This window comes from Micromonospora sp. CP22 (assembly GCF_009712475.1).
GTDB lineage: Bacteria > Actinomycetota > Actinomycetes > Mycobacteriales > Micromonosporaceae > Micromonospora.
This window is the reverse complement of the sequence record NZ_VCJO01000021.1, coordinates 1-57671: the sequence shown is the minus strand read 5'-3', so window position 1 is coordinate 57671 and position 57671 is coordinate 1. Positions and strand designations below refer to the sequence as shown.

Annotated in this window: 46 protein-coding genes and 3 pseudogenes (1 of these 49 running past the window's edge); 23 read left to right on the top strand and 26 right to left on the bottom strand. The window is 69.3% G+C overall.

Annotated elements, in window-relative coordinates; translation table 11 throughout:
- A protein-coding gene (gyrB, locus tag FF096_RS23370; RefSeq protein ID WP_309223826.1) for a DNA topoisomerase (ATP-hydrolyzing) subunit B crosses the window boundary here: on the bottom strand, positions 1-975 show its 5' portion. The gene continues 972 nt to the left of window position 1, outside the view; only the first 975 of its 1947 coding nucleotides appear in the window; the start codon lies at positions 973-975; the stop codon falls past the left edge of the window.
- Positions 976-1513: 538 nt separating this feature from the next.
- Here gyrB and FF096_RS23365 point away from each other — a divergent pair.
- The gene (locus FF096_RS23365) at positions 1514-2095 is read left to right on the top strand and encodes a hypothetical protein (RefSeq protein WP_155221704.1); all 582 of its coding nucleotides are present in this window, start codon (positions 1514-1516) and stop codon (positions 2093-2095) included.
- 48 nt (positions 2096-2143) lie between these two features.
- On the opposite strand, the gene FF096_RS23360 is transcribed toward FF096_RS23365, so the two are convergent.
- From FF096_RS23360 to dnaA, 5 genes are all read right to left on the bottom strand, one after another.
- On the bottom strand, positions 2144-2680 hold the full coding sequence (locus FF096_RS23360; protein WP_309223830.1) for a DciA family protein: 537 nt from the start codon (positions 2678-2680) through the stop codon (positions 2144-2146).
- 154 nt (positions 2681-2834) lie between these two features.
- Complete coding sequence (gene recF / locus FF096_RS23355) at positions 2835-3968, bottom strand: DNA replication/repair protein RecF (RefSeq protein ID WP_309223825.1); 1134 nt, start codon at positions 3966-3968, stop codon at positions 2835-2837.
- 16 nt (positions 3969-3984) lie between these two features.
- Positions 3985-4857, bottom strand: coding sequence for a phosphogluconate dehydrogenase (NAD(+)-dependent, decarboxylating) (gene gnd / locus FF096_RS23350; protein WP_155221703.1), 873 nt, complete (start codon positions 4855-4857; stop codon positions 3985-3987).
- Between the two features lie 40 nt (positions 4858-4897).
- The gene (gene dnaN, locus FF096_RS23345; RefSeq protein WP_155221702.1) at positions 4898-6031 is read right to left on the bottom strand and encodes a DNA polymerase III subunit beta; all 1134 of its coding nucleotides are present in this window, start codon (positions 6029-6031) and stop codon (positions 4898-4900) included.
- Between the two features lie 764 nt (positions 6032-6795).
- The gene (gene dnaA / locus FF096_RS23340; protein ID WP_230462883.1) at positions 6796-8862 is read right to left on the bottom strand and encodes a chromosomal replication initiator protein DnaA; all 2067 of its coding nucleotides are present in this window, start codon (positions 8860-8862) and stop codon (positions 6796-6798) included.
- Between the two features lie 359 nt (positions 8863-9221).
- Here dnaA and rpmH point away from each other — a divergent pair, with 359 nt between their 5' ends.
- The 9 genes and pseudogenes from rpmH to FF096_RS26840 all read left to right on the top strand — a co-directional run bounded on the left by rpmH (position 9222) and on the right by FF096_RS26840 (position 16789).
- The gene (gene rpmH / locus FF096_RS23335) at positions 9222-9359 is read left to right on the top strand and encodes a 50S ribosomal protein L34 (protein WP_013736606.1); all 138 of its coding nucleotides are present in this window, start codon (positions 9222-9224) and stop codon (positions 9357-9359) included.
- A gap of 33 nt (positions 9360-9392) precedes the next feature.
- Positions 9393-9809: a ribonuclease P protein component gene (gene rnpA / locus FF096_RS23330; RefSeq protein ID WP_309223823.1), complete on the top strand. Its 417-nt coding sequence runs from the start codon at positions 9393-9395 to the stop codon at positions 9807-9809.
- The gene (yidD, locus tag FF096_RS23325) at positions 9806-10093 is read left to right on the top strand and encodes a membrane protein insertion efficiency factor YidD (protein WP_155221700.1); all 288 of its coding nucleotides are present in this window, start codon (positions 9806-9808) and stop codon (positions 10091-10093) included. The genes rnpA and yidD overlap by 4 nt, the downstream gene beginning before the upstream one ends.
- Positions 10094-10096: 3 nt before the next feature.
- Complete coding sequence (yidC, locus tag FF096_RS23320; protein ID WP_155221699.1) at positions 10097-11083, top strand: membrane protein insertase YidC; 987 nt, start codon at positions 10097-10099, stop codon at positions 11081-11083.
- 211 nt (positions 11084-11294) lie between these two features.
- Positions 11295-11882 carry a R3H domain-containing nucleic acid-binding protein gene (locus FF096_RS23315; RefSeq protein ID WP_309223822.1) on the top strand — a complete coding sequence of 196 codons (588 nt, stop codon included), beginning with the start codon at positions 11295-11297 and terminating at the stop codon, positions 11880-11882.
- 3 nt (positions 11883-11885) lie between these two features.
- The gene (gene rsmG / locus FF096_RS23310; protein WP_309223821.1) at positions 11886-12674 is read left to right on the top strand and encodes a 16S rRNA (guanine(527)-N(7))-methyltransferase RsmG; all 789 of its coding nucleotides are present in this window, start codon (positions 11886-11888) and stop codon (positions 12672-12674) included.
- 696 nt (positions 12675-13370) lie between these two features.
- Positions 13371-14282 (top strand): annotated as a pseudogene (locus FF096_RS27185) (ParA family protein); the annotation flags it as partial.
- Between the two features lie 27 nt (positions 14283-14309).
- Positions 14310-15311: a ParB/RepB/Spo0J family partition protein gene (locus FF096_RS23300; protein WP_155221698.1), complete on the top strand. Its 1002-nt coding sequence runs from the start codon at positions 14310-14312 to the stop codon at positions 15309-15311.
- A 383-nt stretch (positions 15312-15694) separates the two neighbouring features.
- Positions 15695-16789, top strand: a complete 1095-nt coding sequence (locus FF096_RS26840) for a hypothetical protein (RefSeq protein WP_309223829.1) — start codon at positions 15695-15697, stop codon at positions 16787-16789.
- A gap of 27 nt (positions 16790-16816) precedes the next feature.
- Here the strand turns inward: FF096_RS26840 and FF096_RS23290 are convergent, their stop codons facing one another.
- Both FF096_RS23290 and FF096_RS23285 read right to left on the bottom strand, forming a co-directional pair.
- Positions 16817-17806 (bottom strand): D-alanine--D-alanine ligase, encoded by a 990-nt coding sequence (locus FF096_RS23290; protein ID WP_155221697.1) that lies wholly within the window; start codon positions 17804-17806, stop codon positions 16817-16819.
- Between the two features lie 8 nt (positions 17807-17814).
- The gene (locus FF096_RS23285) at positions 17815-19128 is read right to left on the bottom strand and encodes a PLP-dependent aminotransferase family protein (protein WP_155221696.1); all 1314 of its coding nucleotides are present in this window, start codon (positions 19126-19128) and stop codon (positions 17815-17817) included.
- A gap of 319 nt (positions 19129-19447) precedes the next feature.
- Here FF096_RS23285 and FF096_RS23280 point away from each other — a divergent pair, with 319 nt between their 5' ends.
- Positions 19448-20113 (top strand): GNAT family N-acetyltransferase, encoded by a 666-nt coding sequence (locus tag FF096_RS23280; RefSeq protein WP_155221695.1) that lies wholly within the window; start codon positions 19448-19450, stop codon positions 20111-20113.
- 9 nt (positions 20114-20122) lie between these two features.
- Here the strand turns inward: FF096_RS23280 and FF096_RS23275 are convergent, their stop codons facing one another.
- The 7 genes from FF096_RS23275 to murJ form a co-directional block, all read right to left on the bottom strand.
- Positions 20123-21289, bottom strand: a complete 1167-nt coding sequence (locus FF096_RS23275) for an N-acetylmuramoyl-L-alanine amidase (RefSeq protein ID WP_309223819.1) — start codon at positions 21287-21289, stop codon at positions 20123-20125.
- Between the two features lie 207 nt (positions 21290-21496).
- Positions 21497-21820, bottom strand: a complete 324-nt coding sequence (trxA, locus tag FF096_RS23270) for a thioredoxin (RefSeq protein WP_309223818.1) — start codon at positions 21818-21820, stop codon at positions 21497-21499.
- 102 nt (positions 21821-21922) lie between these two features.
- A complete protein-coding gene (gene trxB, locus FF096_RS23265) occupies positions 21923-22882 on the bottom strand; it encodes a thioredoxin-disulfide reductase (RefSeq protein WP_309223817.1) in 960 nt (319 codons plus the stop codon).
- A gap of 174 nt (positions 22883-23056) precedes the next feature.
- Positions 23057-24106, bottom strand: coding sequence for a hypothetical protein (locus tag FF096_RS23260; RefSeq protein WP_309223816.1), 1050 nt, complete (start codon positions 24104-24106; stop codon positions 23057-23059).
- Entirely contained in the window at positions 24103-24843 is a 741-nt protein-coding gene (gene sigM / locus FF096_RS23255) for an RNA polymerase sigma factor SigM (RefSeq protein WP_155221694.1), read from the bottom strand. The genes FF096_RS23260 and sigM overlap by 4 nt, the downstream gene beginning before the upstream one ends.
- A gap of 34 nt (positions 24844-24877) precedes the next feature.
- Entirely contained in the window at positions 24878-26479 is a 1602-nt protein-coding gene (locus FF096_RS23250) for a protein kinase family protein (RefSeq protein ID WP_155221693.1), read from the bottom strand.
- Positions 26480-26919: 440 nt separating this feature from the next.
- Positions 26920-28671 carry a murein biosynthesis integral membrane protein MurJ gene (gene murJ / locus FF096_RS23245; RefSeq protein ID WP_155221692.1) on the bottom strand — a complete coding sequence of 584 codons (1752 nt, stop codon included), beginning with the start codon at positions 28669-28671 and terminating at the stop codon, positions 26920-26922.
- 127 nt (positions 28672-28798) lie between these two features.
- Between murJ and FF096_RS23240 the strand changes: the two genes are divergently transcribed.
- From FF096_RS23240 to FF096_RS23230, 3 genes are all read left to right on the top strand, one after another.
- The gene (locus FF096_RS23240) at positions 28799-30259 is read left to right on the top strand and encodes a CCA tRNA nucleotidyltransferase (RefSeq protein WP_155221691.1); all 1461 of its coding nucleotides are present in this window, start codon (positions 28799-28801) and stop codon (positions 30257-30259) included.
- Between the two features lie 210 nt (positions 30260-30469).
- Complete coding sequence (locus FF096_RS23235; RefSeq protein WP_309223815.1) at positions 30470-32554, top strand: S8 family serine peptidase; 2085 nt, start codon at positions 30470-30472, stop codon at positions 32552-32554.
- A 132-nt stretch (positions 32555-32686) separates the two neighbouring features.
- Positions 32687-33166: a methylated-DNA--[protein]-cysteine S-methyltransferase gene (locus FF096_RS23230; protein WP_155221690.1), complete on the top strand. Its 480-nt coding sequence runs from the start codon at positions 32687-32689 to the stop codon at positions 33164-33166.
- Between the two features lie 99 nt (positions 33167-33265).
- Here FF096_RS23230 and FF096_RS23225 read toward each other — a convergent pair whose 3' ends face one another.
- Positions 33266-34345: an inositol-3-phosphate synthase gene (locus tag FF096_RS23225; protein WP_155221709.1), complete on the bottom strand. Its 1080-nt coding sequence runs from the start codon at positions 34343-34345 to the stop codon at positions 33266-33268.
- 23 nt (positions 34346-34368) lie between these two features.
- Complete coding sequence (locus FF096_RS23220; protein ID WP_309223814.1) at positions 34369-35007, bottom strand: PadR family transcriptional regulator; 639 nt, start codon at positions 35005-35007, stop codon at positions 34369-34371.
- A 173-nt stretch (positions 35008-35180) separates the two neighbouring features.
- On the opposite strand from FF096_RS23220, the gene FF096_RS23215 reads away from it, so the two are divergent.
- On the top strand, positions 35181-35642 hold the full coding sequence (locus FF096_RS23215; protein ID WP_155221689.1) for a DUF5318 domain-containing protein: 462 nt from the start codon (positions 35181-35183) through the stop codon (positions 35640-35642).
- A gap of 197 nt (positions 35643-35839) precedes the next feature.
- Positions 35840-38665, top strand: a complete 2826-nt coding sequence (locus FF096_RS23210; RefSeq protein WP_155221688.1) for a transglycosylase domain-containing protein — start codon at positions 35840-35842, stop codon at positions 38663-38665.
- Between the two features lie 93 nt (positions 38666-38758).
- Here the strand turns inward: FF096_RS23210 and FF096_RS23205 are convergent, their stop codons facing one another.
- The gene (locus FF096_RS23205; RefSeq protein WP_155221687.1) at positions 38759-38935 is read right to left on the bottom strand and encodes a hypothetical protein; all 177 of its coding nucleotides are present in this window, start codon (positions 38933-38935) and stop codon (positions 38759-38761) included.
- Between the two features lie 487 nt (positions 38936-39422).
- A pseudogene (locus tag FF096_RS26835) lies at positions 39423-40001 on the bottom strand (BTAD domain-containing putative transcriptional regulator).
- A gap of 515 nt (positions 40002-40516) precedes the next feature.
- Here FF096_RS26835 and FF096_RS23190 point away from each other — a divergent pair.
- Entirely contained in the window at positions 40517-42049 is a 1533-nt protein-coding gene (locus FF096_RS23190; RefSeq protein ID WP_155221684.1) for a glycosyltransferase family 87 protein, read from the top strand.
- 156 nt (positions 42050-42205) lie between these two features.
- On the opposite strand, the gene FF096_RS23185 is transcribed toward FF096_RS23190, so the two are convergent.
- Positions 42206-44251, bottom strand: coding sequence for a hypothetical protein (locus FF096_RS23185; RefSeq protein WP_155221683.1), 2046 nt, complete (start codon positions 44249-44251; stop codon positions 42206-42208).
- A complete protein-coding gene (locus FF096_RS23180) occupies positions 44248-45039 on the bottom strand; it encodes a deoxyribonuclease IV (protein ID WP_155221682.1) in 792 nt (263 codons plus the stop codon). Before FF096_RS23180 ends, FF096_RS23185 begins: the two co-directional genes overlap by 4 nt.
- Before the next feature lie 512 nt (positions 45040-45551).
- On the opposite strand from FF096_RS23180, the gene rpsF reads away from it, so the two are divergent.
- The 4 genes from rpsF (at position 45552) to rplI (ending at position 47188) form a co-directional block, all read left to right on the top strand.
- Positions 45552-45842 (top strand): 30S ribosomal protein S6, encoded by a 291-nt coding sequence (rpsF, locus tag FF096_RS23175; RefSeq protein WP_155221681.1) that lies wholly within the window; start codon positions 45552-45554, stop codon positions 45840-45842.
- A 97-nt stretch (positions 45843-45939) separates the two neighbouring features.
- Positions 45940-46446 carry a single-stranded DNA-binding protein gene (locus FF096_RS23170; RefSeq protein WP_155221680.1) on the top strand — a complete coding sequence of 169 codons (507 nt, stop codon included), beginning with the start codon at positions 45940-45942 and terminating at the stop codon, positions 46444-46446.
- Between the two features lie 41 nt (positions 46447-46487).
- Positions 46488-46727 carry a 30S ribosomal protein S18 gene (gene rpsR, locus FF096_RS23165; RefSeq protein WP_007073789.1) on the top strand — a complete coding sequence of 80 codons (240 nt, stop codon included), beginning with the start codon at positions 46488-46490 and terminating at the stop codon, positions 46725-46727.
- A 14-nt stretch (positions 46728-46741) separates the two neighbouring features.
- On the top strand, positions 46742-47188 hold the full coding sequence (rplI, locus tag FF096_RS23160; protein ID WP_155221679.1) for a 50S ribosomal protein L9: 447 nt from the start codon (positions 46742-46744) through the stop codon (positions 47186-47188).
- A gap of 70 nt (positions 47189-47258) precedes the next feature.
- Here rplI and FF096_RS26830 read toward each other — a convergent pair whose 3' ends face one another.
- A complete protein-coding gene (locus FF096_RS26830; protein WP_230462882.1) occupies positions 47259-48884 on the bottom strand; it encodes a hypothetical protein in 1626 nt (541 codons plus the stop codon).
- Between the two features lie 389 nt (positions 48885-49273).
- Between FF096_RS26830 and dnaB the strand changes: the two genes are divergently transcribed.
- Positions 49274-50683, top strand: coding sequence for a replicative DNA helicase (gene dnaB, locus FF096_RS23150; RefSeq protein WP_309223813.1), 1410 nt, complete (start codon positions 49274-49276; stop codon positions 50681-50683).
- 67 nt (positions 50684-50750) lie between these two features.
- Here the strand turns inward: dnaB and FF096_RS23145 are convergent, their stop codons facing one another.
- The 4 genes from FF096_RS23145 to FF096_RS23130 are packed head-to-tail and all read right to left on the bottom strand — an operon-like array spanning position 50751 to position 55599.
- Entirely contained in the window at positions 50751-51146 is a 396-nt protein-coding gene (locus tag FF096_RS23145; protein WP_155221677.1) for a zf-TFIIB domain-containing protein, read from the bottom strand.
- 22 nt (positions 51147-51168) lie between these two features.
- A complete protein-coding gene (locus tag FF096_RS23140; protein WP_155221676.1) occupies positions 51169-51801 on the bottom strand; it encodes a phosphoribosyltransferase in 633 nt (210 codons plus the stop codon).
- A 17-nt stretch (positions 51802-51818) separates the two neighbouring features.
- Entirely contained in the window at positions 51819-53123 is a 1305-nt protein-coding gene (locus FF096_RS23135; protein WP_155221675.1) for a glycosyltransferase family 87 protein, read from the bottom strand.
- A 13-nt stretch (positions 53124-53136) separates the two neighbouring features.
- Entirely contained in the window at positions 53137-55599 is a 2463-nt protein-coding gene (locus tag FF096_RS23130; RefSeq protein WP_155221674.1) for a bifunctional diguanylate cyclase/phosphodiesterase, read from the bottom strand.
- A 975-nt stretch (positions 55600-56574) separates the two neighbouring features.
- Here FF096_RS23130 and FF096_RS23125 point away from each other — a divergent pair.
- Positions 56575-57287 (top strand): annotated as a pseudogene (locus tag FF096_RS23125) (BTAD domain-containing putative transcriptional regulator).
- Positions 57288-57671: the final 384 nt, after the last annotated feature.

Here is a 57671-nt window from a genome sequence, read left to right as displayed (position 1 = left end):
GCCCTCCCGGATGTCCTCGCCGGAGAGCTTCTCGTCTCCCTTGAGCAGCTTCTTCTCCGCGCCGTACCGGTTGACGACCGAGGTCAACGCGGCCCGGAAGCCCTCCTCGTGGGTGCCGCCCTCGTGCGTGTTGATGTTGTTGGCGAAGGTGTAGACCGACTCGCCGTAGGACTCGTTCCACTGCATGGCGATCTCGACCGCCATGCCCTCCTCCTCGGCACCGAACTCGATCACGGTCTTGTGGATCGGCGTCTTCGAGGCGTTGAGGTGACGGACGAAGTCGGCGATCCCACCGTCGTACTTGAAGGTGACCTCGCGAAGCTTGCCCTCCTCGCCCTCGGCGACCCGCTCGTCGAGCAGGTGGATGGTGAGGCCACGGGTGAGGAAGGCCATCTCCTGGAGCCGGCGGTAGATCGTCTGCAGGTCGAAGTCGACCGTCTCGAAGACGTCCGGGTCCGGCCAGAAGGAGACCGCCGAGCCGGTACGGTCCGTCGGCTCGCCCTTCTCCAGGGCGGTCGGCTTGGAGTGGTGGTACTGCTGTCGCCAGACGAAGCCGTCCTTGTGGATCTCCACCGCCATTTTCGTGGAGAGGGCGTTGACCACGCTGACGCCGACGCCGTGCAGGCCGCCGGAGACGGCGTACGCCTTGCCGTCGAACTTGCCGCCCGCGTGCAGGACGGTCAGCGCCACCTCGACGCCCGGCTTCTTGAGCTTGGGATGCAGGTCGACCGGGAAGCCCCGGCCGTTGTCGGTGACCCGGACGCCGCCGTCGGCGAGCAGCACCACGTCGATGGTGTCGCAGTGGCCGGCCAGCGCCTCGTCCACCGCGTTGTCGACGACCTCCCACACGAGGTGGTGCAGACCGCGTTCGCCGGTCGAACCGATGTACATGCCGGGCCGCTTGCGGACCGCCTCCAGACCTTCGAGGACGGTGATCGACTCGGCGCCGTACTGCTGATTGTCCTGCGCTGCCACCCTCGGCCACTTTCTCGCGACCGGCGCGCCCTCAGGGCACGTCGGTCGCGGGTTCGGCGGACAGACGCGACGTCGGCACGCGGACCGGCACCGGGGACAATTCCGGGGTACGGGTCGAACGCGCCGGTCGCCGCGGTTGCCCGCGGATCGCGATCGGCTCGACCCGAGTCGGACGGATGATCGTGAGCCCGCACCGGACCCGCGACCCGTCACTCCGCACCGGGTCTTCGTCTCACGCCAATCTTACTGTGCGCGGGCGATAGAACCACCACTCGGCACCCCATCGCAGCGGCTCAGATCTCCGTAGCGGCCCGAATCGCGCTGTCCGCGACTCCCCCTACACGCCAGGGCATGCGCAACGGATCTGTCGCGCGACGGCGCTGCCGGGACTCGCCGGGAGAGGTGGGCGGTACCGGTGGGTACGACCCGGGACGGGCGATCCGTGACCCTCCGGTTGCCGCAGCGGCCTTGATCTTTCAACGTTGGAACCGGACGATCGACCCGATCCACTCGCCCGTGCCTTGAGAGGTGACACCAGATGGGGCTGGACAACGTCGCGGTTCAGTGGCCGCGGACCGGCCGCTTCTACGACCCGGTCGCACCGGCCGAGTTCGTCGATTTCGGCGACATCGTCGAGGTCAAGGGGATCTCGGCGCCGACCGCCGCGCTCGCTGAGCTGATCGCGAAGACAGGCACGGTCCGAGCCACCGCGTACACAGAGGTGGTGGATCTGATCCTCGGACTCGACGGTGTGCTCTACGCCACAGACGCCGCGGCCGAGGACGAGGATCCGGTGATCGATCCGGACGGCTGCGGCTGGATCGCCGGCGGCATCGAACGCTTCGTCGCCGCACACCGGCCGCACGGTGAGGCGGTCACCTTCGAGTCGGTGGGTACCGTGCTGCGTTCGCTGCTGGCTGACGGACGCCTGGCCGAGCAGCAGCTCCGGTGGCTGGACAGCCGGCTGGACGCGCTGCGCGACGACAGCGGCGCCGCCCCGCAGTGGACCTTCACCTGCGCGGAGCTGAGCGTGCTGGCCGCCTTCTACCGGCGGTGCGCCGACAACGGGTTCGCCGTCTACGCGGAGTCGGCGGCACCCCGCCGCGCGGCTCAGACCTAGCCCGCCACGGCGACGGACGTCGCGGCCCGGCCAGCGGGCCGCGACCGGTCAGCCGTAGGTGTCGCGCGGGCCCCGGCCGCGTACCCGGCGTGGACCACGTGACCAGGACGGGGCAGCCGGGCCGTGGATGTGCAGTTTGCGGACCACGTTGTGGCCCACCTCGCGGGCGATCTGCTGCAACAGCGAACCGGCGAGCAGGCGTAGCTGGGTCGCCCAGGCGGTGGACCGCGCCTCGACGGTCAGTTCGCCGTTTTCCAGCTTGACCGGTCGGCTGTGCTGGGCGACCTCCGAGCCGACCACCCGTTCCCAGGCGCCGAACACGGTGGCCTCGGCGGCTGGCTGCTGCCAACCACGGGCCTTCACCAGCCGGTTGAGCACCGCGCCGAGGGGTTGCGGGTCGCGGGGGTCCGGCCCGGGGCCGGAGTAGCCGCGCAACCGGCGCTCGCCGTCGCCTCCGCCGGTCGCGGTGCGGCGGCGGGGACGACCGGCGGCTTCCCGCCGCGCCTTCGCCGCGTCCAGCACCGCGCGTGCCAGCTGCGGGCCGGAGACGTCGTCCGGAACGCTGTCGCCGGACACCGCCGGCACCGCTGCGGCGGCCGACTCCGCCGGGTGTCCGGTGGACCGGTCGGCTCGGCCGCCGTCGCCGGTGCCGCTCCCGGCGGCGGTACGCACACCGCGCCCCCGGGGAAGGTCACGCGACTGGCCCGGGGGCGTGCTGTCCGGGTTCGGCTGTGGTGGCTCAGTCGACACGACGCACCGTCCCCTCCGTCACCTCGTACCGGGTGCCACGCAGGGTGACCGGCACGTCGTCGGCGACCGCACAGGTCACCAGGAGTTGACTGGCCCCGCCCACCAGCTCGGCGAGCCGGTCCCGGCGGCCGGCGTCCAGTTCGGCGAAGACGTCGTCGAGCACCAGGACCGGTTCGATGCCGTCGTTGCGCAGCAGGTCGTAGCCGGCCAGCCGGAGCGCGAGTGCGTACGACCACGATTCGCCGTGGCTGGCGTAGCCCTTGGCGGGCAGTGGGCCGAGGGTGAGGGTCAACTCGTCGCGGTGCGGGCCGACCAGGGTGGTGCCGCGTTCGATCTCGGCGGAGCGGGACTCCGCCAGTGCGGTGGTGAGCGCTGCGGCGAGGGCTTCGCGGTCGGTGGTGGGCTCGGGCAGGTCCACCGACGGCCGGTAGGCGATCCCTGCCGCGCCACGGCCCGCTGCCACCGCGTCGTACGCCTTGGTCACGTGCGGCGCCAGGGCGGCGACGAGTTCCAGCCGCCCGGCGAGCAGTTCGGCACCGTGCTGGGCCAGGTGGGTGTCCCAGACGGCGAGGGTGGACAGGTCCCCGCCCCGGGATCCGCCGGTCTTGCGGGCCAGGTAGGCGGTGCGGAGCAGGGCGTTGCGTTGCTTGACCACCCGCTCGTAGTCGGCGCGTACCCCGGCGTAGCGGGGTTGCCGCAGCACCAACAGGTCGTCGAGATAGCGGCGGCGTTCGGCGGGGTCGCCCCGGACCAGTTCGAGGTCCTCCGGGGCGAAGAGCACCAACCGCAGCGCGCCCAGCACGTCCCGCGCCCGGCGGGCCGGGGACCGGCCGAGGCGCGCCCGGTTGGCCTTGCCGGGGACGATCTCCAGCTCGACCAGAAGTTCCCGGCCGTCGTGCACCACCGCGCAGCGGATCACCGCGGCGGTGGCCCCCATCCGCACCAGTGGGGCGTCGGTGGCGACCCGGTGGGAGTCGAGGGTCGCGACGTAGCCGAGCGCTTCGACCAGGTTGGTCTTGCCGACGCCGTTGGCACCGATCAGGACGTTCGGACCCGGTTCGAGGTCGATGCCGATCCGCTCGTAGGAGCGGAAGTCGACCAGTTCGAGCCGGCGTACGTACACGGGGTCGCGGTGCCGCTCAGGGCTTGCGTACGGCGTGTCCGCCGAACTGCTGTCGGAGTGCGGAGACGGCCTTGAGCGCCGGGGAGTCGTCCTGCCGGGAGGAGAACCGGGCGAACAGCGCGGCGGTGATGACGTTGAGCGGCACGGCGAGACGGACCGCTTCGTCCACCGTCCAGCGCCCCTCACCGGTGTCCTCGGTGTAGTCGCTGAGCTGGGTCAGCTCGGGGTCTTCGTCGAGCGCCCGGTCGAGCAGGTCCAGCAGCCAGGAGCGGACCACGGTGCCCTCCCGCCAGGACTTGATCACGCCCGGCACGTTGGTCACCAGTTCGGAGGCGGCCATCAGCTCGTAGCCCTCGGCGTAGGCGTGCATCAGGCCGTACTCGATGCCGTTGTGCACCATCTTGGCGTAGTGACCGGCACCGACGGGGCCGGCGTGCACGAAGCCGTAATCGCCCTCGGGCTTGAGCGCGTCGAAGATCGGCATGAGCCGGTCGACGTGTTCCTGCGCGCCGCCGACCATCAGGCCGTAGCCGTTCTGTCGGCCCCACACCCCGCCGGAGACACCCACGTCGACGTAGCCGATGCCGCGTTCGTGCAGCCGCTCCGCCCGTGGGGCGTCCTCGCTGAACCGCGAGTTGCCGCCGTCGATGATGAGGTCGCCCGCGGAGAGCACGGCGGCCAACTCGTCGATGGTGGCGTCGGTGACGGTGGCGGGCACCATCACCCACACCGCCCGGGGTGCGTCCAGCTTCTCGGCCAGCTCAGCCATGCTGGCGACGTCGCTGCGCTCCAGGTTGTGGTCCAGACCGACCACCTCGTGACCGGCGGCGCGCAACCGTTCGCGCATGTTGCCGCCCATCCGGCCGAGTCCTACCAGGCCGAGCTGCATCTCTGGTGACCTTTCGTGGGTACGGCTGTGCGCTGCCGACTCAGCGGGACACGCGGATCGGCATGATGAGGTACCGGTACCCACCAATGAGCTCGCCATCCTCGCCGGCGGGGGAAATAACCGCCGGTTTGAAGGCGTCGACGAAGTGCAGGACGGCGAACTGGGTGCCGAGGTTGGCCAGCCCGTCGATGAGGTACTGCGGGTTGAACCCGATGGTCAGCGGCTCGCCGGTGAAGGTGGCCTCCATGGCCTCGCTGGCCCGGGCCTCCTCGGTCCCGCCGGCCTCCACCACCAACCCGTCGGCGCTGAAGCTCAGCAGCACGGGCGTGGCGCGCTCGGCGACCAGGGCGACCCGCTTGACCACCTCGATGAGGGTGCTGACCGGCACCTGCGCCTCGGCGTTGTGGCTGGCCGGGAAGAGCGAACGGACCGGCGGGTAGTTGGCGCCGTCGAGCAGGCGGCTGGTGGTGCGTCGGGTGCCACCGGAGAAGCCGATCATGCCCTCGCCGGCGGCGCCCTGGGACAGCGCCAGCACGACCTGGCCGCCGAGCGGGCCCAGGGTCTTGGCGGTGTCGTTGAGCGTCCGGGCGGGGACCAGCGCGTTCAGGCTGATCTCCGGGTCGTCGGGGTTCCACTCCATCTCGCGCAGGGCCAACCGGTACCGGTCGGTGGCGAGCATGGCCAGGTTGCCGCCGGAGAGTTCGATGCGTACCCCGGTCATCATCGGCAGCGTCTCGTCGCGGCTGGCCGCGACCGCCACCTGTGCCACCGCTGCGGCGAACGCAGCCGCGTCGACCGTGCCGGCGCTGGCCGGCATCTCGGGCAGGGTGGGGTAGTCCTCCACCGGCATGGTGGGCAGGGTGAACCGGGCGCTGCCGCAGACCAGTTCGAGATGCGCCCCCACTGCGGCGATGTCGACGGGCTTGGCGGGCAACGCCTTGGTGATCTCGGCGAGCAGCCGCCCGGAGACCAGCGCGGCGCCGTCGGCGTCGCCCTGCACCTCCACGGTGACCTGGCTGCTGACCTCGTAGTCGAAGCCGGACACCTGCAGGCTGCCGTCGGTGACGCGCAACAGCACCCCGGCCAACACCGGTACGGACGGCCGGTTGGGCAGGCTCTTCGCGGTCCAGGCCACGGCCTCGGCGAGCGCGTCGCGCTCCACTCGGAACTTCATCAATGCCTCCGCGTCGACGTCGACGTCGTCAACTCTCTCATGCCGGACGCTGCCCACCGACCCGCCTGGCGTGGGGGTACCCATCGCACCTTAGGGCGCGAGCGTATCGGCTGTGTGCCCGACCCCGTGGATCGCGTCGCTGCTGACGGGTCTGTCCCGGCAGCTGTCGACCAATCCACAGGAAGTCCAACGGTGATGATTGGTTTTTGTTCTTTCAGAAGAGATAACTCATCGTCTTCATCGCACCTGTGCAAACTGTGGAGAACCAGAGTATGGGCAGGTCAGACCGGTTATCCACCGGTGGGTTCGCTGTGGATGAGCTGGGGTAAAACCCCGTCGCCGATCCACAGGCGGTTCTCGTGCACACGGTTGTCCACCGTCGTCCACCGGTTGTCCACCGGATATCCACCGACTTTCTCCCCAGACCTGTGGATTACCGAGGGCCGTTCGTCCGCCGTCATCCCCAGAACCTTCAACAGCTTTCCCACAGGCCACCTCCGATCGGTGGACAACGTCGATGGTTGTCCCCAGGCGTCCACAGCGGTCCACAGCGTTGTCCCCAGGGTTTCTCCACAGCCTGTGGGTAACCGGGTGTTGACGCAAGGTGTTCATCCACCGTCGGTGGACAAGGAGCTGTGGACAACGAGTGGAGGGCGTTGTGGACACGCCTTCGATGGTGTGGCCTAAACCTCGTTGAGAGTCAACCAACGGGTACGCGAAAAGGGCCCCACCGTGACCGGTCGGACCCTCGTCGTGATCGTGCGTCAGGTGTTCTGCTTGATCCGGTTGGTCAGCTCGGCGATCTGGTTGTAGAGGGAGCGCCGTTCGGCCATCTGTTGGCGGATCTTGCGGTCGGCGTGCATCACGGTGGTGTGGTCCCGCCCACCGAAGGCCTGGCCGATCCGGGGCAGCGACAGGTCGGTCAGCTCACGACACAGGTACATGGCGACCTGGCGGGCGTTCACGAGCACCCGGGAGCGGGAGTGCCCCCGCAGGTCCTCCAGACTCACCCCGAAGTAGTCGGCGGTGGAGACCATGATCTGGTCTGCGGTGATCTCCGGGCCGGCGCCGTCGGGGATGAAGTCCCGCAGCACCTCCTCGGCCAGCGACAGCTCCACGTTCGAGCGGGTCAGGCTGGCAAACGCGGTGACCCGGATCAGCGCCCCCTCCAGCTCCCGGATCGAGTTCGACACCCGGGAGGCGATGAACTCCAGCACGTCCGGCGGCGCGAAGAGCCGTTCCTGCGCCGCCTTCTTCTGCAGGATGGCGATCCGCGTCTCCAGGTCCGGTGGCTGGATGTCGGCGAGCAGGCCCCACTCGAACCGAGTTCGCAGCCGGTCCTCCAGGGTGGCCAGCTGCTTCGGCGAGCGGTCGGAGGTGATCACGATCTGCTTGTTGGCGTTGTGCAGCGTGTTGAAGGTGTGGAAGAACTCCTCCTGGGTCCGCTCGCGGTTCTCCAGGAACTGGATGTCGTCGATCAGCAGGATGTCGACGTCGCGGTAGCGGCGCTGGAAGGCACTGGTCTTGTCGTCCCGCAGCGAGTTGATGAAGTCGTTGGTGAACTCCTCGGTCGAGACGTACCGGACCGAGCGGGCGTTGCCCAACGTGGTGGCGTAGTGGCCGATGGCGTGCAGCAGATGGGTCTTGCCCAGTCCGGAGCTGCCGTAGATGAACAGCGGGTTGTACGCCTTAGCCGGAGACTCGGCCACCGCCACCGACGCGGCGTGCGCGAACCGGTTGGACGAGCCGATGACGAACGTCTCGAACATGTACTTCGGGTTGAGCCGGTTGCCGCCGCTGTCCGCGCCGGTCGGTAGCCGCCGGTCGTCCCGACCGACCGGCCGCTGATCCGGGCCGCTGCGACCGGGTCCACTGTCGGTGACCCCGTCGGTCGGCATCGCGCGGATCACATGCTGGTCGCGGGGGGAGATGCCCGGATCGTCGCCGTAGCGGGACGCGAAGCCGCGTGGGCCGGTCGGCGGAGGGGGCAGGTGGCCGGTCTGATCGGTGAAGTCGGACCGCTCCTGTGGTCGTCGTCCCGGGCTCTCCGTCGGCCGGACGGGCTCGCCGAATCCGGCGCCGAAGAGAGTGTCCTGGCCGTCGGGGGCAGCGGGGCCGGTACGCGGGCCGTTCTCGCCGGACGGCTCGTCCGGCGGCGATCGGTCGAAACGTCCCGGATGCGGCTGCTCGGGAATCAGTGGGAGCTGCCGTCCACCCTCGGGTCCGGAACCGCCGCCGTCGACCTCGCCGGATCCATGGTCCACCGAGTCCGACTCCGGGGTGCTGCGGTAGACGGTGCCGGTGCTCCGCCCGTCCTCGGGAACCCGGACGGTGACGGCGACCTGGATCGGCCGGCCGAGTCGGCGGGTGAGCGCCTCGGTTATGGCCGGTCGTAGCCGGGACTCGATCACGTCCCGGGTGAAGGCGTCCGGCACGGAGAGCAGGACGGTGTCCTCGACGATCGCCCGGAGCCGGGTCAGCCGCAGGTACGCCCGCTGCTGCGCGGAAATGATCTCGTCGGCGAGTTCGTCGGTCGTCGCCGTCCACACCGCGGCAAGGTCGGTCGTACCGGCCACCGTCGTGCCACCCCCTCGCCTCTGCTCCCGGACGCCGCCGTCTCCCGGTGGCCCGTACCGGCGGGCGAGATGACGCCACCCACCCGCCGCCGCACCGGTCGTTCTCCACAAGTTATCCACAGCCTGTGTACCGACCGATTGTGGCCGCCCGCCGGGCGCGGGTCGGACCTGCCCCCTGCCGTGGCCGGGCACTGGAGCGGGGTTCACCGTGCCGAACGATTCACTACCGTGTCCGGTCTTGCCTGCCGGCGACATCGGCGCAACTCCGACGCTGACCGCAATCGGGCACGGTAACAGCGTTGTCGTCGCGTCTTCAACCGCCGACGCACCTCGCTCCTGTCGGCATCCGTGAAAAGCACCGCATCGGTCGCCCTCCGCCGCAGCTCACCACCGTAGGCGGTCGGTTTGACGGTGATTGCCCCCCGACTTAGGCTGGAGCGGCTGCTCTCACGCCCTCTGCTAGGGTGATGGGTGCTCGCTGCCTGCGGTCGCTCAGCGCGGAACTGAGGTAACGCACCGTCGGGCAGCACCGATCAGGGCCACCGCCACGGCGGCCCGGACCACCACGACCCGGCGATCCACTCGGCCGGGCGTTCGACAACGGAGAGCCTGACGTGAGCAAGCGCACCTACCAGCCGAACAACCGCCGGCGCGCGAAGACCCACGGCTTCCGGCTGCGCATGCGCACCCGGGCCGGCCGCGCCATCATCTCGACCCGTCGCGCCAAGGGCCGCGCCCGCCTGTCGGCCTGAGGCCGAGCAGGTCCGCTCCGGAGGACGTGGCTCGTGCTCGCGGCCGCTCACCGACTGCGGCGCAGCAGCGACTTCGCCGCAGCGGTTCGTGGTGGCCGTCGAGCCGGACGTGGCGCACTGGTCGTCCATCTGACCGTGCCGGCCACAGCCGGATCCGACAACGCAGCGCCGAAACCGGCGCGGGACGGTGTGGAGACAGAATCCCCGCCGGTTTCCCGCGCCGGTTTCGTGGTTTCCAAGGCGGTCGGGCCAGCGGTGGTGCGAAACCGGGTCCGCCGTCGGCTGCGGCATCTGACCCGGGAACGCCTCGCCGACCTGCCGGCTGGCAGCACCCTCGTCGTACGCGCCCTGCCGGCTGCGGCCGAGGCCACGTACCAACGGCTCGGCGCCGACCTGGATGCGGCGCTCGCCGCCGCCCGGTCCGGCCGAGGAGGGCGGCGGTCCCGATGAGCACAGAGCAGAGGGCGCCGCGCCCGGCTACCTCGGGTGCCCGGGTGCTGACCCTCCCCATCATCGCGTACCGTCGGTGGATAAGTCCGGCGTTGCCGGCCCGCTGTCGGTTCTACCCGTCGTGCAGCGCCTACGCCCTGGAGGCGGTGTCCCGCCATGGCGCGCTCCGGGGAGCCGGTCTGACGGTCCGGCGACTGTCGCGCTGCCACCCATTCCATCCTGGTGGATACGACCCGGTCCCGGAGCCGGGCGGCCGCCGACCTGCCGACGTGACTGGAGCCTGAGAATTGAGTCTCGACTGGATCTACTACGCGATCTCGTGGATCCTGCTGGCCTGGCATTCGGCCTGGGACGCCATCGGCATTCCGGACACGGCGGTCCTCGGCACCAACTGGGCCTGGATCCTGGCCATCGTCTTCCTGGTGGTCACGGTCCGGGTCATCCTGTTCCCGGTCTTCGTCAAGCAGATCAAGTCGCAGCGGGCGATGCAGGCGCTCCAGCCGCAGGTGAAAGCCCTTCAGGAGAAGCACAAGGGTGACCGGGAGACGCTCCAGAAGGAGATGATGGAGCTCTATCGGAAGGAAAAGGCCAACCCGCTCATGGGCTGCCTTCCGATGTTCCTCCAGATCCCGGTCTTCCTCGGCCTCTTCCACGTCCTGCGTCGCCTGAACCCGGACCCGACGAAGACCAACAAGGACATCTACGGCTGGACCGTCGAGCAGTTCAACAGCGCCTCTGACGCGACGTTGTTCACCGCCCCGATCGCCAGCAAGTTCGGCTCGACCGCGGAGGAACTGGCGCAGCTCGGCGCCAACGGCACCGTCGTGAAGATCATGGCCGGTGTCCTGGTGCTGGTGATGATGGGTACCACCTACCTCACCAGCCGCCAGATGATCCTCAAGACCGGTTGGTCGGAGGACCCGCAGCAGCGCATGATCCAGCGGCTGATGCTCTACGGCATCCCGCTGTCCCTGCTGATCTCCGGTGCCATCTTCCCGATCGGTGTGATCATCTACTGGGTCACCAACAACCTGTTCACCCTCGGGCAGCAGCAGTGGGTGCTGCGCAAGTTCCCGCCGCCGGTGACCGCGACCAGTGGAAAGTCGGGCACCTCCGCGCGTAACGGGGCGCAGCCGAAGACCGGTGGGCTCTTCGGTCGGGGCAAGCCCGCTGCCGCGCCGCCGCCTGCGGCCGCGCCGAAGGTCGCCGGCCCGAAGCCGGGTGCCAAGCCGGTCAACCCGAAGAAGGGCCGCCCCGCCAAGCGGCAGGGCTGAATCGTCCGGGCCGCCGCCGGTTTCCCGGCGGCGGCCCGTTGCGCGCCGTGCCGCCGCCGAGAGGCAGGCGCCGGAGCGGGAAGCGCCACGCGTGCGGTGGCGGACGGGCGAGACTGCCCTACAGACGTGCCCGTGGGCACCGGCTACGTCCGGCCGGCCGCGGGAAACCAGCGGACCCGAGGTCCAGCCGAGCGAGTACGGAGATGACACCGTGACCGACACCAGCATCCCCCGCGCCGAACAGCCGTTGGACGACGAGGAGCCGACCGCGGCGGCTCCGGCCGTGGACGAGCCGGAGGAGTCCGAGGCCGAGGCGGCGCCGAGCAAGGTTGCCGGCGAGAACGACCTGTTCCGGCAGAGCGAGATCGCGGCCGACTACGTGGAAGGGCTGCTCGACATCCTCGACTACGACGGCGACATCGACGAACTGGTGTCGGGTGGCCGGCCGGTGGTCGAGGTCGTCGGCGGGCGTCTCCAGAACCTCGTCGGCCAGCGTGGTGCCACCCTCGAAGCACTTCAGGAACTCGCCCGGCTGGCGGTGTTCCGGCAGACCGGTTCGCCGAGCCGTCTCCTGCTCGACGTGGGGGGATACCGGGCCAACCGGCGCAAGGAACTGGCGGCGGTGGCCCGCAACGCCGTGGAGAAGGTCAAGGAGCACGGCGAGCCGGTGCGGCTGGAGCCGATGTCCGCCTTCGAGCGTAAGTGCGTCCACGACGTGGTCAACGCGATCGACGGAGTGGAGAGCGAGTCCGAGGGCGTCGAGCCCAACCGCCGCATCGTCGTCCGTCCCGTGGACTGACGGGTGACTCCAGACGACGCCAGCGGCGTGGCCGCGTCCGGCCCGGGTGGTACGCCACCCGGGCCGCCGGCTGTTCCGCCTCAGCCCGGCGTGGCGGTGCTGCCGCCCACCCTGGCCGAGGCAGCTCGTCGCCTCTTCGGTGAGCGCCTCGACCTCGCGGCCGCCTACGCCGAACTACTCGCCACCGACGGGGTGGTACGCGGGCTGATCGGCCCCCGCGAGGCACCCCGGATCTGGGACCGCCACCTGTTGAACTGCGCGGCGGTGGCCGAACTGATCCCGCCGGGCGCTTCCGTGCTGGATGTGGGATCAGGTGCCGGGCTTCCCGGTCTGGTACTGGCCATCGCCCGGCCCGATCTGTCGGTGACGCTCATCGAGCCGTTGGCCCGCCGGACTCTCTTCCTGGAGGAGACGGTGGAGGCGCTCGGGCTGACCGACTCCGTACGCGTGTTGCGCGGCAGAGCCGAAGAGGTGGCGGTGGGGCCGGATGCCGTGGCCGGTGACGTGGTCACCGCCCGGGCGGTGGCACCGCTGGACCGACTCTCCGGCTGGTGTCTGCCCCTGGCCGTGCCCGGCGGTCGACTGCTCGCCCTGAAGGGTGCGTCGGCGGCGGACGAGATCACCGAGCACGCCGAGGCGGTGCGTCGTCTCGGCGGCGGCACCCCGGTGCTGCACCGGTGTGGTGAAGGGATAGTGGAGCCGGCGACCATCGTGGTCGAGATCGTCCGGGAGCGGGTCGTCGGCCCGAGATCCGGTACGCCGTCGAAGAAGTCACGGTCGCGGCGGCGGTGAGTCGGGGCGTACGCCCGGGGGTGTGAAAGCCGGTCGGCCCGGCCTGGCTACCTGGGCTTCCCGGGAGTACGGAAGGCCCCGCGCGTGAGGTCGGGACGATGGTCCACGCGTGATGCGGTCGGCAGGTTACGAACCCGACATGGACCGGCCGCGCCCATCCGCCGTAGGCTGACCGCGCGTCGATAGTGTGGAGCGGGCGGCGATGGATATCCCTCCGGGGCCCGGCCGCTCCCGCCGGGCGGTACCTCTGCGAAGCACGCGAGTGGCCCGGTTGACGGGTGCGGACCGACCATCCGAAGTGGGCAGGGATGACAGGTGCATGACGACGGCAGGTACGACGATCCGCGCGTGACCGGGTCTGCTGGTGACCCTGTTTCACGTGAAACCGAATATCCGAACTGGCGGCCCTCCGAGGTGTCGCAGAGCCCACCGGAACCCGGTCGGAACGCGCCGACGTCGGGTGTCCCGTGGCCGGCGACCGGGGAGGGGCGGGATGGCGCGGACGCGAGCGGCCGTCCGGCCAACGTGTCCCCGGACGCGCGGGTGATTCCTCTCCGCCGGAACCCGTCGGCCTCCGCTCGGTTCGAAGTGGCGGCGACACACCCACCGACCGTCGAGGTGGTGCCGGATCCTCGGCCGGCTCCCGACCCGCCCGTAACTGCGGCCGTGTCCCACGCGCAAGCAGCACCCGAGGCCGCGTACGTTTCACGTGAAACCCCGACGCGCGAAGAGGATGACCCACCGTTGGCTATGGAGGCGATGCGCGCCGTGCAGATCCTGAACCCCAGTGGCGAGGTGACCATGCCTCGGCCCGACCGGACCCGGGTCATGTGCGTCGCGAACCAGAAGGGCGGCGTGGGCAAGACCACGACCACGGTCAACCTCGCGGTGGCGTTGGCCCTGCACGGCAACCGGGTACTGGTGGTCGACCTCGACCCGCAGGGCAACGCCTCGACCGGGCTGAACGTGCCCCACCACACCGGCGTACCGGACGTCTACGACTGCCTGATCAACAGCGTGCCGCTGGAGGACGTGACCCAGGCGGTCGAGGGCATCCCGAACCTCTGGTGTGTGCCCGCCACCATCGACCTCGCCGGTGCCGAGATCGAGTTGGTCTCCGTGGTGGCCCGCGAGTCCCGTCTGGACCGGGCTATCAACGCCTACCCTGGGCACTTCGACTACGTCTTCATCGACTGCCCGCCCTCGCTCGGTCTGTTGACCGTCAACGCGCTGGTGGCCGCGCAGGAGGTGCTCATTCCCATCCAGTGCGAGTACTACGCGCTGGAAGGGCTGAACCAGCTCATCAACAACATCAACCTGGTCCGTCAGCACCTCAACCCGCAGCTTGAGGTCTCCACGATCCTGCTCACCATGTACGACCGTCGTACCCGCCTCGCGGACGCGGTCGAGCAGGACGTCCGGAACCACTTCGGGGACAAGGTGCTCCAGGCGGTGATCCCGCGTAACGTGCGGGTCTCCGAGGCGCCCAGCTATGGCCAGTCGGTGATGACCTACGATCCCGGTTCACGGGGGGCGACGAGCTACTTCGAGGCCGCGCAGGAGATCGCCGAGCGGGGCATCAAGGAGCCGGTGAGTCGGCATGCGTAGTGCGGACGAGGCGCTGGGAGGCGTGGCATGAAGAACCGTCCACGGGGTGGTCTGGGACGGGGCCTGGGGGCGCTTATCCCGACCGGGCCGGCACCGGGCACTGCCGCTGGTGTCGACACGCCCACCCCAGGAGCGCCGACTGTCGCGGCACCCGCTGCGGCACCGGCTCCGGCGCTGACGATCGAGCCCGAGTCGACGCTCAGCCCGGTGCCGGGCGCGCGCTTCGCGGAGATCCCCGTCGACTCGATCGTGCCCAACCCGAAGCAGCCGCGTCAGGTCTTCGACGAGGAGGCACTGGAGGAGCTGAAGACCTCCATCCAGGAGGTCGGCTTCCTCCAGCCGATCGTGGTCCGGCAACTCGACGGCGAGAAGTTCGAACTCGTCATGGGCGAGCGGCGGTGGCGAGCCGCCCAGGCGGTCGGGCGGGAGACCATCCCGGCGATCGTGCGGGACACCCGCGACGACGCCATGCTGCGGGACGCGCTGCTGGAGAACATCCACCGGGCGAACCTCAACCCGTTGGAAGAGGCGGCTGCCTACCAGCAACTGCTGGAGGAGTTCGGGGCCACCCACGAGGAACTCGCCCGGCGCATCGGTCGCAGCCGCCCACAGATCTCGAACACCATCCGACTGATGAATCTGCCGGCACCGGTACAGCGACGCGTCGCTGCCGGGGTGCTCTCCGCCGGACATGCCCGAGCACTGCTGAGCCTGGAGGATCCTGAGACCCAGGAGCAGTTGGCGTTGCGGATCGTCGCCGAAGGTCTGTCGGTCCGGGCGACCGAGGAGATCGTGGCGCTGGCCCTCAGCGACGGCCCGGGCAAGAAGGAGACGGCGAAGCGCCGACCCAAGCCGCATGCCCCGGCGTTGAACGATCTGGCCGACCGTCTCTCCGACCGGTTCGACACTCGCGTGAAGGTCGACATCGGGCGGAGCAAGGGAAAGATCACGATCGAGTTCGCGACCGTCGACGACCTGGAGCGGATCGTCGGCATCATCGGAGTGGAACGCGAAGAACCGACAGACTGAACCGCGCACGACAGGGCCGCCTCGCCGACTGCGACGAGGCGGCCCTGTCGTTTGTGTGGGCCGGCCCGCGCCGCCAGTTCCGTGGTCGGATCACGGGTGGGTGTTTCACGTGAAACGACGGGGGTGGTCGAGGCTGCGTTATCCACACCGGTTGTCCACAGGGTCGCGGTGTTTCACGTGAAACGTTGGCCGAAACCCCTTGTCGAGCCGGGATCAGAGCGCGAAACAACCAACTCGCGAGCCTGTGGATAACTCTGGGGAGAACGCCTTCGTCGCTCCCTGGCTCGGCATCCGAGCCCTCCGGAGAGCCGAAGCCGTTTCGGGTAGGGACAGTGGTCCCGGACTCGGTTAGGGTCAGCGTCGTGCAAGACACCCCTCCCTCGATTCCGGACTTCACCCAGTGGCCGTCCTTCCCCTTCGAAGGCGACCTCCGGGTCAAGCAACTCGACGACCCGGTTCCTGTCGAGCCGCCCCGCAAGGGCGAGGCTCACCGAGAGTGCACCGCCTGCCTGGCCCCCGACGAGGCGTATATCTGGGTCGGGGAACGCTGGCGGGTTCGGGCGATGGACCGGCCGACCGGACTGCCCATGGTGCTGATCCTGGAGTCACGGTCACACCTCGACCTCGGGGACCTGCCAAACCTGCTCGCGGCCGAGTTGGGCGTGATGACGGTACGCCTTGAGCGAGCCATCCGTTCGCTGGACGGGGTGGCCCGGGTGCACGTCAACCGCTGGGGCGACGGCTCCGCTCATCTCCACATGTGGTTCCTTGCCCGGCCGTACGGTCGGCTCCAGCTCCGTGGGACCTTCCTGTCGCTCTGGGACTCGATCCTGCCGCCGATCTCGGAGGACAAGTGGCGGGAGAACCTGGCTCTGGTCGCGGCCTGGCTGGCCGAGTTCGGCGGGCGGCCGCTCGCCGAACCACCTCGCATCCAGTGGCAGGCGCCGTCCAGCTTGGCCGCGCAAGCGGCCGCGCCGACCGACGAGACGTCGAGCGAGAGCGGCTCGCTCCTGGACGCCATCGGCGAGACGGCCGCGCCGCCGGACGCGCCCGGAGCCACGGTCGGTGCGGAGCGGTCAGCCGATCCGGTCGCCGATGCGGCAGCGGAGCAAGGTGACGCAGCGCCGCAAGGCGGAACGGAGGCTGACCCGGACGGAGCTCGCCAGGAGCAGACCGAGCAGTCGGCTCCCAACACGACCGGCCCGCCGGCTGAGATCGGCGGCGGCGCTCAGGCTGAAATCGCGAGCCCGGCCACCGCCGCCACCGGAACGGCTGAAATCACCGAGCCGACCGAAAGCACCGGAGTTGCCGACCCTGCCGAGGCGGCTGAACCCACCGACGGCGCAGAGTCCACCGACGCCGCCGAAACCAGTGGAGCCGCTGGACGCGCCGACGCCGAAACCAACGGCCCGAAGGCCGACATGGTGGAGGCGCAGCAGCCAGCCCCGGATGCGGACGGACCGCGCCCGACTAACTGAGCGATCCAGGCGGGCGGTGCGCGGGGATCAGCGCGCCGCGGCGCGGGCGACCAGGTTGCCGATCACGCGGCCGAAGTCGAGACCGGCCGCCTGGACCGCGAGCGGCAACAGCGACGTCTCGGTCATGCCCGGCGAGACGTTGACCTCAAGGACGTGTGGCTGCCCGGCCGAGTCGACGATCAGGTCGACTCGGCTGAGGTCACGCAGGCCGAGAGCGGTATGGGCGGACAGGGCGACCTGGGCCACCGATTCGGCGACCGACGGCTCCAGACGGGCCGGGGTGTGCCAGGTGGTCCGGCCGGCGGTGTAGCGGGCCGCGTAGTCGTACACCCCGTTGCGGGGCACGATCTCCACGGCCGGGAGTGCCTGCGGGCCGTCGCCGAGGTCGACGACGGATACCGCCACGTCCATGCCGGAGACGTACCGTTCGACGAGCGCCGTCGAGTCGTACGCGAAACAACCCACCATGGCGGCCGGCAGCGATGCCGCGTCCCGGACCACGGCGGCGCCCAGGCCGGAACCGCCCTGGGCGGGCTTCACCATGAGCGGCAGCCCCAACCGGTCGACGATGCGGTCCAGCACGGCCACCGCGCCGAGTTCGCTGAACCGGTCGTGGGGGAGAGCCACCCAGTCCGGAGTGGCGATGCCGGCCTCCCGCAGTACGGCCTTCGCCGACGGCTTGTCCCAGGCGAGGCGGGACGCGCGAGCATCGCATCCGACGTACGGGACGCCGCAGAGGTCCAGGACGCCACGCAGGGACCCGTCCTCGCCGGTGGCACCGTGCAGGGCGATCACCACGGCGTCGGGTGGGTCCGCGCTCAGGGCCGGCAGCAGGGCGACATCGGCGTCGCGCAGCTCGGCCTGCATTCCGACGGCGCGCAGCGCGTCGAGTACCCGGCGCCCCGAGCGCAGCGACACGTCACGCTCGTACGACAGGCCACCGGCGAGCACGAGCACATGGAGATCGGTGGTCTCGGGGCCCGACACGGCGGGTTCTTCGGCAGCGGTGACACCCATGCCGGGCATCATGCCAAGTCGGGTCCGGGCGCGTCCCAACCGGCCCGGCCCCGCCGGGTGCTCGAATCGCTGACCGCGCCGAACACCCGGCGCATGGCGATGTCCTGCTCCATCACGCTGGCCAACCGGCGGACGCCCTCACGGATGCGCTCCGGCGACGGGAAGGAGAAGTTGAGCCGGATGTGGCCGTTGCCGCTGCCGTCGGCGTAGAAGCCGGTTCCGGGCACGTACGCGACCCGCGCGGCGATGGCCCGAGGCATCATCGCCTTCGAGTCCAACCCCTCCGGCAGCGTGGCCCAGACGAACAGCCCGCCTCCCGGCTCGGTCCACCGGGTGCCGACGGGCATCAGGTCCTCCAGCGCGGTGAGCATCGCGTCGCGCCGCTCCCGGTAGACCTCCCGGTAGACCTTCAGCTGCTCACGCCAGGGCATGGTGCCGAGGTAGGTGCTGACCGCGGCCTGCGCGTACGCGCTGGGACAGAGGATCTGCGCCTCGCTGGCGATCACCAGCTTGTCGCGTACCGCGTGCGGCGCGAGGATCCACCCGACCCGCAGCCCGGGAGCGAACGTCTTGGAGAACGTGCTGAGGTAGAAGACGCCGTCCCGGCGTCGCGCGCGCAACGGCGCGGGCGCCTCACCCTCGAAGCTCAACTGGCCGTACGGGTCGTCCTCGACCACCAGCAGCCCGGCGCGCTCGCAGATGTCGAGAACCTGCTCACGTCGTTGCTCGGTCAGCGTCACGCCGGTCGGGTTCTGGAAGGTGGGGATGGTGTAGAGGAACTTGACCCGGCGGCCCGCCCGGGCCTGCTCCGTGATGGCGAGTTCCAGCGCCTCCGGGATCAGCCCCTCGTCGTCCATCGCCACGTGTACCACCTGCGCCTGGGCGGCCTGGAACACTCCGAGTGCGCCGACGTAGGTCGGCCCCTCGGCGAGCACCACGTCGCCCGGGTCCAGGAAGAGCCGGGCGACCAGGTCGAGCGCCTGCTGCCCGCCCACGGTCACCACCACGTCCTCCGGCGAGGCACCGCAGGCGGCGTCGATGCCGGAGAGGGCCATCACCTCGCAGATCCGCTCCCGCAGCTCCAGGGTGCCCTGGCCGATGCCGTACTGAAGGGTGGTGCTGCCGTGCTCGGCACCGAGCCGGCCGAGCATCTCGCCGACGGCGTCCAGTGGCAGCGCGGCGATGTAGGGCGCCCCACCGGCGAGCGAGACGACCTCCGGTCGGCTGGCCACCGCGAACAGGGCCCTGATCTCGGACGCGGTCATTCCCCGCACCCGGCGGGCATACCGGTCGGTGTAGTCGTCGAGTGTCGTGCCGGTCATCACATCACCCCGATGGCTGCTCGGACGGGCTCCGGCCCCGGATACCCGGGACGACGGCGACCATGGCGGCACGGCGCGCCGAGTGTCGATGGTAGCCGCCGTTCACCCTCCGACGCGCTCTCGATTATTCGCGCGTCCACATGCCGGACCCCCAGCTGACGCCTCTGAGGTGCACGTTCGCCCTTACTCCTCCCCTGCCGCCGATCGTCGGCGTACGATCGCTCGTCGGGGGCAGGAACACGGCGGTGCTGTCCGGCCGCTGAAGCGGCAGTGCCGCTTGGGCCGGTCCCACCTCCGAGCCTAGTGTGGGGAACTGCCCATGTCGCGACGTCTGGTGAGTCTGACCCTGGACACCCTGGAGGACCTGCCCCGTCCCTGCCGGCAGTGCGTCTACTGGGAGCTTGACCCGGTCTCCGCCGACCGTGCCTGCGCGGCGGGCGACCCGGGGCTGGAGAAGGAGGCGTGGGTTTCGCAGACCCTGCTCGAATGGGGTTCCTGCGGCAAGTTGATCTACGTCGACGGAATGCCGGCCGGCTTCGTCATGTACGCCCCACCGGCCTACGTGCCGCGTTCCATGGCCTTTCCCACCTCTCCGGTCTCCGCCGACGCGGCGCTGCTGATGACCGCCAACGTGGTGCCCGCGTTCTCCGGCGGCGGCCTCGGCCGAATGTTGGTGCAGGGGGTGGCCCGCGACCTGACCAAGCGCGGGATCAAGGCGATCGAGGCGTTCGGCGACGCCAAGTTCGGTGACGCCGCCGACCCGGGTGGCGTCTGTGTGGCACCCGCTGACTTCTTCCTGTCGGTTGGCTTCAAGACGGTGCGTCCCCATCCACGGTTCCCACGGCTGCGACTGGAGCTGCGGACGGCGTTGAGCTGGAAGTCCGACGTCGAGTACGCGCTGGAGAAGCTGCTCGGCTCGATGAGCCCGGAGTCGCTGCTGCGTCCGGTCCGGCCGACGCCCGCCACCCGTTCCACGGCCGGCTGACCGGGTCGCTCAGTCCACCACGGTGCCGGCGGCGACCGCCGCCCGCAGCTCGCTGACGTCGATCGAGCCGGTCGGCACGTCGCGTTCGATCGGCAGGTACATCCGCTGTACTGCGGCAACCATCGCCTCGACCAGCCTGTCCCGGAACCGGGGGGCGATCAGTCGTTCCCGGTCCGTCGGCGAGGTGAGGTAGCCGACCTCGACGCGTACCGCCGGCATGCGGGTGATCCGGAGCAGGTCCCACGCCTTGGCGTGGGTGCGGCAGTCCCGCAGCCCGGTGCGCGCGACGATCTCCCGCTGGACCAGCCCGGCCAGCCGTTCGCCGGTCGCCGAGGTCACGCCGTTGTCGGTGCCGTAGTGGTAGGTGGCGACTCCCTCGGCCATCGGGTTGGCGTGGCCGTCGGTGTGCAGCGAGATGAACACGTCGGCGCCGAGCGAGTTGGCCAGGTGCGCCCGGTCGATGTCGGGCAGGCAGGTGGCCGGCGACGGTCCCCGAGTGAGCTGCACCCGTACGCCGGAGGCGGCGAGCCGCCCCTCCAACCGGCTGGCCAGATCGTGCATCAGGTCCGCTTCGGTCCAGCGCAGCGGACCGTCCGTCACCACCACGCCCGGGTCGGTACCGCCGTGGCCCGGGTCGATCACCACGGTCCGTCCGACCAGGGTCGGGCCGGACTGCCGGATGGCGTCGGACTCGCGCAACCACTGCGGTCGGCCGCCGACCACCTTCCGGCCCAGCCGGCGCAGGGCGTTCATGGTCTGCGGGCCGCAGGTGCCGTCGGGCACGAGCCCCACCTCACGCTGGAACTGCGCCACCGCCCGGGAGGTGCGGATGCCGTAGATGGCGTCGGCCCGGCCGGTGTCGTATCCCATCTCCAGCAGCCGCTCCTGGAGCGACCGGACATCCTCGCCGGTGAGCGGGACCGGCACCGCGTGGTAGAGGGTGCGGGCACCCAGCCGCCAGCGGGCGGCGTCGAGCGCCCGCCAGGTCTCGGCGCCGACCCGGCCGTCGACGCTGAGGCCCCGCGACTGCTGGAACGCACGGACCGCTCGTTCGGTTGCCGAGTCGAACTCGTCACTGTGCGGGCCGGTCGCCTTGGACAGCAGGTCGAGGCCGGTCAACACCGCCCGGATCTCGGCCACTGCGGGTCCCCGGTCACCGGGACGGATCGGACGCACGCACGACCCCCTCTGCACGGTGGTGGCTGCCGGGCCTGCCGAACGACGAGTGGGCCTCGTCGGCCGGACCAGGTGCTCACCGGCATCCGGCGGCCCCGAGTTCGAGGTTATGCGCTGAAGGATCCGCAGGGGTGCGGGCGGCGAAAAACGCCTCGACCCCGTGCCGGTACTGGGCACGGGGTCGAGGCGAATGTCGTCGTGTTGGGGTCAGAGGGCCGATTCGATCAGCTTGACCAGATCGCCCTTGGGCTTGGCTCCGGCGATCGACTGCACCGGCTCACCGTTCTTGAACACGGTGAGGGTCGGCACCGACATCACCCGGTACGTTCGGGCGGTCTCCGGGTTCTCGTCGATGTTGAGCTTGACGATGCTGACCCGGTCACCCATCTCGCCGGCGATCTCCTCCAGCAGCGGCGACACCTTGCGGCACGGACCGCACCACTCGGCCCAGAAATCGACCAGGACCGGCTTGTCGGACTTCAGTACGTCTGCGGCGAAGCTCGCGTCGGTGACCGACTTGGTTGCTCCCACTTGTGGACCCCTCCTCCTGCTGCGATGTGTCTGGTTCAGCCTCGGCGCGACTGGCAACGGGGCCGGTGGGGCTGCGCCAGGGCCCGCCCCGCCTCCACCGCCCTACTGCCCGTCGCTCTTGGGCAACGTCGCGATGAAACGTTCCGCGTCCAGGGCGGCCGCGCAGCCGGTTCCGGCCGCGGTGATCGCCTGCCGGTACGTGTGGTCGACCAGGTCACCGGCGGCGAAGACACCGGGAATGCTGGTCCGGGTGCTGGGGGCCTGCACCTTCACGTACCCCTCGTCGTCCATCTCCACCTGCCCGCGGAACAGTTCACTGCGCGGGTCGTGACCGATCGCCACGAACACCCCGGTGACGTCGAGCACCTTGGTCTCGCCGGTGTGGACGTTGCGTACCCGTACGCCGGAGACCTTGCCGTCCTCGCCGAGCACCTCCTCCACCACGGTGTTCCACTCGACCTTGATCTTGTCGTTGCTCAGCGCCCGCTCGGCCATGATCTTGCTTGCCCGGAACGAGTCCCGGCGGTGGAGGATCGTCACCGAGTCGGCGAAGCGGGTCAGGAAGCTGGCCTCCTCCATCGCCGAGTCACCACCACCGACCACCACGATGTGCTGGTTGCGGAAGAAGAAACCGTCACAGGTGGCGCAGGAGGAGACGCCGTGCCCGAGGTACTCCTGCTCCCCGGGTACGCCGAGTGGACGCCAGGCGGAGCCCGTGGCGAGGATCACGGCGCGGGCGCGGTACGCGGTCTCGCCGACCCAGATGGTGCTGACCGCGCCGGGGTGACCGGTGTCGGTCAACTCGACCCGGGTGACGTCGTCGGTCAGGAACTCGGCACCGAACCGCTCGGCCTGCTTACGCATGTTGTCCATCAGCTCGGGACCGAGAATGCCGTCCGCGAAGCCGGGGAAGTTCTCCACCTCGGTGGTGGTCATCAGAGCGCCACCGGACTGCACCCCCTCGATCACCAGAGGCTTGAGGTTGGCGCGCGCCGCGTAGACCGCCGCCGTGTAACCGGCTGGCCCGGAGCCGATGATGACCAGGTTGCGGACCTCGTCCACTGCCGTCTCCCAATCGTGTTGACTGTCGTCACCGGCGTACGGGCCGATGACGATCCGAGTGCCGACGCGGCGGCTACTGATGTGCAGAACGTCATCGTACGAAGCGGGGATTCCCGAGCCGGTCACTCGGTGGGTCAGGTCACGTGGACGGTCAAACGTCCGGCGACCGCTGACTCACCCTACCCGCGTACGGTAGCGGGCGTCCGAGCCGGACCCGGGCACACCACACTCCGGGCCACTGGCCCACGCCCAGTTCGTGCCGGAGGCGTCGGTGAACTGGAGGACCAGCGCCGGCAGCCCCTGGAATCGGGCGTAATCGATGACGTCGAAGGTCAGCGGTCCACCGCTGTGCTCCGCGGCGATCTCCGCGAGGCAGGCGCTCAACGCCGTCTGGTCGGTGAGCCGGCTCAGGTCACCCGGTCCGGCCAGGCGCTCCCGGTCGTGCGCGTCGCCCCCCGGCTCACCACTGCTGGAGAACGCCCTGATGGTCGGCGTCAGGCGGGCCAGAGCCTCGGGCGTGTAGTCGGTGTCGCTGCGCTGAGGAGCCGCGATGATCCGGTACGGCGCGCCTGCGGCGGCGGAGTCCCGTTCGGGCGCCGCCTTGGTGCCGGCCTCCCCCGGACCGTCCTGCGAGTACACGGAGGGCGGCGCCGGGCTGGCGGCCGGCTCGTTCAGCGCGGTGCCGGCGGTGGTCCCCTCCCCCTGACGTGACTGGACCAGCTGGAGTGCGCCCAACCCGACCACGGCGGCGGTGGCGAGCGCGACCGGCCCGGCCACGCGGGCCCAGCGCCGACGCCGCCGGCCGGGCCGCGACGGAGCGCTCCGATCCTGTCCCGGCCGCAGCGGTCCGCCGGGTCGTCGCGGACCACCCAGCGGCTGGGTCGGGATGAGGGCCCCCTGCTCCGGCCCGGCCTCGACGACGTCCGGATCACCGGCGGCCACAGCCGTGGTCTCCGGGGCCTCGGACCTGCTCTCGGCGGCGAGGGCGGCGCTGATCCTCGCCCCGATCTCCGGCGGAAGCTCGGGCGTCGAGGCACCCCACCCGGCCAGCTCGACCCGGACGCTGTCCACGGCGGGGGCCAGCAGGGCGTGGGCCTCGGCCCAGGCCGGGTCCTGCGCGACAAGCCGGCTGATCTCAGCGTGCTCGGCGGTGCCGTCCAGCGCGCCGCCGAGGTAGTCGGCGAGCAGGTCGTGGTCGACCCCGCTGAACTCCCCGGTACTCACGCTTCCTCCTGCTGGTTGGCGGCCAGCCGGGATCGCCCCGACCCCGATCGGACGCCCGACGACGCTCTCGGGTTCCCGCCGGTGACCTCCGGCACGTCCGGCCCGGAACCGTCCGACGGCCCGCTGCCGGGCCTGAGATGACCGAGCATGACCGCGAGCCGGGCGCGACCCCGGGCACAGCGACTCTTGATCGTCCCCTCGGCGACGCCGAGGATCCGGGCCACCTCGGCGACCGGGTAGCCCTGGACGTCCACCAGGACGAGTGCGGCCCGCTGCTCCAACGGCAACGCGGCCAGGGCGTCCCGGATGACCATCGCGGTCTCGTGGTCGCGTACCGGTGCGGCCGGCTCGACGCCACCGGTGGCGGGACCGTCCTCCGCACCGTGCAGCCCGTCCGGCAGCGGCACCGTCGGGTGTGCCTGCCGGCGGCGGATCCGGTCGAGGCAGGCGTTGACCACGATGCGGTGCAGCCAGGTGGTGACCGCCGAGTCGCCGCGGAATCGATCGGCCGCGCGATGGGCGGACAGCAGCGCGTCCTGGAGGGCGTCCGCGGCCTCCTCACGGTCGCCGAGCGTACGCAGGGCCACCGCCCAGAGCCGGTCGCGGTGGCGGTGGAACAACTCGCCGAAGGCGTCCCGGTCACCGGCCACATGGGCGCGCAGCAGATCGAGGTCGCTGACCGTGTCGTCCACGGACGCGGCGCTCGTGTGGTTGCGCCCGGTGTCGCGTACTCCCATCACCCGGCCCGGTGGCTGCCGCCGTGCTGGTGTCTCATGACCCCTGGACCGTGATCTCCTGGACACCGACCTTGAAGCCGCTGTCGTTCGGCGGCAGCTCCGTGATCCAGAACAGCAGGTACCGGTACTTCTGGTCGGCGTCGAAGCCGTTGAAGGTCATCGTGGTGCCGTCGTGCGTCTCGAAGGGCTGCCCGATCCGGTTCTTCAGGTACGCGGTGAGGATCTGGTCGTCGCCGGAGCTGGACGACGGGGCGTCGATCGTGCCGGTGAGCAGCTCCGCCGAGGCTCCCCGGTCGGAGAGGTTGACCTGCACCGACTTGACCGTCCGCTCGGCGCCGAGGTCGATCCAGACGCCCATGCCCCGCTTGAGGTTGCCGAAGTTGCCGCTGCCCCGGTAGGTCTGCGTGGACCAGCCGACGTCCTGGTCGCCGTCGAAGACCTTCTCGGCGTCGCGGACCTCGGCCCGGTCCTTGCTGTCCGGGTCGATGATCCGAGCCTGGCTGATCTTGAGATTTCGCACCGGGGGTGTTGCCGGCTCCTCGGTCTCCGGCGCGCTGGAGGTCGGCGCCGCGACCGGACTGGTCTGCGGGTCCTCGTTGTCGTCGCCGAGAGTGCTGATGCCGATGAGCAGCCCGATCAGGGCTACCGCCAGCAGACCGGCGATGCCCAACGCGACCTTGCGCCCACCGGCAGCGGCCAACGGCGACGGCTCCTCACCGGTCTCACCGGCGAACCGTAGCGGGCCACTGTTGTCGAGGAAGTCGTCCTCGGAGACGTCGAGCCGGGCCAGTTCCGCGGTCAGGACGTCCGACGGAGGCGGGGCGATCTCGGCGTCGAGCAGATCCATGGTCAGGTCGTCCAGGTAGGCCGGCACACCGGCGCGTACCTGGCGGGGTGCCGCCACGGCCCCGTTGGCGTCGCGTACCGCGTCCGGGATGGCCGCCCGGCCGTGCCCAGCGGTGGCACCACGCAGCGGTGCCTCGGCGTGCGGCCAGTAGCCGGTCATCGCGTAGTAGAGGATGCCGCCGACCGCCCGGACGTCGCTTTCCTGGCTGTCGTCACCGTCGGTGCGGGCATCCGCGAGCACCACCCGGCCGTCATCACTGATCATCACCGTGCCGGGGTGCACGTTGCCGTGCACCATGCCGGTGGCGTGCACGGCGGCCAGGGCACTGGCGACGGAGTTACCGACGGCGGTCGCCCGGGCGGCGTCCAACGGCCCGTTCGCGACCAGCTCCCGCAGGGACTGACCGTCGACCCACTCGCGCACCACGTAGGCCCGCTCGGCCTCGTCGATGGCGTCGTACACGCCGACCAGGTTGGGGTGGACGACCCGGCTGGCGGCGACCGCCGCCTGAAGCATCTCGGTGGCGGACTCGCCGCCCGGGTAGCGCATGACGACCGCGACGGGCCGGCGCAGGATGACGTCGACCCCGCGCCAGACCAGACGGCCCGCGCTGTCGTTATTGATGTGTTCGACCAGTTCGTAACGTTCGGCGAGGATCTCACCGGCCGTCGGAGCACCGAAGGTCATGACCGGCGGAGTGGTCTCGTCCGCGTCCTGACCCTCGCCGACCTGGGTCACCCGTCCTCCCTCGGTGATCGTGTCGATCGATGGACCCGCGCTGCTGGGCATCTGCTTCCCGCTCCGCCTTCGTCTGGTACCGGCCGGCCGGTCGCAGCACGGTGCCGCGCGCCGGTGTCTGCCGTACCCGTCGAGTGCGACCTTACCCGGGATGACCCGGTCCCCGACATGTCATCTTCCCGCCGTACGGTGACGGTGGCGTAAGCAGTCGGTCGGTCCGTCCCGTTACCGCCGTTGTCGGCCCCGTTGCTGGTACATGTAGCGGTCAATCTAGAGGCTGACCATAACGGGCGCCGGCAGGGGCGGAACCGGTCTCGTCGACGGTTCGGCAGCGGGAGATTCCCCGTCAATCGGCCGGGCATACTCGGCCGTCCGGTTGGTTATCCACAGGGTGATCCGCCAGTTGAGCGGCGGCACGCGGAGTTATCCACAGGTGCATCCCCAGCCTGGTGATCCTCGGTCACTCTGGGTGCGCGGTGGGACGGTCCGGCTCAGCGGCCGAGTCGGCGGCGGACCATCCCGATCACCTCGGTGATCTCGGAGATCCGCAACGCGGTCGCCAGGCCCAGGTAAGTCCCGCCGATCACCGCGCCACCGACCACCAACTGCACCAACGCCTGTGCGCGCGTCGGCGTGTCGTCGCCGGGCAGCAGGGCCACCACCAACAGACCGGCCAGGGCCGCGCCCAGCGCCGCGACGGCGACCCGGCCGAGGGTGCCCAGGATCGCGCCCAACCCGATGCGGCCGACCCGTGGGCGCAGCAGCCAGGCTGAGCCGACCGCCGCGGCCAGGTACGACACGGCGTTGCCGATCATCATTCCCGCGCCGACGAAGCTCGCCGAGAAGAGCGCGAACAGGGCGACCTGCACGCCGATCCGCAGGGCTACCACCGGGATGTTGATCAGTGCCGGGGTCCGGGTATCCGGCAACGCGTAGAAGGCGAAGGTGAACAGCTGGCTGATCGCGAAGGGCACCAGCGCGACTGCGGCGGCCAACAGCACCAGGGAGGTCGCGGTGGCGTTGTCGTCGTTGAACGCGCCCCACCGGAACAGTGTGAACGCGATCGGGGTGGCCAGCACGGCGTAGCAGACCGCGATCGGGGCCAGGACGGCGGAGACGGTCCGGGTGCCCCGGGACAGGTCGGCGGCCAGGTCGGCATACCGGCCGTCGGCGGCGGCGGCGCTCATCCGGGGCATCAGCGCGGTAATGATCGACACCGCGATGATCCCGTGCGCGGTCATCAGCAGCAGGAAGACGTTGTTGTAGATCAGTGGCCCGGCGGCGTTCTCCTTGCCGGCGCGGTTCAACAGGTTGAACAGCACGATGAGGCCGATCTGGCTGACCGCGACGTAGCAGATCATCCAGGCACCGAGCCGCCCCAGCTCGGCCAGACCGAGCTTGCGGAAGTCGAAGCGCAGCTTCCACCGGAACCCGACCTTGCGCAGGGCCGGCATCAGACCGGCCACCTGGACCGCCACACCGACGAGGGTGCCGCCGCCGATGAGTAGGACCCGGCCGGTCGTCATGTCGTCAGGCCCGACGATGTCCGCGCCGAAGACGGCGATGTAGAGACCAGCGGTGCTGATCACGACCAGGTTGTTCAGGATCGGTGCCCACATCGGCGCGGCGAAGTGGCCCCGGGTGTTGAGTACCGCGCTGATCAGCGCGCTCAGGCCGGAGAAGAAGATCATCGGCAGCATGAGCCGGGCCAGGGCGGTGACCAGTCCGGAGTAGCCCTCAGCCGACTCGTCCGCGCCGTACAGCCAGGTCAGCGGCGCGGCCAGAGCGACCGCGAGCACGGCGGCGGCACCCAGCGCAAGCAGCGCCAGGGTCAGCAACCGCTGCGCGTACGCCTGGCCGCCGTCGGCGTCGGCCTTGCGTCGGCGCACCAGCACCGGGATGAGCACGCTGGTGAGGATGCCGCCGAGCAGGAACTCGTAGACCATCCCGGGCAGGATCTGGGCGGTGGTGTAGGCGTCGCCCACCAACGCACCACCGAGGGCGGCACCGATGACCAGATTGCGGAGGAAACCCGTACCCCGGCTGACCAGGCTGCCCAGCGCCATGATCGCGCTGTTGGCGGCGGCGCTACCCTCGGCCACCTGCTCCTGGGGCGGCGCAACCGACTCGGCCGCCGGCTGGTTGAGCGGGTCCGCGGAGATGAACGTGGCCCCGTCGTCCGGCCGACCGCCGGGCGCACCACCCTGCTGGGCGTTCGCGCTGCGGTAGAGCCCGCCGCTCATCTGTGCCTCCAAGGGGGGTCAGCCGGAGCCGGCACCGGCCCACACGCCACAGACCTTAGTCAACCCCCGCCCGTTACCCGCGCCCGGCGGACGAGATGCGGGTCAGGACCGATAGGCTGCGGATCCGATGTCCGAAGCCGCCGCATCCCACGCCACCGACCGCCGCGATCTCACCGCCGCGCAGCGCAACGCCGTCGCCGAACTCCTCCGGGTCTCCCCGGTGGCCGACGAGTTGGGTCGCCGGTTCGCCGCCGCCGGTCACGAACTGCACCTCGTCGGCGGTTCGGTCCGCGACGCCCTGCTCGGCCGGCTCGGTGAGGATCTCGACTTCTGCACCGACGCACATCCTGACCGGACGCTGGACATCGTGCGCGGCTGGGCCGAGGCGATCTGGGAGACCGGCCGCGAGTTCGGCACCATCGGCTGCCAACGGGGCGGTCTGCGACTGGAGATCACCACCTTCCGCGCCGAGTCGTACGACCAGGTGAGTCGCAACCCGGTGGTCGCCTACGGCACCAGCCTCGTCGAGGACCTGCGTCGGCGGGACTTCACCATCAACGCGATGGCGGTGAGCGTTCCCGAGCACCGGTTCACCGACCCGTACGGCGGCCTGGCCGACCTGGCCGCGAAGATCATCCGTACCCCGGGCACACCAGCCGAGTCGTTCGGCGACGACCCCCTGCGGATGCTGCGGGCCGCCCGCTTCGTCGCGCAGCTGCGCTTCACGGTCCACCCGGACGTGCGGGCGGCGATGACCAGGATGGCGCCCGATCTGGACCGGATCACCGCCGAACGGATCCGCGACGAGTTCACCAAGCTGCTCTGCGGCGCGGACCCGATCTCCGGCCTGCGGCTGCTGGTCGACACCGGTCTGGCCGAGCGGTTCCTGCCCGAGCTGACCGGGCTCAAGCTGGAGATCGACGAACACGCCCAGCACAAGGACGTCTACGAGCACACCCTCACGGTGATCCGCAACGCCATCTCGTACGAGGAGGACGGACCGGACTTCGTGCTCCGGATGGCCGCGTTGATGCACGACGTGGGGAAGCCGGCGACGAAGGCGATCGGTCCGGACGGACGGGTCAGCTTCCACCACCACGAGGTGGTCGGTGCCCGGCTGACCAAGGCGCGGATGAAGGCGCTGCGCTACCCGAAGGACGTCACCGCGAAGGTGACCGCGCTGGTCGCGCTGCACCTGCGCTTCTACGGGTACGGTCGGGGCGAGTGGACCGACTCGGCGGTGCGTCGATACGTCACCGACGCCGGTGACCTGCTGCCCCGGCTGCACAAGCTGACCCGGTCGGACTGCACCACCCGCAACCGGCGGAAGGCGGCGCAGCTTGCGGCGGACTACGACGCGTTGGAGGAGCGGATCGCTCGGCTCGCCGCCGAGGAGGATCTCGCCCGGGTCCGGCCCGACCTCGACGGCAACGCGATCATGGAGCTGCTGGGTGTGCCACCCGGCCCGGTGGTGGGACGAGCCTGGAAGCATCTGAAGGACCTGCGGTTGGAACGTGGCCCGTTGGACCGGGACACCGCCGAGGCGGAGTTGCTGCGCTGGGCCCGCGACGAGGGCATCATCAGCTGACCGCAGCCTGATCTTCAGCCCCCGGTTCCGGATCTGTCAGTCGGTACGACGAGACGCCGACGTTTCGACCGAACGGCTGACGCAGGTGGGTCGGCGTCCATCCATGATGTTGACACGTCCGCCAGCCGCTGATGACAGTCGAAGCCGGACGATCCAATTCTGTCCGACCGTCCAGCTGACACGGTCGACGATCGACGGGGGTAACCCATAGTGAAACGCCGTGGCGTCATGCGCCGCACGGCGGCGGCCGGGCTCGCCCTTGCCACCGCCTCGTCCATCATCGGTGTCGTCTCCGGCGGCACCGCGATGGCAGCCCCGTCCGACCAGCCCCGACCCGAGGTGCTCGGCACCACGGGCGCCGGCGCTGTGCCGGACCGGTACATCGTCGTGCTCAAGGACCGTGGGGCCACCTACAGTTCGGTCCGGGCGACCGCCTCGGCGCTGACCCGCGCCAACGGTGGCACCGTCCGGCTGGTTTTCGGCAAGACCCTCGCCGGCTACTCGGCCACGATGAACAAGCGGCAGGCGGAGAAGCTGGCCGCCAACCCCGCCGTCGCCTACGTCGAGCAGGTCCGGCGCCTGTCGGCCAACGCGACCCAGACCAACCCGCCGTCCTGGGGCCTCGACCGCCTCGACCAGGCGTCGGCGAAGCTGAACAAGACCTACAAGTACCCGAACACCGGTAGCAAGGTCACCGCCTACATCCTGGACACCGGCATCAACGTCAAGCACCAGGACTTCGGTGGCCGGGCCAGCATGGGCTACGACGCCATCGACCCGCCGCCGGTCGAGCCGACGCCGGACCCGACCGAGCCGGGAACCGCCCGGGCACAGGCCAACGGGGACTGCAACGGCCACGGCACGCACGTCGCGGGCACCGTCGGCGGCGCGAAGTACGGCGTGGCCAAGGGCGTCAAGCTGGTCGGCGTACGGGTGCTCGACTGCGACGGTTACGGCACCACCGAGCAGGTGCTCGCGGGCATCAACTGGGTGACCGCGAACGCCAAGAAGCCGGCCGTGGCCAATATGAGTCTCGGCGACGTCACGGCCATCCCGTCGATCGACGAGGCGGTCAAGCGCTCCATCAACTCCGGCATCACGTACGCGATCGCCGCCGGTAACGCGTGGATGGACGCCTGCAAGGCGTCGCCGGCGCGGGTGTCGGACGCGATCACCGTGGGCGCGACCGACCGGGTCGACATGCGGGCCTGGTTCTCGAACTACGGCAAGTGCATCGACGTGTTCGCACCCGGGGTCAGCATCGTGTCGGCCCGCCACGACAACAACACCGGCAGCGTCGGATACAGCGGCACCTCGATGGCGGCTCCGCACGTGGCGGGCGCGGCGGCGCTGCTGTTGCACTCCAACCCCAGCTGGAAGCCGAAGCAGGTCCGCGACCGGATCGTCACCACCGGCATCGCCGGCGTGGTCTACGACACCAAGGGCTCGATGGACCGGCTGCTGACGGTGGGTTCGGTGACCCCGGTCCGCAACGCGTACGGCTTGAAGGCCGTCTCCAACGGCAGGTACGTCACCGCTGCCAGCACCAAGAAGGCTCTGGTCAACAACGGCAAGAGCATGGGTACCGCGCAGCGGTTCGACATCGTCAACGCCGGTGGTGGTCTGGTCGCGCTGCGCTCGAAGAAGACCGGCCGTTACGTGGTGGCCCCGAGCAAGGGCACCAAGCCGCTGATCGCCAGCCACAAGACGATCGTCACCCCGGCCAAGTTCACCATCGTGAACCACGCCGACGGCAAGATCAGCCTCAAGGCCAAGACCAACGGGAAGTACGTGACGGCGTCGAAGAGCACGACCTCGGTGCTCCGGGCGAACCGGACCAGTATCGGCGCCAACGAGAAATTCACCCTTGAGGCACCGGCCCCCGTGATCAGCATCAGGTCCAAGGCCAACAACAAGTACGTGGTGGCGCCCAGCAGCACCAAGCCGCTGGTGGCCAGCAGCAAGTCCGTCACCAAGTCGGCGAAGTTCCAGATCGTGAACCAGGGCAACGGCTTCTTCGCCCTCAAGGCGCTGTCCAACAGCCGGTACGTGACCGCGGCGAGCAAGGGCACCAAGCCGCTGATCGCCAGCAGCAAGACGGCCGGGTTCTGGCAGACCTTCGACTTCGTCGACTACAACGGCGACGGGACGGTCTTCTTCCGGGCCAGCGACGACCAGGCGGTCTCCGCCGGGGCGTCCGGCACCAGCAAGCTCATCTCGAACAAGACGATCAGGTGGACAGCCTTCGAACTGGGCCTGGGCAAGGGCGAGAAGTTCACCGTCTCCGCCGCCTGATCCGTACGCGATCCCTTCCGGCGCCCGCCGGAGCCCCCGACAGCTCGGGACGCTCCGGCGGGCTTCGGCCTTTCCGGGCCACCGCGCTCGTACCCGCTGACCACCCTAACGCTGCGGGTGGACAATGGCGGGATGCGCTGGACCGTGCTCGACTCGCCGATCGGGGAGTTCTCCGTGGCCACCGACGGCGAGAGCGTCTGCGGGACACGCTTCGGCGCGGTCGGTGACGCCGCCACCGAGCCGCTCGACGAGATCTCCCGGCGGGTGGTGGCGGAGTTGCGGGCGTACTTCGCCGGGGACCTGACCGACTTCGGCGTGCCGCTGAGCGTGCCGCGCGGCTCCGACTTCGAGCGGGCGGTGTGGCGGGAGATGACCCTCATTCCGTACGGCGAGACACTCACCTACGGCGAGGTCGCCCGACGCGTGGGTGAACCCGGAGCCGCCCGAGCTGTCGGAGTGGCCTGCAACCGCAATCCGATTCCGGTGATCGTGCCGTGTCACCGCATCGTCGGGGCGGGAGGAAAGCTGGTCGGCTTCGGTGGTGGCCTGGACCGGAAGGTCGGGCTCCTGGAGTTGGAGGCCCGGGTGGCCCTGCAACGAGCCTGGTCGTGATCAGCCCGGAGCAGGGCGGCGAAGAGCACGAGGGCCGAGCCCTCGCGGACTCGGCCCTCGTGTCGGCAACAGCGTCAGATCGGGCTGGTGCTCAACGCGTCAGCGCTCGACCTCACCGGCGATGAACGCCTCGACGGCGGCGTGCGCGTCGTGGTCGGCGTACTGCACGGGCGGGGACTTCATGAAGTACGACGAGGCCGACAGGATCGGTCCACCGATCTTCCGGTCCAGGGCGATCTTCGCGGCCCGTACGGCGTCGATGATGACACCGGCCGAGTTCGGCGAGTCCCACACCTCGAGCTTCAGCTCGGCGTTGAGCGGCGTGTCACCGAACGAGCGGCCCTCCAGGCGGATGTAGGCCCACTTACGGTCGTCCAGCCACGGCACGTGGTCGGACGGGCCGATGTGCACGTCGCTCTTGGCCATCTCGTGCGGCACCTGGGAGGTCACCGACTGGGTCTTCGAGATCTTCTTCGAGACCAGGCGGTTGCGCTCCAGCATGTTCATGAAGTCCATGTTGCCGCCGAAGTTGAGCTGGTACGTGCGCAGCAGCTCGACTCCCCGGTCCTCGAAGAGCTTCGCCAGGGCGCGGTGCACGATGGTGGCACCGACCTGGCTCTTGATGTCGTCGCCGACGATCGGCAGACCCGCGTCGGTGAACTTCTGCGCCCACTCGGGGTCGGAGGCGATGAAGACCGGCAGGGCGTTGACGAACGCGCAGCCGGCGTCGATCGCGGCCTGGGCGTAGAACTTGTCGGCCTGCTCCGAGCCCACCGGCAGGTACGAGACGACCACGTCGACCTGCGCGTCGCGCAGCGCCTTGGCCACGTCGACCGGCCCGGCGTCCGACTCCTCGACGATCTCGCGGTAGTACTGGCCCAGACCGTCGAAGGTCGGGCCGCGCTGCACGGTGACGCCGGTCGGCGGCACGTCGCAGAGCTTGATGGTGTTGTTCTCGCTGGCGACGATCGCCTCCGCGAGGTCCATGCCCACCTTCTTGGCGTCGACATCGAACGCCGCGACGAACTGCACGTCAGAGACGTGGTAGTCGCCGAAGGTGACGTGCATGAGACCCGGGACGCGGTCGTTGGGGTCGGCATTCCGGTAGTACTCGACGCCCTGTACCAGGGACGAGGCGCAGTTACCCACACCGACGATGGCGACGCGGACGGAGCCCATCGCGTGTGCCTCCTTCTTCTCTGTCACGGCCGCTCTGTCCTGGTCTCTCCAGGCGGAGGCGGGCTGTTGTCTTCTCGTGGGCCGCCGGCCGTCCCGTCGTTCGGGACCGTCGGGGCACGGCCGGAGCGCTCGTTGGCGATGAGCTCCTCCAGCCAGCGGACCTCACGCTCACAGGCCTCCAGGCCGTGGCGCTGCAGCTCCAGGGTGTACGCGTCGAGGCGCTCGGCCGCCCGGCCCAGCATGTCGCGAAGCCCTTCGCGACGTTCCTCGATCGTGCGGCGGCGACCTTCCAGAATTCGAAGTCGGGTCGCCTGATCGGTTCGGGAAAAGAACGCGAAGTGCACACCGAAGCCGGTGTCGCCGTATGTCTCCGGCCCGGTCTGCGCGATGAGCTGGGCGAAGCGCTCTTTTCCTTCCGCGGTGATGGTGTAGACCACCCGACCTCGTCGGCTGGTCAGCGCGGGAACCTCCTCGGCGGTGGCAGGTGTCTCGTCGGCCTCGGTGATCCATCCTGCCGCCTGCAGCCGGCGCAGGGTCGGATAGAGCGAGCCGTAACTGATAGCGGCGCGGATCGCGCCGAGCTTGGCGGTGAGCTCCTTGCGGAGCTCGTAGCCGTGCATCGGAGCCTCCTGCAACAGGCCGAGGATGGCGAGTTCGAGCACCGGCCACCCTCCCTTACCCTGTGCGTGGAGCGCTACACGCCACGATGTATCGGACCGATACATCGCACCGTAGCGTCTCGCCTGGGTCTGGGCAAACCCCCACACTGATGTTCTACGGTCACTGATTGTCACGGTGGTCGCCTCGTCAGAGCAGACCGCGTACCCTTTCCCGCATGCGTACGCAGCGCCAGGTCGTCGACTACTCGCTTCGAAAGCGAGCGGCGCTGCGTGAACTCCTCGCGGGTCGTGTCGGCACCTATGACCTGTGCGACGCGTCGCCCTACCTGAAGAACGCGGCTCGGTTCCATGGCGAGTCCACCGACGAGCGGTGCCCGATCTGCCGCAGCGAGAACCTGACCCTCGTCCACTACATTTATGGCGACGAACTCAAGCAGTCGGCCGGCCAGGCCCGTACTCTGGCTGAGCTGAGTGTGCTGGCGATGACGCTGCGTGAGTTTCAGGTCTTCGTAGTGGAGGTGTGCCTCGGCTGTGACTGGAACCATCTCGTCGAGCAGTACCTGCTCGGGCGGGATGGTCTGACCGGCGTCGCCGACGGCGACCTGGAGCATGGTGAGGCTAGCGGCATGACCGCCGACGGAACGGGTGTCCGGCGAAGGCGAGAGGCGCAACGGTGATTCGAGCTCGATCGGCTGGCCCCGGTCGCGTGCCACGCGGCTGGGGCTACCGACGGCTTGTAAGTCTGAATGGTCCGTTTGATGCGGATCTGGCACCGGCGACCACGGCACCCCCGTGCCGGGTGCACAGGTGTCACAACTCACGGCAAACCGGTGGCGGTGCGAGCGCGCCCCACCGCGACGGCAGGGTGTGAGGAATGAACTCGTACGGCGATCCCAGCTCCTCGCGCGGCCGGGCCCGCATTCCGGGCCAGGACGATCCGAGGCAGGCGGACGACGCGTACCGCCGCTCGGGTGGTGAACCGCGCGGAGTCAACTGGTCGACCGGACCGGAGACATCGGGCCCGTCGGCCCGTGCCTCGGTCGGTGGGCGTGCCTCAGTCGGCGGCTCGGCGAGCGTTCCGCCACGTGGCAGCGCGGCGCCGGTCGGCCGGTCCGGTTCGGGCCGCGCCTCGGTGCCGGTCTCGCCGGCCGGTCCCGGCCGTGCCTCGGTGCCGGTCTCGCCCGCCCCTGGACGGTCCGGTCGGGCTTCGGTGCCGGTTTCGCCCGCCGGTCCCGGCCGCGCCTCGGTAGGCGCGGCATCGGCCGGTCGGGCGAGTGTCGGCTCGGCCTCTGTGTCCGGTGGTCGCGCCGCGGTGGCCCGGGCCAGCGTCGGCGGGCCGGGCGGTCCAGGCGGGCCCGGTGGTCCCGGAGGGCCGGGCGGACCGGCCGGTCCCGGACGCGGTGGCCGTGATCCGGGTGCGGCGGCCCGAGCCCGCAAGCGCAAGCGGATGAACATCCTGATCGCCGGCTTCGCGGTGTTCATCATGTTGGCCGGCATCGGCGTGGTCGGGTTCACCTACTACTCGACCAACGTGGTGCTGCCAAAGGAGATCCCGCTGCCGCTGTCCACCACCGTCTACGCCAAGGACGGCAAGACGCTGGTCGCCAAGCTCGGCAACGAGAACCGCACCTTCGTCACCATCGACAACATTCCCGAGCACGTGCAGAACGCCGTCGCCGCCGCCGAGGACCGCAACTTCTACCGGCACTCGGGCGTCGACTACAAGGGCATCGCCCGGGCCGCCTGGAACAACCTCTCCGGCGGCGACAAGCAGGGCGCCTCGACCATCACCCAGCAGTACGCGCGCAACGCCTACGAGAACCTCCAGGACGACAGCTACGCGCGGAAGGTGAAGGAGGCGATCCTCGCCTCGAAGCTCAACGACAACTTCACCAAGAAGCAGATCATGGAGAACTACCTCAACGTGATCTACTTCGGTCGAGGTGCGTACGGCATCGAGGCGGCGGCCCAGACGTACTTCAACACCAGCGCGAAGAAGCTGAACGCGGCGCAGGGCGCGGTGCTCGCCGCGCTGATCAAGCAGCCGGTGGCCAGCGCCACCCACAAGGGCTACGACCCGGAGGTCAACGAGGAAGAGGCGAAGGCCCGGTGGGAGTACGTCCTCAACGGGATGGTCGAGGAGGGTTGGCTGAACGCCCCGGGCAAGCCGGAGCGGCCGACCGAGTACCCGAAGGTGCAGAAGTCGAAGAAGAACAACGGCTTCGGCGTCGCCACCCCGCGCGGCAACGTGATCAACTACGTCCGCAAGGAGATGGAGGAGTGGGGTCTCTGCTCCGACTCCGGTGCCGAGGGCAAGCCGAGTTGCGTCGACGAGCTGCGTGAGGGCGGCTACCGGATCACCACCACCATCGATCCGAAGATGCAGAAGGCTCTGGAGGAGGCGGCCCAGCCGGACCGGAAGGGGTCGGTGCTCAAGGGGCATCCGAAAAACCTCATGGCGGCGGTGGTCTCCGTCGAGCCGAAGACCGGCCGGGTGCTTGCCTACTACGGCGGTGACAGCGGCGCGGACTTCGACTACGCCGGCTTGAACACCGATCAAAACGGCAACCTCGTTGGTGGTCACCCGCCGGGCTCGTCGTTCAAGGTCTACACCCTGGCTGCGGCGATCGACGCCGAGATATCGGTGAAGTCGCACTGGGACGCCACGCCGTTCACGCCGGAGGGCTACGAGTCGAAGATCGTAAACGCCGGTCGGAACGCCAGCTGCAAGAAGTGGTGCACCCTCCAGGAGTCGACGGTGCAGTCGTACAACGTGCCGTTCTTCCACGTGACGGAGGACATCGGCGCCGACAAGGTGCTCGACATGGCTCGTCGCGCCGGCATCCGCACCATGTGGGACGACAAGCACCAGATACACGACCTGACGAAGAAGAAGCCCGGGGAACTCGCGCCGACGAAGTTCGACCGGGTGATCGGCTTCGGTCAGTACCCGGTCACCGTGCTGGACCACGCCAACGGCCTGGCCACCCTCGCCAACAAGGGCAAGTACAACAAGGCGCACTTCGTCCGTAAGGTGGAGAAGCAGAACAAGGCCACCGGCAAGTGGGACAAGGTGCCCGGCACCGGCGAGAAGCTCAAGCCGCAGCAGGTGATCCGGCCGGAGGTCGCCGACGAGGTGACGGCGGTGCTCAAGGAAATTCCCGGCAGGAGCAACGCGGCGCTGGTCGGCAACCGGCAGGCCGCCGGCAAGACCGGCACCTGGCAGTACGGCAACACCGACAAGAACGCCCACGCCTGGATGGTCGGCTACGACGAGAATGTGGCCACGGCGGTGTGGATCGGCAGCCGCGACCCGAAGAAGCCAGCCATCCTCGATCGCAACGGCTCCAACATCGGTGGTAGCAGCATCCCCGCCGCGCTGTGGAAGCGCTACATGGACGAGGCACTGAAGGGCTCCGACCCGTCCAACCTGCCCAGTGTCACCGGGGTGGGCGACCAGGACGCCGGTAACGGCGAGGAACCGGCGCCGCCACCGCCCCCGCCCGGAGGCGACCGGGATTGCAACCCGATCGACTTCTTCTGCCAGCTCGGCGGTGGAAACAACGGTGGTCCCGGCGGCGGTGGTCCCGGCGGCGGGGACAACGGGGGGAACAATCCGATCACCCCGCCTGGAGATGACCAACGACCAGGCGGTGACGGCGGTGGCGTGCCACCACCGAGGACGACAGAGCGGGATTGATCTCGTGAACGCCGAGGGGCGGTCGGACAGGTGTCCGGCCGCCCCTCGGCTTCCTGACTGTCTCGGATCGGGCCGCTCAGGCGACCGGTCCGGTCAGTACTTGCTCGTCACCCAGGTGGTGGGACCGGCGCTGGCTTCCGCCCGAGCGAGCAGATTGGCGTCGTTCACCATCTGGGTGTAGTAAGCACCGGCGAAGCCGCTGTAGGCGGTACGGACCCGCCCGTCGAGGTAGTAGCTGCGTACCGTCGGGTAGTAGAAGTCGGAACTCACCCGTGCCCATGCCGTCCGGCACCGAGGCTGTAGCGAGGCTCCAGGTTGATCCCGCTGGTGTTCGACGCGACCGTTTCGCGTCGTCCGCGCAGTAGTGGTAACAGGTCGAACATCCACTGTGATAGATCTTGTACGTCGCGGGGTTCTTGCCGTCGCAGACCGAACCGCAGCCGGTGGCCTGTAGCTCGACCTCCGGGATCATCGTGGCCTTCGCCGGGTCAAGATTCTCGGCCTTGACGGTGGTCTCCGCCGCGACAGTGGCCGGCGCGGCGACGGGCGGCCTGCGGGGCGGCCAGACTTGCGGTGAAGCACAGTGCCAGCACTGCGGCCAGCCGGGCGCTCTTTCGTTTGAGCAAGGCGATCCCTCCAACTCAGATCCGATGCCGCGATGATTCCGGTCTGTCTCACTGAGGCATCACCGTCCGATCACCGTCGCCGAAGCAATGCCTGGAGGTGGTCTCTCGGCAGCAGCCGCCCGGTGATGAGCTCAGCCGATCGCGACAGTCACCATCCGGGTTCCGCGCAGCAGGCGGTGGTAGAGATCCTCCACCAGCGGGCTGGTGCTGATCCCCAGCTCGCGGGCCAACCGAGCCCGTAAGCCGCTGAGCACGCCCAACGTCTCCGCCGTGCGGGAGCCCGCGTGCATGGCCTCCGCGAGCCGGCAACGCAGACCTTCGTGTAGGGGTAACTGCCGATCCAACTGTGCAGGTCAGCGGTCAGCGGTCAGCAGTCGATGTCTGTTGAGACTGTACTCAAGATCTATCAACGTCTCGATCGCCTTCAGGTGGAGTTCCTTCCACCGCAGTGCCTCCGTTTGGAGCTTGGCTGACTCGACATCCTCGACTGGGGCTCCGCGCCACAGTTCGAACGCTGATCGTAGGAGGGTGACCGCGTTTTCTGTGTTGCCCGAATTTATTGACGAGGTTGCTTCGGTGTATATTTTGCGGAACTTCAATCCGTCGACCTGATCGTATTTCACGTGCAACGTGCAGTGTTTCCCATTGCGGTTTATGTGAGTTGCCTCGGTGTCAAGTCTGGCTCGTAGGCTGTCCAGTCGGTTCTGCACCTGCTGTCGGGCGGTGGCTGGTGGATCGTCGTCCCACACCACATCGATCAACAGGTCGATATGGACGGGACGGTTGGAGTTGAGAAGCAGAGTCGCCAGAATCTTACGGTCACGAGTTCCCGGAATATCTACTTCCGATGAACCGGATCTCACGGTTGATGGGCCCAAGAAATTGAGTTCCAATGTTGCCCCCGTGGTTCTTTATGCCCGCCTTCGGTGGGCCTTGCTCAGTTATCGATACAGTCACATATGCCAAGACTTGGATGGGCTGGACAACTGCTTTCCTGGGAGGCGGTGATCGAATAGGTAATCGCAGTCGCAAGTTGTGGCTACGAACGCTCACCGCATTCTGGTGCAGCGGTTGGCAGGGGCCGAGACGGTCCGGGTGCCGGTGTGACGGGGGTGTGACCGATGGCCGCCGCAGAACCGGATCCCCAGGGCCCGCTTCGCCAGATTGCCGGCACCGCCGGGTTTCGGCTTCTACCCGGTCAACTGATGCGGCAGGATGCACGGACATGAGTACCCAGTCGACGCCCGGCATCGATGGACCTGATGTTCCCGATCACCCGTCCCGCTCCGACGGCTTCGTCCGGGGACTCTCCGGGCTGATCGGTGGTCCGCTCGGCGACCACGCGGTCGCCCGTGACCGGCCCGTCGGCGCGGAGCGTCGGTTCTGGACGGCGGTGCGGATCGTCCTGGTGCTGACCTGTCTCACGTTGACGCTGCACTGGGTGCAGAAGTCGCCCTGCCAGGACGGGGCGTGGACGGACAACGAGCAGTACACCCGCTTCTGCTACACCGATGTCCTGGCGCTCTACTACGCCGAGCGGCTCCACGAGGGTGCGGTTCCCTACCGGGATCATCCGGTGGAGTACCCGGTGCTGACCGGGTACTTCATGGGGGCGCTCGGGCTGCCGGTCCACTCGGCCGGCGTTGAGAACCCGGACATGAACCAGGGCCAGTGGTTCTACAACCTCAACGCCATCACGCTCGGTGCGCTGGCCGTGGTGACCGTGGCGGTGATCCTGGCGCTGCGCCGTCGACGACCCTGGGACGCCGCACTCTTCGCGCTCGCCCCTGCGCTGCTGCTCACCGCCACCGTCAACTGGGACTTCCTCGCCATCGGGTTGGCCGCGCTCGGCATGCTGGCCTGGGCGCGATCCGGGTCAGGCTCGAAGGGCACGATGCTGGTCGCGCTCTCCGGAGTGCTGTTAGGACTCGGCGGCGCGGCGAAGATGTGGCCGCTGTTCATCCTCGGACCGATTCTGGTGCTCGCGATACGTGCCAACCGCATCCGGGCCGCGCTGCTGTCCATCGCCACAGCGGCGGTGACGGTGGTGCTGGTGAACCTGCCGGTGGCCATCCCGTACCGGGACAACTGGAACCGGTTCTTCGAGCTGAACACCACGCGGCCGATCGACTGGGGCACCTTCTGGTACATCGGTCGCTATCTCGACGGGAAGTTCGGCGACCCCGCCAGCATCGGGCCCTTCCAGTGGCTCGACGGCAACATCCCCACGCTGAACAACCTGTCGTACGCCCTGTTCGGGCTGGCCTGCCTCGGCATCGGCGGGCTGGCACTGCTGGCACCGCGACGGCCCCGGCTGGGCCAGCTCGCCTTCCTGGTCGTCGCCGCCTTCCTGATCTTCAGCAAGGTCTGGTCCCAGCAGTTCGTGCTCTGGTTGCTGCCACTGGTCGTGCTCGCCCGACCCAAGTGGGGAGCGTTCCTGGTCTGGCAGGCCGCCGAGGTCTGCTACTTCATCGCCTTCTACGGTCAGCTGCTCGGTGCCTCCACCGGCACGCCGGTCTTCCCGGAGGGCGTCTTCGTGCTGGCCGCGAGTATGCGTCTGGCCACGGTGGTGGCGCTTGTCGTCCTGGTGGTACGCGAGATCCTGGACCCGGAGCAGGACGCGGTACGCCGCACCTACGCCGACGACCCGGACGGCGGTCTGCTCGACGGCACCCCCGACGCCCCCTGGCTGGACCGATGGCGAACCCGCCGCCAGACCACCGACCCCACCCCCACCCCCGTACCCACCACCACCTGATCGACGCACCGCCGAAGCAGCAGAGCTGCCTAGACCCGCCGCAAGTCCCAGACGAGCCGGATGGCGTCTGGTTTGCGGGGGAGCACACCCGGCGCAGGGATCAAGCCTGACCGCCCGGAGCCGGGTGTGCTCCCCCGCAAACCCCAACCCCAACCCTCAGAGACGAAACACCACGACCGAGTCGATCTCCTCGCGGGTGATGCCCAACCCCTCGACCGGTGCGTCGACGCTGACCTCCCACGGGGTGCCGGCGATCTTGTCGCGGAGCACCAGGACGTTGCGCACGCCGAGGGTGCGCAGGTAGTCGACGCTGGTCTGATCGGGGAAGGTCATGGCGACCCGGCGTACGTCCTTCAGCTGAAGCGGAGTGAAACCGCTGCCACCGTTGACGATGTCCTGGAACCGGGTGGTGGACCAGAGCATCACCGGTTGGTCGTGGTTCTGCCCGCTGGGCAGGACGAGCAGTGGACCGTCGACCGAACGCATCGCCGCCGGCTGCCTCGGCACCACCGGATGCGGTGTGGTGTTGGTGCCTTCGGCGATCACCAGCAGCAGGGGCAACAGCGTCGCCAGGCGCAGCCAGGGGCTCGGCCACGAGGGAATCCGCTCGGCGGAGATGTCCCGCACCCGCTCGGCGAACGCGCTGACCGCCCCCGCCGCGAGCAGCCCGAGCAGCAGCGTGCCCCACAGCATCAACCGGCCCGGCGTCCGGATGCCGTTCCAACCGGGCAGGTGGTCGAAGAGGGGTACGTAGGTGAATTGGCCGTCGAACAACTCGGTGCCCATCGACAGGGCCATCGCGACCAGCACTCCGGCGAGCAGCAGCAGCCGCTGCCGGACCTTCCATACGGAGAAGAACAGCCCGCCGACGGCCAGCGCGTAGAGCACGAAACCGGGTAGCAACGTCATCTCCGGATGCCACGGCAGGAGCGACCGGGCACCTTCGTGCAGTCCGCCCCAGAGACGGGACTCGGCCGGGGCGGTGAGGAAGCCGGTAGCGGGTGGCGAGAAGGCGGCGATGTCGTCGATCGTCCGTTCCGCGTTCGGGTGCAGTTGCGAGACGGTGAAGTACGGGATGGCCATCAGGACGCCCACTCCGGCGAAGATCAGCCCGCCGATCAGGTCCGCGACGAACAGCCGCGACCCGAAGGGGCGCTTGACCCGCCAGAAGATCCGTTTCGCGTACCAGATGGTGACGGCCACCAGCACGGTGATCGCTAGCACGTACCCGAACGGCAGGCCGATGCCGAATCCGAGGCTCAGCTGCCAGGCGGCCACCAGCCAGCCGGCGTACACCCAGCCCTCGTGCCGACGCTCGGGTCGGTAGCCGTGCCGTAGCGACCAGCCGTGCCCCCGGGCCAGCATGGCCAGGGCCAGCGGGATGCCACCGTTGGAGACCACGTGCAGGTGACCGGCCTGCGAGAGCAGCCACGGTGCGTAGGTGTAGGCGGCACCGACCACCGCGGAACCGGTGCGGCTCGCGCCGAGTTGCCGGGCCAGCACGTACGCGCCGAAGGTGGCGAGGGCGTGCGCCAGCACGAACATGATGTTGTAGCGCACCAGGGCGGCCTCGGGGCCGCTGCCGATCATGCCCGCTGGCGCGTACCCGAGCAGGGTGTCGGAGAAGGCGAAGCTCCACCGCTCGGGGAAGAAGGCGTTCGCGTGCCACAACTGCGCCGGGTCGGTCAGCAGGATGTGCCCCGACCAGGCCATCTGCCAGGCCTGGAGGCTCGGGTCCCAGTAGTCCTGTGGCAACGTGTGTGCTGGATAGCGCAGTGTCGGCCAGGTCATCAGCACGGCCAACGCCAGTGAGGCGAAGGCGGCCAACGTCCATTCGTGGATCAGTAACCGGCCGAACCGTCGGCCCAGCCGCCCGTACCAGGTGGGGACCGGCTCGGGCGCGGGTCCGAAGGCGGCCCAAGGGTCTGGCTTGTCGCCGTCCTCAGCCGGGGTGTCGTCCGGCTTGTCGCTGCTGTTCGCGCCGGTCGTGTCCTTGCCCGGCGGCGTCCCCACTGCCTTGTCCTTGCCGCCGGCCTTCGCTGCGGCGTCGTCCGTACCGTTGGTGTCGCCGTCGACCTTCGCCGCGCTGTTGTCCTTGTCGGTGGGGTCGTCGCCGGGCTGGTCCATGCTCGGTGGCTTCGCTGCGTCGCCGACCTTCTCCGCGTCGGCGGGGCCACCGGAGGCGGACTGGTCCGTGGTCATCGTGCCCCGGTCTCCCCGTCGAGCTGTCCGCGTAGGAAGGCGATGTCGCCGCCCTGCCCCTCGACACCACCGGGCGTCTCCACGATGACCGGAGCGCCCGCCGCGCGGATCACCGCGACCACGAGTTCCGGGTCGATGGTCCCGCCCGACAGGTTGTCGTGCCGGTCCCGCCCTGACCCGAACCCATCCTTGGAGTTGTTTGCGTGCACCAGGTCGATCCGCCCGGTGATCGCCTTCACCCGATCGACCAGGCCGAGCAGCTCCTCCCCGCCGGCATGGGCGTGGCAGGTGTCCAGACAGAACCCGACCTCGTAGTCACCGACGGCGTCCCAGAGCCGGGCGAGTGCGTCCAGCCGTCGGGCGCAGGCGTTCTCACCACCGGCGGTGTTCTCGATCAGCACCGGAATCCCGAAGCCGCCGGACTCCGCCGCGTAGGACAACGCCTTGCGCCAGTTGTCGAACCCGGCCGCCAGGTCGCCGCCGGAGTTGACGTGCCCACCGTGTACCACCAGGCCCTTCGCGCCGATCGCGGTGGCCGCTCTCGCGTGGGCGAGCAGCAGCTTGCGGCTCGGGATCCGGATGCGGTTGTTGCCGGTGGCGACATTGATGACGTACGGCGCGTGCACATAGATGTCGACCTCGGCGCTGCGCAACGCCTCGGCGTCGGCACGGGGCTGCGGCGCCTTCCATCCCTGGGGGTCGGAGAGGAAGAACTGCACGGCGTCTGCCGCTCGGGCGGTCGCCTCCGCCAGCGGGTCGGTCGGATCGACGTGGGCTCCGATACGCATGCAGGCGAGCCTACGTCCCGCCCCCGACCGTCGGGATGAGGCCCGCTGCGCGCCCGCGCGTCACCGGTGCCGACGGAAGTCGTTGATGTCAATGGATCATCCGGTCAAGGCGCCGCGACCGGGAGCTGACCAGGAAATTGTCGGTAATTCCGGGATTTGCCCCATGAAGCACCAGCTTCCACGATAACGTCAGGTAACAACGTGATAAAGCTCCGCGGGGCGTCTTCGGTCCAACCTCATCGGTGTGGTCGTTCCTCCCCAGGTCCCACCCAAGGAATGCGGACCAGACGCCCCGCGGCCCCCGTGACCGGGGGTCCGTGCCGACAGCGACGTCGGCCGGACCCCCGGTTCGCTGTGCCCGTCACCTCGGTGCTGGTGATCGTCCGGGCCGGGTATCCTGGTCCGGTTGTCCGTCACCGGCCGGGTTCCCCCGGTACCGGAACGGGCCACGACGCACGACCTCCTGCCACGGAAGGACCGTGGCCGCTTAGCCCACAGGAGGTGAGCACGTCTTGCGTCATTACGAGATCATGGTGATCCTCGACCCCAGCCTCGAGGAGCGCACCGTCGCCCCGTCGCTCGACACGTACCTGAACGTGATCAGGACTGCGGGTGGCTCGGTGGAGAAGACCGACGTGTGGGGCCGCCGACGCCTCGCCTACGAGATCAACAAGAAGGCCGAGGGCATCTACGCCGTCATCGACCTCCAGGCGTCGCCGGAGGCGGTGGCCGAGCTGGACCGCCAGCTGCGGCTCAACGAGTCCGTGCTGCGTACGAAGGTCATCCGGCCGGAGATGCGCTAGCAAACCCACCCGGCCCCACCCGGATCAGCCTCACCGTTGCTGTCGGAGGGTTCTGAGAACCTGTACGCGGAACGGATGAGCGCGCGAGGAGTTGGTCATGGCAGGAGACACCACCATCACGGTCATCGGCAACCTGACCGATGACCCCGAGTTGCGGTTCACCCCCTCCGGTGCCGCGGTCGCCAAGTTCCGGGTCGCCTCGACGCCCCGGTTCATGGACAAGGCATCCGGCGAGTGGAAGGACGGCGAGCCGCTGTTCCTTTCGTGCACCGTCTGGCGGCAGGCTGCGGAGCACGTGGCGGAGTCGCTTCAGCGCGGCACCCGCGTGATCGTCTCGGGTCGGCTGCGTCAGCGGTCCTACGAGACCCGCGAGGGCGAGAAGCGCACCGTCATCGAGCTGGAGGTCGACGAGATCGGCCCGTCACTGCGCTACGCCACGGCGAAGGTGCAGAAGATGTCCCGGTCCGGTGGCGGCGGCTTCGGCAGTGGTGGCGGTGGTGGCCAGGGCGGCGGCGGAGGCAACTTCGACGACCCCTGGGCTTCGGCCGCACCGGCTCCCGCACGTTCGGGTGGCGGCAACTTCGACGAGGAGCCTCCGTTCTAATGGCGCCGAGCGCCCGTGATCGTAAACCAGGAGCAAGAGCAATGGCGAAGGCTGCGGCACTGCGCAAGCCGAAGAAGAAGGTGAACCCGCTCGACAAGGACGGGATCACGTACATCGATTACAAGGACACCGCGCTGCTGCGCAAGTTCATCTCCGACCGCGGCAAGATCCGCGCTCGGCGGGTGACCGGCGTTACCTCGCAGCAGCAGCGGCAGATCGCTCGTGCGGTCAAGAACGCCCGTGAGATGGCGCTCCTGCCGTACACCGCGACGGCCCGCTGAGAGAGGCACCGACAATGAAGATCATCCTGACTCAGGAGGTGTCCGGGCTCGGTGCCCCGGGCGACATCGTGGAGGTCAAGAACGGCTACGGCCGTAACTACCTGCTCCCGCAGGGCTTCGCGATCGCCTGGACCAAGGGCGCGGAGAAGCAGGTCACCCTCATCAAGCGGGCCCGTTCCGCCCGCGAGATCCGGGACCTCGATCACGCCAACGAGGTCAAGGCGCAGCTCGAAGGCCTCAAGGTGAACCTGAAGGCCCGCGCCGGTGAAGGTGGCCGACTCTTCGGCTCCGTCACCCCGGCCGAGATCGTCGACGCCGTGAAGGCGGCCGGCGGTCCGGCGCTCGACCGGCGGCGGCTGGAGGTCGGCGGCCACATCAAGTCGCTCGGTTCGCACCCGGTGCGGGTCAAGCTGCACCCCGAGGTGACCGCCTCGTTCAACCTCAACGTCGTGCAGGGCTGAGTCCCGGTCGACGAACGACAGGGCCCGCACCGTTCACCGGTGCGGGCCCTGTTCGTTGTCGTGCTTGCGGTCAACCGATCGGCTGGCCGGTCACCGCGCTGATCATCACCGTCGAGAGGCCGCCACCCACCACAGCGGCGGCGAGCGCCACCGTGGTGGGCCGCCAGGTCGTACCCACCCGACGCAGCAATGTCGCGATCGCCAGGCTGCTGACCAGGGCGAGACCGAAGCGCGGCATCCCGCCCGCCATCGCCGCGAACGCCCGTGCCCGAGGCGACTCGCAGCCACCGCCGCTGATATCGGTCACACAGCCGACGGGCGGCGCACCGTCCAGGGTCAGCAGCCACACGAAGACCACGATCGCCGGCAGGACGTAACAGGCTGCGGTGTAGAGCAGCGGCAGCCAGGGGCCACCCGGATCGGGGTCGAGGAGGTCGTCCTCCAACCGACGATTCCAACTGGCGTTGCCCACCGACTCGATGCGACGTCGTACCGCCGCGATGCCGACCGGCCGGGCCTGCGGAACGGCCGCGGCACGCCGCCGGGGTGTCGGGCGGGGACGTGGCGCCGTGTAACCCACCACCGGGGACCGGGGCGCTGACGCGGACGCCTCCACCCAGCGGGGATCGTCGCCGGCCAACCGGGTGCCCGGCCAGAACGTCTCCTGCGGCGGTTCCGGCTCGGGCCGGGCGCTCCACGACCACTGTTGCGCTGCGGGCGCACCGCCGGACCGGGGCGGCTCCGTACGATCCCAGCGGTCCGGCTCGGAGTAGTCGTCCCACCGGTTGCCGTCCCGTTGCCGCTCCCGCCGCTCCATCTCGGGATCGCGGTCCCACTGGCCCGTGGTGTCCGGTTCCAGCCACCGGTCCGTCGCGGCCGATTGAAGCCACTGGCTCGTGCTGTCGGCGTCCCAGGGGTCGACCGGGCCGGCCTCGGCGCGCCGGTCGACAGCGGCGGGCTGCTGCCAGGCGTGCAGCCCGGAGGCGTCCCACGGATCCACCGCTGGGCGAGGTGGTTCCGGTTCCGCCGCCCGCTCCCAGGGGTCCACCGCCGGAGCGGGCGCCGGCTCCGCCGCCCGCCGCCGACGACGTGGGGTCGGGTCGGCGGCCGGTTCGGAGCCGGACGACTTCTGGTCCTCCTCCTCCAGGCCGGACCAGATCACCTGACGTTGGCGGGACTGCGCCCGGCGCGGTCGACTCTGCGGCGTCACACCCGAGACCGGATCGTCCTCTTCGGCCCGGCGGCTGCCGACGTACCCCTCCTCCTGTGGACGATCGAAGGTCCACTCTCGGGTGTGGTCGGACTGAGGCTCCAACGCTGGTGGCGGGGCGATGGCGCGGGGCGACGTGTCCCGCCAGTCCACCTCGTCGGAGTGCCGGCTCCGGGAGGCCCGCGACGATCGCCGACCGCCGTCGCCGTAACGCGGACCGCCGTCATCGTCCTCGTCCGGTGCGGCGTGCCGACCGCCACCGTCGACGCTGCTGACCCCCGACTCCAGTGCCCAGCGTGGCAGGTACGGCTCGGCGGGCTCGTCCTGGCCGCGCTCGATCGCCCGGCGGCGGCTCGGGGTGCGGTAACGCTCGATCGCCGAGTCGTAACGCCCGGCTCGTGAATCCTCGATGGGCTCGGCCCACGAAGCGGTCGGTCGCCGCTCGCGCGGACCGTCCTCCCCGCGTGCCCAGTCCCGGTAACTCACGGCCGGAGCGTGACCCTTCTCAACCGAAAGCGCAATCCGCTGTCCAGGTGTAGCCGTCGGCCACCGATCTTACGGGAGGTTCAGGACAAAGCCCTACCCGGAAATTCCCTCCACAGGCTGGGGAAAACGTTTGTGCAGGTCAGAGGCTTCTCGGCGAGAATTCCCCATCCGTTATCCACACCCTGTGCACACGCTGCGCACATGATTGTCCACCTGCGTCCACAGGTTGTCCCGAGGCTCGTCCACCGCCACGGTTGAGCGGCTGACCTCGGAGTCCGTATGGTTGCCATCGACCTGCTGACCCGATAACCCCCGATCGAACGGCCGGTCGACGTTGTCGCACCCGGGCGGTAAGCCTGAACCGATCCGACGCAGTGGAGGGGGGCCCGGTGTCGGTCACCGATGACAGGCGGACGGAGCCGTTCCACGGTGGCGGGCCGCAGGCCGCCGACCCGCCACGCGACGGTCAGTTCGACAAGACGCCGCCGCAGGATGTGGCTGCCGAGCAGTGCGTCCTGGGTGGCATGCTGCTGTCCAAGGACGCCATCGCCGACGTCGTCGAGATCCTCAAGATCAACGACTTCTACCGGCCGATCCACGCCACCATCTTCGACACCATCCTGGAGATCTACGGCAGGGGCGAGCCGGCCGACGCCATCACCGTCGCGGCGGCCCTGGCCGACTCCGGCGATCTGGCCAGGGTGGGTGGCGCTCCGTACCTGCACACGCTGATCGCGAGCGTGCCGACGGCCGCGAACGCCGCCTACTACGCCCGCATCGTCAGCGAACGCGCGGTGCTGCGCCGCCTGGTCGAGGCCGGTACGCGGATCGTCCAACTCGGCTACGGCACCGCGAGCGGCGGCAGCCGGGACGTGGACGACATCGTCGACCTGGCTCAGCAGGCCGTCTACGACGTGACGGAGCGCCGGGTCAGCGAGGATTTCGCCGTCCTGGCCGACATGCTGCAACCGACGCTCGACGAGATCGAGGCGGTCGGCGCGCAGGGCGGCGTGATGACCGGCGTGCCGACCGGCTTCACCGACCTGGACCGCCTGCTCAACGGGCTGCACGCCGGGCAGTTGATCATCGTGGCGGGGCGACCCGGTCTTGGTAAGAGCACGGCGAGCATGGACTTCGCGCGCAACGCCGCGATCCGGGCCAACCAGGCATCGGCCATCTTCTCGCTGGAGATGAGCAAGGTCGAGATCGTGATGCGGCTGCTCTCGGCCGAGGCCCGGGTGCCGTTGCACGTACTGCGCAGCGGGCAGTTGTCCGATGACGACTGGACGAAGCTGGCCCGCTGCATGGGCGAGATCAGCGAGGCGCCGCTGTTCGTCGACGACACGCCCAGCATGAACCTGATGGAGATCCGAGCGAAGGCTCGCCGGCTCAAGCAGCGGCACGACCTCAAGCTGATCGTGGTCGATTATCTCCAGCTGATGACCTCGCCGAAGCGTACGGAGAGCCGGCAGCAGGAGGTCGCGGACCTGTCCCGGGGCCTCAAGCTGCTGGCCAAGGAGGTCGAGTGCCCGGTCATCGCGGTCAGCCAGCTGAACCGTGGCCCCGAGCAGCGCACCGACAAGCGCCCACAACTGTCTGATCTGCGCGAGTCTGGATCAATTGAGCAAGATGCGGACGTCGTCATTCTTCTGCATCGTGACGACTACTACGACAAGGAATCCCCCCGGGCCGGGGAGGCGGATTTCATCGTTGCGAAGCACCGGAATGGTCCGACTGACACGGTGACCGTCGCCGCCCAGCTGCACCTGTCGCGCTTCGTGGACATGGCGATCGTCTAACCAGCTCACCCCACCAATGACCGGGCCGACCGATCGGACGGCCCGGTCATTGGTGGGGTCGTGCTGCTCAGCCGAACATCTCGTCGAGGAAGCTCTTGCGCTTCTTCCGCCGGTAGTGCCCGTGGTAGCCGTAGTGCTGTGGCGCGTGGCCGTAGACCGGCGCGGGGGCCGGGTAGCCGTGCGGCGGCGGGGGCGGTGGCGGCGGCACGGTGCCGTAACCCGGCTGGTGCGTTGCGGGCGGCGGTGGCGGCGGGGGCTGGTAGCCGCCCGGCTGCGGGGCGGTCGGCGGTGGGGGCGGGGGCGGAGCCTGCTGAGCGCTCCAGTTGGCCTCCGCCTCGAACAGCTTCTCCAACTCGCCGCGATCGAGGAAGATCCCCCGGCACTCGCCACACTGGTCGATGACGACGCCACTGCGCTCGTACTGGCGCATGTCTCCGTGGCACTTGGGACAGGTCAGGCTCATTACCCGAAGGTACCTGGTCGGTTCACGCGGTATCGGCCAGCGCCTCCGTCACCTCGTCGTCGGAAACCTCGTGGAAGTCGTCGTAGTACGCGCCGACGGCGGTGAAGGCGGGCGGGCGCTGGGCACAGATCACCTGGTCGGCTTCGCTGGCGAGCATCTCGTACGCCTCCTGGGAACCGACCGGCACGGCGACCACGACCCGACGGGCGCCGAGCTGGCGAGCCACCTGCACGGCGGCCCGCGCGGTCGCTCCGGTGGCCAACCCGTCGTCGACGATGACGGCGGTGCGCCCGGTCAGATCCAGGGGCGGCCGTCCAGCCCGATAGAGCTTCTCGCGCCGCTCCAGTTCTGCCTGCTCCCGGCGCTCGACCTCGGCGATGTCGTCGGTGCCGAGCTGCCGGGCCACCGCGTCGTTGAGCACGCGTACGCCGGCCGGGCCGAGCGCGCCGAAGGCGACCTCGGGGGCCCACGGTATGCCGAGTTTGCGAACCACCAGCACGTCCAGTGGTGCGCCGAGGCGTTCGGCGATGACCCGGGCCACCGGCACGCCGCCGCGTACCAGGCCCAGCACGATGACGTCCGGTGCGCCGATCAGGGCAGTCAGTCGGTCGGCGAGCACCTGGCCCGCCTCGTTGCGGTCGCGGTAGGTGGTCATGCCCTCAGGTCTACGCCCTACTTGCCGTCTTCGCGCGCAGGTTGCCGGATCCCGGGAACATCGAGTGCGGGCGCCCAGAGGAGGAACGCCACCGGATAGAGCAGGTAACCGAACCGGGTGGTGGGCATCAGCAGGATCGCCACGAGCAGCCCGTACCCGCAGACGAGCGCCGCCGTGCGGGCCGTGCGGGGCGGGCGTCGAGCGAGCCGGATGGCGATCGCCAACGCGGCGGCGACCAGCAGCGCCGCTGCCACGGCCCGGCCAGCCGGCAGGGCTTCCGCGATCAGGTGACCGGGGAACGGGGACTGTGCCGGGCTGGCGACCAGGCCGTGCCCGAGGGGAAACCGCAGCACGTTCTCCACCAGCGCGTCTCGATCCACCAGCAGGGTGGGCAGCAGCGCTGCGGCGGGTAGGCCGAACGCGCCGACGGCGACCCGTAAACCGGCCCGGTGGCAGATGCCCCAGATGACCAGTACGGCGGCGACCGGCCAGGCGAAGAGTTTGAGCGCACCGGCGAGCCCGACGACGACGCCCGCCCAGCCGGGTCGTGCGGTGGCGGCGAGCGCGAGGGCCAGCAGGCAGAGCGCGAGTACGGGCAGGTCGTCGCCGCCGGTGGCCAGGGTCAACGCACAGATCGGCAGGACGGTGGCAGCCTGCGCGCCACGCAGCAGCGCGGCGTCGTGTCCGACCGAGGTCGACCCGGCCGCCGGTCGACGCAGGATGCGGACGGCGAGGAATAGGGCGAGCGCGGTGCCGACGGCGAACCAGACCCGGGCGTCGCCCCACCACGCGTCGGTGGCCGCGCGGGGCAACCCGAACAGGGCCATTCCGGGTTGGTACGGCGTGTAGCCGAGCAGCTGTTCGCCGGGGGGCAACGCCGCGATGGCCTCCGGCCCCAGGTAGGGAGTGCCGGTCTCCACCAGCCGCTGCCCGGACTGCTCGACGACGAGTACCTCTTCCTGGGCCCGGTCGGTGCGCCCCGCCGCGCGCTGCACGCTCTGCCACACGAGGGGTAGCAGGGCGACGGCCGTCCAGGCCAGGACGGTGACCAGCCAGCGTGCGGGCAGTCCTACCAGAGGTGACCCGGGCCGGTGCCGCCGCAGCAGGAGTTGACCGATCGCCACGAGAGCCGCGCTGAGGTAGCCGAGTGCGGCGATGCCACCCCAGGCACGGTGTGGCAGCAGGGTTGAGGTGGCTGCGGTGATCGCGGCGAAGGCGGCGGAGACGGCGTAGAGGCCGAGGTCGAGAGCGAGACCTCCAGCGGAGGTGTCGATCCGGTACCACCACCCTGGACGGTGGTCGGTCGGGGTGGCGGTGCTCATCTGGGCAAGTGTGTCAGGCCTGCTGGTGGCGCCCCCGGCCGCCCTGTCGCCGTCCCTGCGGTAGCCGGACCACCGCGCCGGCATCGTGCAGGGCGACCGCGAGGCAGCCGGTCCGGCCGCCGGTGCCGCGTTGGAGGGCGGCGAGCAGCGTTCCGGAGGGCAGCGGACGGGCGAAGAGGTGGCCCTGGCCGGCGGTGCAGCCCAGTTCCCAGAGCGCGTGTCGCTGCGCCTCCCGCTCCACCCCCTCGGCCACCACGGCGAGGTCGAGACTGCGACCGAGATCGAGGGTGGAGCGGATGATCGCGGCTGCTTCGGTGGAGGATTCCATCGCGGTGACGAAGCTTCGGTCGATCTTCAGTTGGTGCACCGGGATCCGGGAGAGCAGGGAGAGCGAGGAGTAACCGGTGCCGAAGTCGTCCAGGGCGAGTCGGACACCCGCGTCGCGCAGCCGGGTGAGTACCTGGTCGACGACGTCGAGCTGACTGAGGGTGAGGGTCTCGGTCAGTTCCAGGATCAGCCGGTCGGGTGGCAGGTCGTGGGCGCGCAGGCGGGCCAGCACCGAACCGGGGAACCGGGCGTCGAGCAGGCTGCGGGGAGAGACGTTGACCGCCACGGGTACCTCGAAGCCGGCGTCACGCCAGGTGCCGGCGGAGATCAGGGCCTGGTCGAGGATGGCGTCGGCGAAGGCGGGAAGCAAACCCGAGCGCTCGACCGTCTCCAGGAAACGCAGTGGGTCGATCATGCCGTGGGTGGGGTGACGCCAGCGGGCCAACGCTTCGGCGGCGATGACCTCACCGGTGCCGAGGTCGACGATCGGCTGGAAGTTGACGGTGAACTCGTGGTCGGCGACGGCCTTGGTCAGGTCGCCGCCGAGGGTGAGGCGACCCAGATCGGCGGTGTCCCGGGCGGGCGCGTAGGTGGCGACCCGCTGCCCGGCCCGCTTGGCCTGGTACATGGCGACGTCCGCGCGGCGTAGCAGTTCGACCATGCCGCCGGTGGCGGGAGCGACGGCGATGCCGCCGCTGGCCTCCACGTTGATCCGCATGCCGTCGATGTCGAACGGTTCGTACAGCGCCGCCAGGAGCGTCTCGGCCCGGTGGGCGGCCACCGCAGGCGCGGGCAGGGCGCGCAGGAGTACGGCGAACTCGTCACCACCGAGCCGGGCGACCAGGTCCTCGGCGTGGGCGGCGGCGCGCAGCCGCTCGGCGACGGCGGCCAGCATCTGGTCACCGGCGGTGTGGCCGAGGGTGTCGTTGACCTCCTTGAAGTGGTTCAGGTCGATCAGCACCAGGGCGGTAACCCCGTCGGCGTGTCGGTGGTGCAGGTGGTCGTTGCCCGCGTCGAGCAGGTGGCGCCGGTTCGGCAGGCCGGTCAGTGCGTCGTGGGTCGCGTCGTGCGCGTGGGCTTCGGCCACCCTCGCGAGTTCGGCGTACGCCTGGGCGTTGCGGATAGCCGTGCACAGTGCCGAGGCGAACGTGTAGAGCGTGTAGTGCTCCCGCTCGGAGAGTTTCACCGGTCCGTGGAAGCGCAGGCGCAGCATCCCCACGTCGACCGTCTTGTCGTGCCCCTCCAGACGGACGGGAACCACCGCACCCTGGACGGCGGTGGGCTGGTCGGCCGGCCCGTCGTAGCTGACCCCGTCGGCACCGCCGCGCACCACCCGGTCGACGTCGCGTAGCTCGACCTCCACCTCGTCGGCGGAGAAGAGTTCGGATGCCCGGGTGACCGCGGTGGTGAGGACCTCGTCCAACTCGACCACGTTGAGCGCGTCGGTGGTCTGCGCGAGTCGCTGCCACACCTGCTGCTCGGTGCGGCTCCGAACCCGCGCGGAGTAGAGCAGGTGCAGGCTGAGCATCAACGGAGGCACCACGAGGAGCAGCCGGAAGTCGATGTTGATGAGCAGCACCGTGCTGGTGATGACGCCGAGGCGGGCGATGGCTGCACCGATGCGGAAACCCCAGTCCTCCCGGAACAAGGTGCGCAACGAGGTGCCGGTCGCCATTGAGATGACGGGGAGGGTGACGAGTTCGTCGAGCAGCACGGCAGCGAGATAGGCGACAGCTAGGGGGAGCGCTGTGCCAGCGAGACCTGAGCTGGCGGCGGGCCATTCGAACGCCTGGAGTACCAAACCAGCGGCGGTGGCCACGAGCATGTTCTTGCCGATGCCGAAAGCCCGCTTGATCGGTGAGCTGCCGGTGAGGATGGTGGCGATCCCGATGCCGAACCCGGTGGCGAGGATGACGACCGAGGCGGGCGCCACCGCGAGCCCGATCACGATGGCCGTTTCGGTCCAGGCGATGTCGTGGTTGGTCGAGCGGATGCGAATCCTCACCTTGGCGACGAAACCGACCGCAACAAGTGAGATCAGAGTGGCCCAAGTGGTTGTCGCCGTGATGGCGTCGTAGCTGGGCAAGTGGGCGACGGAGACGGCAGCGGCGAGGCCAGCCAAAACGACGACGAGACCGACGAGCAGCATCAGCCGCCGATCGGTCCCAGTCTGTCGAGCCCGCAGAGCCAAGCATCATCCCCATTCGTCACCGGGGCGTTGCGCTCCGCAAGCGTACTCCCGGCCGCTCCTGACCGGGCAGGAGGTTCAGTTCCATTCGTGCGAGCGCATCTCTACCCCCAACTGAGGCTGACTGTCGTGCTGCCAGACCCTAGGGGCGCTTGTGGGCAATTAGCGATGATTCATGTCCTAATGCGCATAATAGGCCAATATGGAGAGGTCGTATCACGGTCCGTCTTACCCGCTTGACTGACTGTTGAATGGTGGACGGTTTCACTCCGGGTCGGCTGGAATGCGATCAATCAAGTGTGGCTAAAGCCGCTATTGAGTTCATCGTCGCTTCGGTTGACCTTGTCGCGATCGACTGCAACCTACCGGGCCGGGACGGCAGTAAACGCGTACCGTGATCCTTCGAATGCGCGCGGAGGGTCCTGTGTGGATCCAGCTCCTCGACCTTCGTGCGCGGTGCACGGCTAACGGGCGCTACCGCTGGAAACCAAGCCGCAGACCGTACTGGGATCCGTCGTTCTCCGCAATGCTAAATGTCCATAATTATACGGCTAACCTGCGACATGCGATTGAGGCGATCTCCCGGCGGTGGCTCGCCGGCATGGCGGAGGCTCTCCAGGGTCGCTCCGGTCCAGTGCTCTCCGCACAGGTGGCTGCCGCGCCCGAGCCCTAACTACTCGCCACCGAGTTGTACGGCGAGTTGCAGATCGGGCGCGGTGGCCACGACAGGGCGCTGCCGGTCCAGCGGTCCCTCGCCACCCCGCCTCACGTGGTGCATTGGCGGGTCGCCGACGCCCGTGGGCGGTCTTAATGCGGTTCACTCCATCGGTGCGCATCGTTAAGGTGCGACCACGCGAATGCCTGCCTCCCAAGGGGTTCGAGAAGTGAAGATTGAGGTGCTTGGCGGCTTTTGGGTCTTTTTTCGGCTCTTCCAGGGTGAGCCTCGGTACGCCGAAGCAGCGAACCGTTCTTGCCAAGCTGGTGATGAACCCGGGGAGGACGGTCTCGACGGAGGAGTTGATCGACGAAATCTGGCCCGACGAACCGCCGCGTTCGGCAGTGCCGAATTTTCGGACGTACGCCGCCAACCTCCGTCGTGCCTTTGAGTCGTATGAGGCGGGCCGGGGCTTGCTGGTCCGTCGGCGCGGCGGTTACTGCCTTGAGGTTCCTCCGCGAGACGTCGACCCGTTCTCCTTCGTCGATCATTTCGAACGGGCACGCCAGTTGAACCTTCGGGACCAAGCGGATGTCGCGCGATCGTTGCTGAACAAGGCGATGCTCTGCTGGCTCGGTCCACCCTTGCTCGGCGTACCTCTGCGGCCTTCGCTGTCCGCCCACGTGGCAAACGCTCAGGAGCAATACCTCCTCGCCGTGGAGTTGCTAGCGACTCTTCATCTCGGGGCGGGGGATGTCGATCAGCCATTTCGCTGCTGCGGCGGACGGTGGCTGAGCACCCGATTCGTGAACCAGCGCTGGTCCTGTTGATGACGGCACTGCACCGACGAGGCGACATTGCTGGCGCGATCTCCGTGTTTCGATCCGCCGCCCGAGTCCTCCAGGACGAATTGGGGGTGGAGCCAGGCTCCGACCTCCGGCGGCTGTACCAGGGGATTATCAAGCATCGGGTGCTTCGACTCCGGTTGCCGTAGCCGTTGAACCCGGCGGTGTCGACCCGCCTGTCGCGCGAACGGCGACGATGCGCGATGCCCATGATGTCAAATGGGATTGGCTTCCTAGACCGGTGGCAGATTTCGTCGGCAGGGACGACGTCGTCCATCGCCTAGTGCGAAAAAGCCGAGCCGCAAGCGGGCAGGATGAGCCGGGACGCGGCTCCTCGAACACGCTCTTATCGATTTCTTATCGCCGAGGTCCCTAGCCTCGGCCCTTCAGTAAGGGCTGCCCGCATCGTGGATCATGAAAGAGGAAGTGCCTTCTGATCTGGGAAGATCTGACTTGTCTAAGGTCCAGATCGCCCGTCACGGAAGGCACTTGCAGGGTGAAGGTTACCGGAACGCGCCCGAAGATCGTGGTCA

Excerpts from the sequence above, each read along its gene's own strand:
- dnaA (WP_230462883.1), bottom strand. The coding sequence starts at position 8,862 with ATGTCGCCGGCAGGCAAGACCGGACACGGTAGTGAATCGTTCGGCACG.
- gnd (WP_155221703.1), bottom strand. The coding sequence starts at position 4,857 with ATGCAGCTCGGCCTGGTAGGACTCGGCCGGATGGGCGGCAACATGCGC.
- FF096_RS23240 (WP_155221691.1), top strand. The coding sequence starts at position 28,799 with ATGTCCGAAGCCGCCGCATCCCACGCCACCGACCGCCGCGATCTCACC.
- FF096_RS23190 (WP_155221684.1), top strand. The coding sequence starts at position 40,517 with ATGAGTACCCAGTCGACGCCCGGCATCGATGGACCTGATGTTCCCGAT.
- FF096_RS23230 (WP_155221690.1), top strand. The coding sequence starts at position 32,687 with ATGCGCTGGACCGTGCTCGACTCGCCGATCGGGGAGTTCTCCGTGGCC.
- rpsR (WP_007073789.1), top strand. The coding sequence starts at position 46,488 with ATGGCGAAGGCTGCGGCACTGCGCAAGCCGAAGAAGAAGGTGAACCCG.
- FF096_RS23185 (WP_155221683.1), bottom strand. The coding sequence starts at position 44,251 with ATGACCACGGACCAGTCCGCCTCCGGTGGCCCCGCCGACGCGGAGAAG.
- dnaN (WP_155221702.1), bottom strand. The coding sequence starts at position 6,031 with ATGAAGTTCCGAGTGGAGCGCGACGCGCTCGCCGAGGCCGTGGCCTGG.
- murJ (WP_155221692.1), bottom strand. The coding sequence starts at position 28,671 with ATGAGCGGCGGGCTCTACCGCAGCGCGAACGCCCAGCAGGGTGGTGCG.
- FF096_RS23180 (WP_155221682.1), bottom strand. The coding sequence starts at position 45,039 with ATGCGTATCGGAGCCCACGTCGATCCGACCGACCCGCTGGCGGAGGCG.
- FF096_RS23225 (WP_155221709.1), bottom strand. The coding sequence starts at position 34,345 with ATGGGCTCCGTCCGCGTCGCCATCGTCGGTGTGGGTAACTGCGCCTCG.
- FF096_RS23215 (WP_155221689.1), top strand. The coding sequence starts at position 35,181 with ATGCGTACGCAGCGCCAGGTCGTCGACTACTCGCTTCGAAAGCGAGCG.
- FF096_RS23140 (WP_155221676.1), bottom strand. The coding sequence starts at position 51,801 with ATGACCACCTACCGCGACCGCAACGAGGCGGGCCAGGTGCTCGCCGAC.
- rplI (WP_155221679.1), top strand. The coding sequence starts at position 46,742 with ATGAAGATCATCCTGACTCAGGAGGTGTCCGGGCTCGGTGCCCCGGGC.
- FF096_RS23300 (WP_155221698.1), top strand. The coding sequence starts at position 14,310 with ATGAAGAACCGTCCACGGGGTGGTCTGGGACGGGGCCTGGGGGCGCTT.
- FF096_RS23285 (WP_155221696.1), bottom strand. The coding sequence starts at position 19,128 with ATGACCGGCACGACACTCGACGACTACACCGACCGGTATGCCCGCCGG.
- FF096_RS23145 (WP_155221677.1), bottom strand. The coding sequence starts at position 51,146 with ATGAGCCTGACCTGTCCCAAGTGCCACGGAGACATGCGCCAGTACGAG.
- sigM (WP_155221694.1), bottom strand. The coding sequence starts at position 24,843 with ATGGGAGTACGCGACACCGGGCGCAACCACACGAGCGCCGCGTCCGTG.
- FF096_RS23170 (WP_155221680.1), top strand. The coding sequence starts at position 45,940 with ATGGCAGGAGACACCACCATCACGGTCATCGGCAACCTGACCGATGAC.
- yidD (WP_155221700.1), top strand. The coding sequence starts at position 9,806 with ATGAGCACAGAGCAGAGGGCGCCGCGCCCGGCTACCTCGGGTGCCCGG.
- FF096_RS23365 (WP_155221704.1), top strand. The coding sequence starts at position 1,514 with ATGGGGCTGGACAACGTCGCGGTTCAGTGGCCGCGGACCGGCCGCTTC.
- FF096_RS23135 (WP_155221675.1), bottom strand. The coding sequence starts at position 53,123 with ATGAGCACCGCCACCCCGACCGACCACCGTCCAGGGTGGTGGTACCGG.
- FF096_RS23250 (WP_155221693.1), bottom strand. The coding sequence starts at position 26,479 with ATGCCCAGCAGCGCGGGTCCATCGATCGACACGATCACCGAGGGAGGA.
- FF096_RS23210 (WP_155221688.1), top strand. The coding sequence starts at position 35,840 with ATGAACTCGTACGGCGATCCCAGCTCCTCGCGCGGCCGGGCCCGCATT.
- FF096_RS23280 (WP_155221695.1), top strand. The coding sequence starts at position 19,448 with ATGTCGCGACGTCTGGTGAGTCTGACCCTGGACACCCTGGAGGACCTG.
- FF096_RS23130 (WP_155221674.1), bottom strand. The coding sequence starts at position 55,599 with ATGCTGCTCGTCGGTCTCGTCGTCGTTTTGGCTGGCCTCGCCGCTGCC.
- FF096_RS23290 (WP_155221697.1), bottom strand. The coding sequence starts at position 17,806 with ATGGGTGTCACCGCTGCCGAAGAACCCGCCGTGTCGGGCCCCGAGACC.